Origin of the sequence: Pseudomonas akapageensis (assembly GCF_011355085.1) — a bacterium.
GTDB lineage: Bacteria > Pseudomonadota > Gammaproteobacteria > Pseudomonadales > Pseudomonadaceae > Aquipseudomonas > Aquipseudomonas akapageensis.
The window spans coordinates 53,939-111,081 of record NZ_VXCP01000004.1 but is presented as its reverse complement, the minus strand read 5'-3'; the positions used below and the strand labels follow the sequence as shown (position 1 = coordinate 111,081).

Here is a 57,143-nt window from a genome sequence, read left to right as displayed (position 1 = left end):
GGTTGGGCGGGGTCAGCCTGGCCAGCCAGTTGATCGGTAGTGGGGCCGGCGTGGTCGTGGCGCTGGCGGGCGGTTTTGCCGTGTACGGCGTCATCAAGGCCATCGCCGGTATTCGCCTGACCCAGGAGCAGGAGTATTACGGCGCCGATCTCTCGATCCACAAGATTGGCGCCAACAGTCAGGATTGATGCGCCTCAGTGGCCCGCCAGCAAGCGGGCCTCGCAGGCTTCGATGGCCGCCATCGGCCCACTCAGCAATACCGCATCGCCTGCGTGCAGGCGGGTACTGGCGTCGGTCACCAGCTCCTCGCCCTGACGCTGGACCGCCTGCAGTTGCACGCCCATTTGTTCCAGGGCCAGTTCCTCGAGCGGGCGCCCGCAGGCATAGGCGTCGGCCCCGAGGTTGACGGCATGCATCAGCACCTTGGGCCGACCCTGGCTATCGAGCAGATTGCTTTGGGCACCATGATAGAAGCCCTGCAGGATGCGGTAGCGCGACTGCCGGACTTCTTCGACCCTGCTCTGCACATGATCCTGTGGCAAACCCAGCATCACCAGTGCATGGGAGGCGAGCACCAGGCTCGACTCCAGCAATTCCGGAACCACGGCGTTGGCACCGGCTGCCTTGAGCTCGGCAAGCATGCTGTCATCCCGGGTGCGCACCAGAATGGGCACGTCCTGGTTGATGCGGCGGGCTGCCTTGAGCACATTCAACGCAACGTCGGTCTTGTCCACGGCGATCACCAACAGCCTGGCGCGTTCCAGTCCGACAGCCGCCAGTAATTCGCCCCGGCGCGAATCGCCATAGTGAACGCAAGCCTCTGCCGCGGCAGCCTCCTTGACGCGTACCGGGTCGTCGTCCAGAGCCGCGAAGCGCTGTTGCTCGCGACGCAGGAAACGCCCGATGGATTGGCCGACCCGACCGTAGCCGCATATCACCACGTGTGCGTGCAACTCGGCATTGCGGGCGCTGATCTCTTCGAGCTGCATTTCCTGGTTCGGCTTGCGGTGCAAGCGCATCGCAATCGAGGGCGCTGCCCGCAACAGCAAAGGCGTCGCGACCATAGAGCAAAAGGTAGCGGCCAGCAGCTGACTACCCAGTTCGGCCGGCAGCAGCTGGTTTTGCTGCATCTGGGCCATCAAGGCAAAACAGAACTCGCCACCCTGGGCCAGTGCCAGGCCGCTGCGCCAGGCGGTCTCACTGTCGCTGCCGCGCAGCTTCACCAGCGCCATGACCACGCAGCCCTTGAGGAACATCAGCAACAGGGTAAGGCCCAGGATCATCAGGCCGTGACTGGCGAACAGTTGCAAGTCGATCAGCATGCCGATACTGACGAAGAACAGACCCAGCAGAATGTCGCGAAACGGCCGGATGTCGGCCTCGATCTGATGCCGGTAGTGGCTCTCGCCCAGCAACATGCCGGCCAGGAATGCACCCAGGGCAGGGGACAGGCCCAGCAGATGGGTGAGCCAGGCGGTCAGCAGCACGATCACCAGCGCCAGCAACACGAAGAGCTCGGCAGAGTGCGAGGTGGCGACTTCATGGAACAGTCGCGGCAACAACCAGCGGCTGGCCAGGAGCAGGCTGACAAACAGCACCGCGGTCTTGGCCAGGGTCAGCGGCAACGCCCAGTACCAGCTTTGGCCACCACCACCGGCGAACACAGGTACCAGGGTCAACAGCAGCACGGCGACGACATCCTGGAACAACAGCACGCCAATGGCGTTCTGGCCGTGGCTGCTGAAGAGTTCCCCAAGGCCGGTCAGCTCCTTGCTGACGATGGCTGTCGAGGAGAGCGCCAGCCCGGCGCCCAACAGCAATGCGGCATTGGACGGCATGCCCAGCGCCGCGAGCAAACCGGCCAACAGCGCCGAGGTGCAGACGACCTGCAGGCTGCCGAGGCCGAACACCACCCCACGCATCGCCAGCATCTTCGGTAGCGAAAACTCCAGCCCCAGGGAGAACAGCAAAAATACCACGCCCATTTCGGCGAGGTCGGGCAGCTCTTCGCTCTCGTTTATCCAGTCCAGTGCGGTGGGCCCGACCAACAGGCCAACGCACAGATACCCCAGCACCGGCGGCAGTTGCAGGCGACGAAACAGCGCGATGACGACCAGCGAGCATGACAGGATGATCAATAGATTGGCGAACAAGAGAAACTCCGCTGACAGGGCATGCCACTGAAAAGACCTCAAGCATCGGGCTTGGGGCCGTCATTGCCAATGACCTGAATCATAGTTTGCGATTCCGGCCGGCGAAGTATCGGCATGCACAAACTCGACGCTGCCCGGGGTTGGACCTAAAATATTGTTTCCTCGCAATTTTATCGGTGTTTGTTTATGGCTCCTGAATGTCAATTGTTCGGCACGCTTGGCTGCCATCTCTGCGAAGTGGCAGAGGCGGTGCTGATGCCCCTGGTTGAACACGGGCTGCAGGTTGAACTGGTTGATATTGCAAATGATGAGCGTTGGTACCAGGCCTACTCGCTGCGCATCCCGGTCCTGCGCCGCACCGATACTGGCGCCGAGCTGGGCTGGCCTTTCAGCGCCGACGACGTTGTCGCATTCCTGCGCTGAGCGTTTGCCCCGATCCTGACCCGTTGCGGTCATATGCAGATCCATATTTGAAAGTGCAGGCCATCGCTCTGTCATTGGAGAATGGTCGCGGGTCGGCTTTGCCATGACGAGCTGACCGGCCCATTCATTTCAACTGCGCCAAGGAGAGGCGAGCATGAACCTGACACCCTTTTTTACATTGGGAGAATTAACCGTTTCCGAAACGGCTTCGCGGCTGGGAATCGAAAACACGCCAGACCCCGAGGTGATGAAAAATCTGTACCGTCTGGCGACCTTTCTCGAGGACGTGCGGGCGCTGGCCGGGGGGCCGGTACTGGTAAGCAGTGGCTACCGTTCACCGGCGCTCAACAAGGTCATCGGCGGCTCTGCGCGCAGCGCGCACATGAGCGGCCTGGCAGCGGATTTCAACGTGCCCGGGTTTGCGCCTTACAAACTTGCTGCATTGATTGCCGCATCGCAGCTTGCGTTCGATCAACTGATTCTCGAGTTCGATGCCTGGGTGCACCTCGGCCTGGCACTCGACAAGCCGCGCCGTCAAGTCCTGACCATTCGCAAGGGCACAGGGTATCAATCCGGCCTGGTCATGTTGGCGAATGGGGAAGGGGAAGCGTTCTGATCCGTGCCCGGGCGTCATCTGATCGTTGACTGAGAAAAGTCCTGTCCTTATGCTGTATATAGATACAGTATTTTTAGTGGGTGCTTCAGGGCGCCAGTGAGGGGGCAGGTCAGTGGTCAATGTCGATCAATTGAAATACAGCGTCAATCGCATGTCCACGGAAGTCATTCAGGAGGCCGTTCTGGAATTGCGCCTTGACGGTCTGGTAACGGAAGGAAAGACACCTTTCAACAAACTCCATTTCAACACGTGCTTCGCCGAAATCGAGGCATTGTTCCAGCGGGCGGGCTACCACCGTCCGCTGGACGTCGTCGGGTACCAGGGTCTGCTGTACGCGCTCTATGACCCGAGCCGCTGGGAGGCGGTGCAGGTATTGCGCTGGCTCAAGGAATTCACAGAAGCGGCAGCTGCCCAGGCTGGGCTGGGCGCCTTCGATGCGTGATAATGGTTCGATTACCTGTCTTTAGAGTGTTTCCATGTCCAGCGTGCCTTTCGATCCGGCCCGGCATCAAGCCAGTACCGTCTGCTTGCCAGCGGGCCCCTGGACAACGGTCCTCGATTGCCTGTGCGAGCATTTCAAGGCTATCAGTCGCGAGCAGTGGCTTGACCGGATCGCCCGCGGCCGCGTGCTCGATGCCCAGGGCGCACCCATAAGCGTCGAATTGGCATACAAGCAAGGCTTGCGCATTCATTACTTTCGCGAAGTGCCGAACGAGAAGCCGATCCCTGTACAGGAAAATATCCTGCACATGGACGAGCATTTGGTAGTGGCGGACAAACCGCATTTTCTACCGGTGACGCCTACCGGTGAATACGTCGAGCAGACATTGCTGCGGCGCCTGATCCGGCGCCTCGACAATCCTCACCTGGTACCCCTGCACCGCATCGACCGGCACACTGCAGGGTTGGTGCTGTTCTCGGCCAATCCCGGAAGCCGCGGGGCGTACCAGTCATTGTTTCCCAATCGCCAGATCGAAAAGCGTTATGAGGCCATCGCCCGCGCCCTGCCAGATCTGGATTTTCCCCTGGTGCACAAAAGCCGCATGGTCAATGGCCAGCCCTTCTTCCGCATGCAGGAGGTGCCTGGCATCAGCAACAGTGAAACCCTGGCCGATGTCGTGCAGAAGCAGGGTGAGTGGTGGCGCTATGCGCTGTTCCCGGTCACCGGCAAGACCCATCAGTTGCGGGTGCACATGACCGCGCTGGGTGCGAGCATCTGTAACGATCCTTTTTATCCTGAGGTCAGCCAGGCCGAGGATGACTACAGCAAGCCGTTGAAGCTGCTGGCGCAAAGCCTGCGTTTCAAGGATCCGCTGACGGGACAGGAGCGCTTTTTCGAAACTCGGCTGGCGCTGGATTGGTAGCCACACGCCAAATCAATAGTCGCTGCGCTTGCGAAATGCCCAGCGCCCGGCCAGCGCAGTAAAGCTCGCTACCAGTGCCACCAGTACCCAAAAGCCTTCCGGGTCATCTGCCAGGGGGATGCCGCCGACATTCATGCCAAAGAAGCCGGCGATGATGTTGATTGGCAAGGCCAGAACCGTGACCACGGTCAGGGTGAACAGGGTGCGGTTGCTCTGCTCATTGAGCTTGGCGGCAATCTCTTCCTGCAATAGTTTGATTCGCTCACCCAGGGCAGTCAGGTCGCTGATGACCAGGGCAAACTCTTCGGTGGATTGGCGCAGCTCCTGTACATCCTCTTCCTGCAGCCAGTGCGGCGGGCGGTTCAACAACCGTGACAATGAGCCGGGTTCCAATGCCAGCAGGCGCTGTAGGCGAACCAGTACCCGGCGCATGCTGCCAAGCTCTGCACGATTGTTGCTCAGGCGCAGAGACAGCAACTGATCTTCGATCTGATCGACGCTGAAGCTGGTCTTGCGCACGATTTGCGTCAGCACTTCCCCCTGGTCCCGAAACAAGTGAACCAGCAGTTCCAGCGGGGATCGGAACCGTTCCCCGGTCTTGACCGAGGAGCGCAATTTGTCCACTGAGTGCAGCGGTTGCAGGCGTGCGCTGACCAGCAAGCGACTGCGTGCGCAAACCCACAGTGAGGAAACGTCGGAAGAGGTCATGCCGAAGTTGAAGACCACGTCGTTGACGACTGCCAGCAGCGCCGAATCCACATGCTCGATGCGGGTGGAGCGAGAGCCTTCGTGCAGCGCTTCGTAGAAGTCCTCCGGCAATTCCAGGTGCGCGCGCATCCAGCGTTCGCAGGCGGCGTGGGCCAGGTTCAGATGCAGCCAGATAAAAGTGTCGTCCGCAGGTGCCTGCAGATGATGCATGACGGTCGTCGAATCGACTTCACATCCCGCTTCACCAGGCCGGAAACGGTAGCCATACAGCAGGCCGAAAAGATCGGAGTCCTGATGGTGCCTGATGATGCTCGAGTTCATGCGGGCTCGCTGGGGGACAATCGGAAATACCTTGTTATCGCATCATGGCAAGCGATCTTGACGGTTTTGTGAAAGTCGTTCGCAGCGGGGGAAATCCGCCATTTTCTCGCGTAATCACTTGATATTTGGCGGGTTTCCGCCAATGGCCACTGCGATCCCACCTGCCGAGGCCCCTTGGCAAAGGCGTCTCACAGTTTGGCGTGAATGCGGCACGCGCCTTGCAATTAGCTGTCCGGAATTACACATCAATTGGACCGAGTTATGAGAAGAATCCTGCTGACGCTCCTGTGCTTGAGCGTCATTGGTTGCTCCAAGCACAGCGAGCCCGAGAAGACCGTGGACGCACTGCTGATCGGCGGCGGTATCATGAGCGCGAGCCTGGGCACCTACCTCAATGAGCTGGAGCCGGGCTGGTCGATCGATATCTACGAGCGCCTGGACAAGGTCGCCGAGGAAAGCTCCAACGCCTGGAACAACGCAGGTACCGGTCATTCGGCCTTCTGTGAGCTCAACTACACCCCCGAAACAGCCGATGGCGGCATCGACATCAGCAAGGCGGTGGCGATCAACGAGAATTTCGAGATATCCAAGCAGTTCTGGGCCTACCAGGTCGAGCGGAATGTGCTGAGCAATCCCAGGTCCTTCATCAACAACGTGCCGCACATGAGTTTCGTGTGGGGTGACGAGAATGTCGCCTTCCTCAAGAAACGCCATGCAGCCCTGCAGCACAGTTCGCTGTTCCGTGGCATGGAGTATTCCGAAGACCATGAGCAGATCCAGAAATGGGTGCCCCTGGTGATGGAAGGGCGTCCAGCCGATCAAAAGGTCGCGGCAACCCGCATGCCTATCGGCACCGACGTCAACTTCGGTGAAATCACTCGCCAGCTCGTGGCCTCGCTGACTCGCCACGACAACGTCAAACTGCATGTGCGGCATGAAGTGCGCGATATCGTGCGCAATGCCGACAATACCTGGACCGTGGTGGTCGCCGACCTCGCCAACCAGGGCGAAGAAACCCGCGTCAAGGCCCGGTTCGTTTTCATCGGTGCCGGTGGCGGTGCGCTCAAGCTGCTGCAGAAATCAGGTATTCCTGAAGCTGACGGATATGCAGGTTTCCCTGTGGGCGGCCAGTTCCTCGTCACCCGCAATCCGCAGATCGTCGCCCGGCACAAGGCCAAGCTGTACGGCAAGGCGTCGGTGGGTGCACCGCCGATGTCGGTACCGCACCTCGATACCCGAATGATAGACGGCCAGGAAGTGCTGCTGTTCGGCCCGTTTGCGACGTTCTCGACCAAATTCCTCAAGAACGGCTCGATGCTGGATATGTTCAGTGCATTGACCACCCACAACATCATGCCGATGACCCACGCCGGCCTCGACAACCTATCGTTGAGCACCTATCTGATGGGCCAGTTGATGCTGAGCCAGGAAGACCGCATGAGCGCGCTGCGTGAGTACTTCCCGGATGCCCGCTCCGAAGACTGGGCACTGCTGCAGGCCGGTCAGCGTGTCCAGGTCATCAAGAAAGATGCCGAGCACGGCGGTGTGTTGCAGTTTGGCACTGAAGTTGTCGCGTCCAAGGATGGCACCATCGCCGCCTTGCTGGGGGCGTCGCCAGGTGCATCGACTGCCGCACCGATCATGCTGACTGTACTGGAGCGAACCTTCCAGGACCGCATCAAGACCCCGGAATGGCAAGCCAAACTGAAAGAGATCGTTCCGTCCTACGGCCAGAAACTCAACAACAACCTTGAACTGACCAACCGGATCCGTGAATGGAGCAGCGAGCGTCTGCAGCTGAACTTCGTTCATGTGGACCCTGAAGTCGTACAAGCTCCGGTTGCCGAAGCAGCGCTCTAAAACCTTCCCCCCTCGTTCCCACGCTCTGCGTGGGAATGCCGCCGCTGACGCTCAGCGTCTTGCCGCAGAGCGTGTGAACGAGAGAAAGACGCAACAAAAAGCCCGCATGAAGATGCGGGCTTTTTGTTGTGCAGGAATTACTTGTGCTTGTGGTGGTGCCGGCTGTCATCGGCCAGGTCGTTACCCAGCGCACCGCCTGCTGCACCGCCAAGGCCTGCACCGATGGCCGAACCGGTGCTGCCGCCCAGCTTGCCGCCGATCAGGGAACCGCCTGCCGAGCCCAGGCCGCCACCAATCGCTGCCTTGGTCTTGTTGCCTTTTTTCGCGGCAACCGCGCTACCCGCTGCGCCGCCAACGCCGGCACCGATCGCGGCACCTGCGCTGCCACCGATGACTTGCTGACCGATCACGTTGCCCAGGGCACCGCCCAGGCCACCGCCGATTGCAGTGGTGCCATTACCGGCCATTGCGCCCTGGGTAAAGAGAATGCCAAGTGCCAGGGTGGCGAGAGTTTTACGCATGTTGCTGAACCTCAAGGGGAAAAAAAGACCGCGCATTGTGATGGCGGATGGTAAGTCGGGCAAACATAAACGGATGGTCGATATCACGACCCGTGGCTGCCGAGGGTGATATAGCCGAACTGGCGAATCAGACAGTGGACTCGGTGGCGAGTTCCGAGACAAATGCGCAGACACAAAAAAGCCCGCGCAAGGCGGGCTTTCCGGTGAATCATCGCGGCTTCAGGCCACGTTGAAACAGATAAGTGGTCGGAGAGACAGGATTCGAACCTGCGACCTTCTCGTCCCGAACGAGACGCGCTACCTGCCTGCGCTACACTCCGACATGATGAAAATATTACTCAAAAAATCAGCGTAGACAAGATCCTCGATCGACCAGGGCCGCAACTTCAGACTGCGGCCTTGCCGGCCGGTTTTTTACAGCTCTTTCACCGTGCGGACTTGATCCTTGTTGATGCGCGCCTGTTTGCCATCCAGTTGTTCGAACTCATAGAAGCCTGATTTTTCATCGTACCTGGGTGAGTCGACTGCCTGGATTTCACGTCCGTCATTCAGGGTTATCACAGTAGGCGAAGCGCAACCGGCGAGGGTAACAAGGCCCAGTGCAAGCATGAACGCGGGAAGGGTCCGTTGATTCATTTATCTGTCTCCGATAGGAAGAGTGCCGTTGGTACAATCTTGAGACGTACCCCCTGTCCTCAAGTTCCTTTTTTGCCGCCCCGACATCAAGAATAGCGGCCAAATTCCGGTTGTGTGGAAAGACTGGAAGCGCGATGTGGCACGTCTGGGCCGTCGTGTGCAGACTCTGCGCGGGAGGCAGGCGCTAGCCACCCCGAGGCTGTGATATAACACCGTTCATTCCCTCATTCATCGGACAAGGCCCCATGAAAGCCAAGGCTGAAGTACCTTTTGTGCCGCTCAATATTGCCGTTTTGACCGTCAGCGATACTCGCACGCTGGAGACCGATACATCGGGTCAACTGTTCGTCGACCGCTTGACCGCCGCGGGTCATAACCTGGCCGCGCGGGTATTGCTCAAGGATGATCTGTACAAGATCCGTGCGCAGGTCGCCAACTGGATTGCTGACGATGTGGTGCAGGTTGTGCTGATCACTGGCGGCACCGGTTTCACCGGTCGCGACAGCACACCGGAAGCGGTGGCCTGCCTGCTCGACAAACAGGTCGAAGGCTTCGGTGAATTGTTCCGGCAGATATCGGTGGCCGACATCGGCACTTCTACCGTGCAATCGCGAGCGCTGGCCGGCCTTGCCAACGGCACGCTGGTGTGTTGCCTGCCGGGCTCGACCAACGCCTGCCGCACCGGCTGGGACGGCATTCTTGCCGAGCAGCTGGATGTGCGGCATCGCCCGTGTAATTTCGTCGTCCATCTCAAGCAGGTTGCGCCCTGCGAAAGTCGTGGCTGAGTTGGGCGCGGCGCGCCCGCTGATGCCGGTCGAGGAAGCACTGGCGCGTTTGCTGGCGCTGGCCGAGGCATCCCCGATCCTTGAACAGGAATTCGTGAAGCTGGCCGATGCCGACGGTCGGGTACTGGCGGGTGCGCTGACATCGACGCTCGATCTGCCGCCATGGCCCAACAGTGCCATGGATGGCTATGCCCTGCGGCTTGCGGACTGGACCGGTGAGCCGCTGGTCGTCAGCCAGCGGATTTTCGCGGGCCAGGCCCCCGAACCGCTGCAGCCCGGGACCTGCGCAAGAATCTTCACAGGCGCACCGCTGCCTGCCGGGGCCGATTGCGTCGAAATGCAGGAAAATGCCGAAGTCATGTCTGATCAGCGCGTGCGTTTTTGCGAAACCATGCGAGTCGGTCAGAACATCCGTCCACAGGGCCAGGAAACCCGCATCGGCGAGCAGGTACTGGCAGCCGGCACGCGGCTGGGCCCGATCGAACTGGGCCTGGCGGCATCGCTTGGCTGTGGACAACTTGCGGTCGTGCGCAGGCCGCGTATAGCGGTGCTGTCTACCGGCGATGAGTTGGTCGAACCGGGGCTGACACTCGGCCCCGGGCAGATCTACAACAGCAATCGTCGGGTTCTATGCAGCTGGTTGCTGCGCCTGGGGTGTGAGGTGGTCGATGCCGGGATCCTCCCGGATGATCTGCCAAGGACGCGGCAACGGTTGGGCGAGTTCAAGGACGTAGACCTGATCCTGTCCACCGGTGGCGTATCGGTCGGCGAAGCGGACTTCCTCGGTATCGCCCTGCGCGAGGAGGGCGAGCTGGCGCTCTGGAAACTGGCCATCAAGCCCGGAAAGCCGTTGACGTTCGGGCATTATCGCGGCGTTCCAGTCATCGGTCTGCCAGGCAACCCGGCGTCGACCCTGGTGACCTTCGCCTTGCTGACACGCCCTTACTTGCTGCGGCGCCTGGGTGTCGCCGCAGTGGCACCGATGCAAATCGCGGTACCAGCGGGGTTCAGTTGGACCAAACCTGGCAATCGTCGTGAATACTTGCGCGGTCGCATCGAGCAGGGGCGAGCCGTGATCTATCCCAACCAGAGTTCCGGTGTGTTGCGCAGCGCCGCCTGGGCCGAAGGCCTGGTCGAAGTGCTCGAAGGACGAACCCTGGCAGAAGGGGAGTCGGTGAACTTCATCCCCTTCAGCGAGTTACTCGGCTGATCCCTCATAGGCATCCGAGGAGTCTGACGAGTCTGTTGCAGAAGCGTTGCGCGTATTGTTCAGCAACCGCGCGTAAACGCTCTCCAACTGATTGGCGGCCACGCTCCAGTCATGTTCACGGCGTACGAAGTCGCGGGCCGCGTCCGAGAGCTGCTTGAGGCGCAATGGCTGGGCAAGCGCTTGCGTAATGTACAGGGCCAGGTCTGCCGCGTCGTCACTGCCCAGATAGTGTATGCCGTTCTCGACATCCAGCCCGGAAACGCCCTGGCTGGTGGTCACCACGGGTAGCCCGGCGGCCATCGCTTCGAGCACTTTGAGCCGCGAGCCGCCGCCATGGCGCAGGGGGGCGAAAAAGATCGCCGAGTGACCTTGCAGGTCGCGCAGGTCAGGGCAAAAGCTCTGCCATTCGATCCGTGGATCGCTCCAGCGCAACTTCCAGCCCGGTGGCAAGGCGTGGCCACAAATCGCAAAGCGAACCGCCGGGTTGCTCATCCAGACATGCGGCAGGATCTCTTCCAGTGCCCACTCGATGGCATCGAGATTCGGGCCGTATTCGAAGTTGCCGACAAACAGCAACCGCTGGCTGCGCAAGGCCGGGCAGATCTCCTGGTAATGGGCGCAGTCGACGCCATTGACCACGACATGAGTGTGGCGATCGGTAATTTCGCTGAAGAACTCGGCATCGCGCCGAGTCACTGCCACGACTTCACTGGCCTGGGCGAAGACCCGTGCCTCCCAGTGTCGGTAGCGCCAGCGATCGAAGGTCGTGAAGGGGGTGAGCCAGAACGGCAGTCGCTCGGCGCTGATGCCCTTGGCCGACTCGATATTGTGTTCTATCAAAAGGAAGGGGCGCCTGGACGCTTGCAGTGCACGTTCAAAGGGCTGAAAACTGTAGCTGTGTTCGATTTGAATGACGTCCCAGTCTTCTTCCAGCAAACGCTCGAATGCATGGCGCAAGCACGGCGCCAGGCCGTTGATGCTCGCCAGTGTCGGATATGTCGGGTTGAGCAGTGCCAACAGGGTCAGCGGGCTTTTGAGGGGGCGTCTGCGCACGACAATCAGGCGTTCGAGCCAGGGCTCAAGCGCCTGTCGGGCCGCTTCGGTCAAGGGGCATCGTGAATGCACCAGCAGGGTAATCTGGTGGCCTCGTCGGGACATGCTGCGCAGTAAATGAAATTGTCGGGTTCTCGCGCCACTGGTGGTCGGCCAGGGCAGGTAGGGCAGTGTCCACAGTATTCGCATGACGGAGATCCCTATACACCAGGCAGTGAGGGCTTACAGGATTGGAGTGAAAAACCCTTGACTTGTTCCGTCCTCCACGCTGGAAAACACGAAAAAAATGGCGAATTGCCTGTAGCCGTTCACTGGCAGTTTCTGACGATCAAGGGCGCTTCGCAGTGGAGGATTTCGGAGCGCGCCCATAGATGTCAGTAAAGCGTACGATGTCGTCCTCGCCCAGGTATTCGCCGCTCTGGACTTCGATCATGATCAGGTCGATGACGCCGGGATTGCTCAGGCGGTGCGCTCTGCCAGGCTTGATAAAGGTCGACTCGTTGGCGTTGAGCAGAAAGGTTTCATCGCCATTGGTGACCCTGGCCATGCCACTGACTACAATCCAGTGTTCGCTGCGGTGGTGGTGCATCTGCAGCGACAGCGAAGCGTTGGGCCGAACGGTGATGCGCTTGATCTTGAAGTGCAGACCTTCTTCCAGCACGGTATAGGTGCCCCATGGGCGGGAAACGGTCCGATGCGAACGATAGGCATCATGGCCCTGGAGCTTGAGTTGCCCGGCAATCAGGCGCACTTCCTGGCTGCGCTTGGCGTCGGCGATCAGCAGTGCATCGGGCGTGTCGACGATGATCAGGTCGTCCAGGCCAATGCCTGCGACAAGGCGGGTCGAGTCGATGTAACAATTATTCACGTCATGCAATACGGTCTCGCCGGTGCAACGATTGCCCTGGCTGTCGGCCGGACACAATTGTCGTACCGCCTGCCACGAACCAATGTCGCTCCAGCCAAGTTCGCAGGGAACCACTGCGACCTGCTCGGAATGTTCCATGATCGCGTAATCGATGGAAATGTCCGGCACCAGGGCAAAGTGTTCAGGGTCCAGTTCCAGTTGCAACTCCTGGTCACCGGATTTGCACCGGCTCCGTTCCAGGCAGCTGTCGACAGCGCCGAGTACCTGTGGCGCATGGATTTGAAATTGCTGCACAAGACTGTCCACACGCATGCAGAAAATGCCGGCGTTCCACAGGTGCAGGCCGCCATCGACCCAGGCCTGCGCAGTCGCTGAATCGGGCTTTTCGACGAAGCGCGCGACCCGGTGGCCGCCGTTCACCAGTGCCGGGCCTTTTTCGATGTAGCCGAAAGCGGTTTCGGGGTGGCTGGGCACCAGCCCGAAGGTCACCAGCCAGCCTTGTTCGGCCAACTTCCGCGCACGGGCGACGGCCTGGGCAAAGGCGTCCAGGTCCTGGATCAGGTGATCGGCCGGCAACACCAGCAGTTGCGCATCCTCGCCGTACTTCTGCGCCACATGCAGCGCCGCTGCGGCAATCGCCGGTGCGGTATTGCGCCCGAAGGGCTCGAGGATGAAGTCCAGGGCGACGCCGGCCTGGTTGAGCGGGCGATAGTCATCCAGGGTGCGGAAGCACATCTCGCGGTTGGTTACCGTCAGGATCCGCTGCACGTCTTCGAGTCCGCAGGCGCGGACAAAGGTTTTCTGCAACAGGCTTTCGCCATCGGGCAAGCGCATGAAGGGTTTGGGCATGGCTTCGCGCGAGACTGGCCAGAGCCGGGTGCCGGCGCCGCCGGCGATGATGCAGGGGATGAGGGTGCTCATAGGGGCGCAGCCTGTTTCTCGTTCCCACGCTCTGCGTGGGAATGCCGTGTCAGACGCTCCAGCGTCGATGTGGACAAACGCGACGCCGAGCGTCGCAGGATGCATTCCCACACGGAGCGTGGGAACGAGGGTATAACTTCAACCAGGCTTGTAGCGCACCCGGTTGGCTCAATCGTCGAGACTGATGATGCGCTCCCTGACCGCGAAAAGCACCAGGCCCGCGACATCGTAAATCTGCAGCCGCTTCATGATTTGCGAACGGTGGGTTTCCACGGTCTTGATGCTCAGGCCCAGGCCGTTGGCGATCTCCCGGGTCGACTTGCCCCGCACGATCAGGCGCATGATTTCCAGTTGGCGCGCAGTCAGGTTGTGGTTGTCTGCAGGCTCCGGCTTGCTTGCCTGTGCGCGAACCAGCGCTTGATTGATAACCGTATGGGCAATGGCCGGGCTGAGATAACGTTCGTTGTTGCGCAAGGCACTGAGGGCTTGTTCGAGCTCGGTGGCGGTGGTGTCCTTGAGCAGGTAGCCGTGGGCACCCAGCTCGAGTGCCTGCATGATCAGTTCCGGATCGGTGTGCATCGACAGGATCAACACCTTGCTCTGCGGGCGGGCAGTCTGCAAGCGTTGCAGCGCTTCAATACCGCCGGTAGTGCGCATGGAGATGTCCAGCAAGATGATGTCAGGCTCGATTTGCTGCACCAGTTCGAGCAGCTGCGCCCCATCGCTGGCTTCACCAATGACGGCATAGCCTGGAATGTCGGCGACCAGGGCTCGCACGCCGGCCCGGATCAATGAGTGATCATCCACCAGAAGTAAATTGCAGATCATAGGTCTTTACTGATGTTGGCTCGTTCCAGGGAGCGAGGTGCCCAGGGGAAAAGTGCTTCGATTTGCGTGCCCTTTCCGGGCAGGCTTTTGACTGACAATTTGCCGCCCAGCAAGGCTGCGCGTTCGAGCATCCCGGCCATGCCGCGCTGCCCTTCGCGACCTGGGTGAGTGGCCGGGGCGAAGCCCAGGCCATCGTCCGAGATAAACAGGGAGAGGCCGGCCTGCTGGCGCTGCAAGCGCACCAGCAGATTTTTCGCCTGGGCGTGGCGCAGCATATTGGTGACGGCTTCCTGAGTGATGCGAAAGGCCGCAACCGCCATTTCTTCGGGGATGCCGGCCAGGCGCTGCTGGCACTCGAGGCTCCAGTGAACGGACGATTTGTCCAGCGTGCGCAACAGGTGGGCGCGCAAACTCGCTTCAAGACCCAGGCTGGTCAGCTGGCGCGGATTGAGCACCGCGGAGACGTCGCGGACGTTGGTCAGGGTTTCATCGAGTGTGGTTCGCAGATTCGTGCAGTGCTCCTGAAGCTCCGCGGGTACGCGACGTTGTATCCAGTCGGCCTGGAGTTTGGCGGCAGTCAACAATTGGCCGATGTCGTCGTGCAGTTCGCGGCTCAGGCGATGGCGTTCGTTCTCCTGGACTTGCAGCAGGCGATCGGCAAGTTCCTGGGGCAGCAGTTCAATCGAGCTTCTCGACTGACAGTAATGCCAGCCGACACCGAGCATCGTTGTCAGATTCAAGATAAGCAGGCTGAAAGGCATGGCTGACGCGTTGAAAAAAAGCGTCAGATTGCCCAGTGTCGCGCCGATGCAGAGCGCCATGAGCAGCCAGCGCATACGGGATCTGCCAAAGGGGAGCAGCTTGGGCATCTTGAAACCGGCATACATAGTGAGCGGAGCCAATGAATATTCGCTTTTGAAAACCTTAGAGGCATCTGTAAGGCGGTGTGGGTAAGGGTATTGTTTCGGTAGTGCCGTTAACAACACTATTCAAGTTGTCAGGTGTCCACTGCTTTAATAAAGCTCGGACTAACGCCTGTTAGCGACACGCAGCTTCCTGAGCGTCATCCACGGCAGCGCATCCGGCAAAAGGTCGAATATGGTATCACTTCGAAAACAATTGGTCGCGTGGCTTAATAAATGTCGACTCGGTCAGTTTTTTTTGCTGGGACGATTGTTCCAGTTTACTCGGCCGTTAACCGTTCGCCATCAATGGTTTTGCAATCGAACTTTCTGGAGGGATAGAGCCAGGGACAAAATCAGCCAGCAATCTGGATAACTTCCAGCGACTTTTTAAGTTGTAGCTTAATGGCGGGGGTCTATTGCAGGAATTGGCCAGCAGGGACGGAGGCTTAGTTGTCCGAAATGCATTGTTTTTTGGCGTAAGTGTAGGGGTTGTACAAAAGAGTACGGGTTGTCCAACAATTACGCGGCCCGATGTCAGGCTCCAGTGCTTGTATGAGCGAAAGTTTTGCGAGCAGCGCCTGTCAGTCGCAGATCATCGACCCCCAGGGCGCAGGCCAGTTCGCCGATCAGGTCGACCTGTTCGCTTTCATCCAGACCCAGTTGGCCGGTACGGGGGTCGATCAGTTCCAGTTGCCAGGCCAGCAAAGTCAGGCAATTGTTCAGCGCCTTGAGGCCATCGCCCTGCAAGCGGCCGTACGGCTCGGCCAGGTTGACGAGAAAATTGATTTGTTGGCAGAACCCGGCGATGGCATTCAGCGAGCAGGCTTGAGCCCGCTTGGCCAGTGTGTTGAGAGTGACGACCATGCACTCGCTTGCATCGCGGTCGTTATCGATCAACTCCAGATGCTGCAGGCATTCCTGAGATTGGCTCAGCATGATTTGTGCGTCGATCATGAACTCATGAAGGGGAGGCGCAAGCGGTTTGTCATTCAGCATGCTGGAGCTCCAGAGCATTGTGCGACCCGGGGGTGTGGTCGCTACCAGTCAGCATTAAGTTATCGCTGCTCATTAGCTCATGTCTGTAGGCTGATTCTGATTGCTCTGATCGGGCAAAAAAAAACGCTGTCGCATTGATGTTGTGGGGACGTCGGGTTGCGATCGAGCGCGCGCAATTGCGCTCATTCCCTGGATGAAAAGTGCTGGCACAGAACGTCGTAGTGCGGTTCGGCCACAATCCTGCGATCGCAAACAAAAGCCTGACTCCATTCATGCATTGAGAATGGCGTCACATTAATGGCTATTGGATATTGCGAATATCAGGTCGGGCCCGGTTGCCGCTAGGGGTTTCCCTGATCAATATCTGGATCCAATATTGGTCGGGAGCCTGGCAATGAGTTGGAAGAGGAGTGCAGTAGAGCATGATGCTAATTTGACATCAAATGAATTGAAAGCATTTATTCATGGGGGTCAAGCTCCCGAATGTGCAGCCGATAACGGGTTTACGTACTTCATTCTGAACTCAGGCCCGGGAGTCTTCATGGCTGGCATTCTCGACACGGTAGATCAAAGAACGCAGCTGGTGGGTGAGAATCGACTGGAGATCCTGATGTTCCGCCTGGCGGGGCGTCAGCTCTTTGCGATCAACGTCTTCAAGGTGCAGGAAGTCCTGCAGATGCCCAAGCTCACGCTGATGCCGCAGCGTCATGCCTTTGTTTGCGGCGTGGTCAACTTGCGCGGGCAGACACTGCCGGTGATCGACCTGTCTCAGGCGATCGGCATGCGCCCGCTGGAGCCCGGGCCTGGCAGCACCATTATCGTGACTGAATACAACCGTTCGGTGCAGGCATTCCTGGTGGGTGGGGTCGACCGTATCGTCAACATGAACTGGGAATCGATCATGCCACCCCCGGCGAGCGCCGGTCGTCAGCACTACCTGACCGCGATCAGCAAGGTCGACGAGCAGTTGGTCGAGATCATCGATGTGGAAAAGGTGCTCGCCGAAATCGTGCCTTACAGCGCCAAGGTGTCCAGGGACAAGCTCGACGATCCGATCCTGTCGCGCGCCCGGGGGCGTGAGGTACTGTTGGTCGATGATTCGACGGTAGCCCTGGCTCAATTGCGCGAGACCTTGTCCCAGCTCGGGGTGAAGATGCACGTTGCCAGTGATGGTCTCAAGGCGCTGCGCATGCTCAAGGGCTGGGCCGATGCCGGCGAGGACCTTGACGAGAAGCTGCTCATGGTTTTCACGGATGCCGAGATGCCCGAGATGGATGGCTATCGCCTGACCACCGAGATCCGCAATGACCCGCGTCTGCGTGGGCTTTACGTGGTATTGCACACGTCGTTGTCGGGTAGCTTCAACGACTCGATGGTGAAAAAAGTCGGCTGCGATGATTTCTTGTCCAAGTTCCAGCCCGACAAACTGGTCGAAGTCGTGCGCCAGCGCCTGATGCGTGATGAGGTAATGGCTTAAGAGACTCCTGGTTAAAAAGGCAGGTTCCCGGCACTGAAGTCGGGGGCTTGGCCCAACGACGTCCCCCATCCGAGCTTATTGATTGGGGTGCAGCGTGCGTTGGCCGCTGTCTGCGGGGCGATTGATGAACATGCTATCGAGCGCACTGTTGTTCCAGCCCTTGCCGGCATTCCAGTGAGCGGAAAGATGTATGTAGCGGCGCTGCAGAAGAGACTCTTCAATCTCGCTGAGACCGAGGCTGGCGTTTTTGCCTAGGACATAGGCTTGCAGCTTGCCTGCAATAGGCTGCAACTCTGCAGGAAGGGCGAAAGCTGGCGTTTCGGGTACGGCCATGAACGGAACCTGATGCTTGATCCCCAGTTCACGCATGATCCGCAGGTAAACCAGTGACAGGTGACCGAAGACCTCGCGCTCGCCGCGGATAGCGGTATAAACGCGCTTCTCGGCGAACAGGTCGTGCCTGCGGTTGTAGGGCTGGTTGACCGACCAGGTGACCAGTTCCAGTTGCACCCCCTTGGCCTGGAGTTTCGCCAGGCGTTGATCGAACTGGCGCCGGGTGCGCAGGTAGACCTTGGTGCGCTCGGGCGGTTCGGCAATGTGAACCAGACTGCTCTCCGGCTTGCTCAGCAACAGCTCTTCGCGAACTTGGGGCAGGTAGCCGCCACCAATGTCCGAGTGAGCGCCGGGCAGGACGATATCGGCGTCGGTGCGGATCAGCGAGAAGTTGTGACGGTATTCGTCGCGCGCCACCAGTTGTACGACTTTGCGCGCAACCTCCGGCGCCAGGCGTAGGTCAAGCCCATGATTACTTGCATTGGCGGGACTGAGGTCGCCTCGTAAGGGCGCGACGATGCCGGCCACCGTATCGAACAGACCGATAAAATTGAGGGCGATATCCTGCTGCGGGCACCAGGCGAAGTTGTCGGTCAGTGCGGGTGAACCGGCCGGCAGCGCCTTGGCCAGCAGGCTTTGAGCGCCCTTGAGTAAGTCATTGGCGAAATGGCGGGCGGCCGCTGCGCCACGACTGAAGCCGAAGATATCGAATTCGATACGGCGGATTCTGACGTTGGGGTTGTTGTCACGTAGAACCCTTATCTGTTCCGTGCACGCCGCTGGGCTCTGCTCGACGCGTGCCAACACGCCCGTGTTGCCAAGGCCAGTACTTTGGCTATAGAGCGAATCTTCCTTGCCACTACTGGTGCCAATGCCTTCGAGATAGACCTTCAGGGAAGCCTGGCCAGCATCCGGAGCAAGTCGCAGATACGCATGGTCCTCGTACAACTCATATAACCGCGCCACATTGCTCACATCATTGCCATAGCTGTTATCCGGCGAACTGCCCTCGCCGTCATATCCATGGGCCGCACAGTGCGCACGAATGTCCTCGTCCTGGTCCCGCAAATTGACGCTGGTGGCAAAACATCCCGCCATGCTTTCGCTGTTAAGCCGGTTGTTGCCGGTGCCATCGAAGAAAACGCCCAGGCGCAGAATGATCTGTTGCTGTGGCCCGGGGTTCTGTTTGTTGGTGGTGTCGCCCTTATGCACAACCAAATGCGTTGACATGCGATAGTCCTTGTCTGCCTGGATACAAGGGTGTTATCGCAATGCATTTTCCAGGTCCTGTATGCAGGATGTTTCTCCATTGAACAAAGCATTTTCTGGTGCGTTTCCTGTGTTGCTTGCCCATTCGAGGCCAAATGCGCTTGTTCGGCCTCGTGACACTTTGTAAGGTTGCTTTTTACCTTTCAGGAAGCAGGCCGCCATGCATCTGAGCGCACTTTATCGATACCCACTCAAATCTGCCCGGGCCGAGCCATTGCAGCGCTCGCCGCTGGACTTGCTCGGGTTGGTCGGTGATCGACGCTGGATGCTGGTGAAGGAGAGCGATGGGCGCTTCCTGACTCAGCGCGCCTTGCCGCACATGAGCCAGCTTTCGGCATTGTGGAATGCCGAAGGCGGATTGACCCTGAGCGCCGATGGGCAGCGCTCGCTCAATGTGCCGCTACCCGGCGCTGACAACGAATTGCGTGGGGTCACCATCTGGCGCGATACGCTGCGTGTACCTGATGCAGGCGAAGAAGCGGCCAAGTGGCTGAGCGATTTTATCGGCCAGCCGGTGCGCCTGGTGCACGTGCCCGAGGAGCGGGCGCGCTGGCTGCAATCGGGCTACGGTAAAATTGAGGATCGGGTCGCATTCGCTGATGGCTTTCCCTTGCTGCTCATCGGCCAGGCATCACTCGACGACCTGTCGAAGAGAATCGGGCGACCTCAGGAAATGCTCAGGTTCCGGCCGAACCTGGTGATCGAGGGCGCCGAGGCATTCGCCGAAGATGGCTGGAAGCGCATTCGCATCGGTGATGTCGAGTTTCGCGTGCTCAAGCCTTGTTCCCGTTGCATCCTCACCACCATCGACCCGAAAACCGGCGAGCGCAGCGAAGACCGCGAACCGCTGACCACGCTCAAGACCTACCGGGAGCAGGAAGGAGAAGTGATGTTCGGGCAGAATCTGGTGAATGACAGCAACGGTGTGCTGGAAGTGGGGATGCCGGTCACGGTGCTGGAGTAGGTGTGGCAAGGCAGGAGCGCAGCAGTGGCGCTCCTGCCCAATGGCTGTCACAGATCGTCGAAGTAGCGTTCGTGCCAGTCCACCAGTGGCTGGGGCGCATTGAGTTTATGGCCATAGATCACTGAGTACGACAGAACGTTCTGCACGTACTGGCGCGTTTCATCGAACGGAATCGATTCGACCCACACATCGAAACTCAGGTGATTGGCGCCCCTCAACCATTGGCGAACGCGGCCGGGGCCTGCGTTGTAGGCAGCCGAGGCCAGTACACGGTTGCCGTTGAACTGGCTATGCACCTGGCTCAGATAGGCGGCGCCCAGCTGGATATTCTTGTCCGGGTCCAGTACCTGGCGTGGCGAGGCCAGCGGGATGTCGAACTTGCGCGCAGTTTCCCTGGCGGTCGCCGGCATCAGCTGCATCAGCCCGCTGGCGCCGACGCTGGAACGGGCGTCGTCCATGAAAGCGCTTTCCTGGCGGGTGATGGCGAATACCCAGCTTGAATGCAGTCCGCGAATATTGGCTTCGCGTACCAGGGTTTCGCGGTGGGCCATCGGGAAGCGGATGTCCAGGTCGTCCCAGTACTGCGCCTGGCTGATAGTGCGAATGGCCGGGAAGTACCAGCGCAGGTCATAGGCCAGCTTGGCCTGGGCCACCATTTCGTCACGATTGAAGCGGCGGCTGACGTGATACCACTCGCGGCGACCGTCGACGATCTCCCCTCGGGCGTGGAACTCGAGCGCCCGACGAACACCCGGGGTATTGCGCACCTTGTTGATGGTCTGCTGGCTGAGGGCCAGTGGCTTGTTGGTCAACTGGTATGGCATTTGGGCGCGGTCTGCAGCCAGGAAGCCGTAGAAGTCCCGCTCCCGCGCAACCGTCTTGTACAGCATGGGGATTTGCGGGTTGTGTGGCTGCGCCAGTTCCAGGCTGCGCGCCTGCCAATAGCGCCAACGATTGGTGCTGGCCAGATCCTGGGGCAGGCGCTGGGTCAATTCGTAGGCATCTTCCCAGCGGCCCAGGCGCAGCAACAGGCGCAGGCGCCATTCGGTCACGGTGTTGTCGCGCAGTTCCGGGTCGTATCGGGTCATCAGGTCCAGCGCCCGGCTGTCGTAGCTACGCGCCAGGGTCAGGCCGATTTCGCGGGCGATGGCGACTTTTTCATCGCGAGAGAAATGCATGCGATTGGCATAGTCGTCGAGCATGGCCATGGCCCGATCCGGATCCTGCTTGGCCAGGCGGCGCAGGCCGAGGCTGACCACGTCGGACATGGCTTCGTCGACCGGGGTAAAGCGCGAAGGCTGGTTGAGCAATTCCGGCCGTTGTGCCACATCGACCAGCAGTCGACCTTGCGGGGCGAGGGTGGTCAGGTCCTTGACCAGGCTGTTGGCCAGGCCATAGTTGCGGGCCTGGGCCGCCAGCTTGGCGCGTTGCCAGCGTTTCTGTTCGGTCAGTTGGCCCTGTGCGGCCCATTGGTCGAACAGTACATCGCAGGCAGTGGGCTGGGACTTGCCGACCAGCCAGAGCTTTTCGGTGTTGGCATAGCCTTCAGCGCGTTTGTCATGGCTGATCTGGTACTGGGCATTCAAGCAGTCCAGTTCAGTGAAATTGAGCTTGGGGTCATAGTACTTGAGGAAGGTCGGCCATTCGCCCCGTTCAGCCAGCCAGCGCAGCCAGCGCAGTTTCATCCAGTTTGCCTGGGGCAGGTCGCCATGCTCGGCGAGAAACTGCTCGATCTCGGCATTGCTCGCGGATTTCAGTCGGGCGGTCAGTTCGTCGTAAGCCAGGTAAGGCTCGAGCGGATAATCGCGCAGCACCTGGCCGTAACGGAAGTACGGACCGGAGTCCCCCTTGGCCAGCGCGCGCTTGGCTTCGTCATAGTACTGGCGTTGCAATGCCAGGTCGGCAGCCTGGACGGTCGAAACCGCCGAGGCAGAAAGGAGCAGACAGGATAATAAGCTGAGCAGGCAACCGCGCATGGGACTTCCAGGCATATAAGTCTTAACAAGTGAAGGCGGTGCCGACACAGATAGCCTGTAGCTTAGCCGTTTGGTCGCCATCGATGAAAGCGTTGTGCTTGTATCGAGGTGTTAAAGCGGCCCGAAGTGCCGAGCGGTGCTCCACCCAGCTTCATTTACTGTGATGGTCGCCCAACTCAGGTAGAATACGCGCCCGGTTTTTGGAGAAGATCATGACCCTGCTCAAATTCAGCGATGTGTCCCTTGCTTTCGGCGCCATGCCGTTGTTGGACAAGGTGTCCTGGCAGATCGCCCGTGGTGAGCGGGTGTGCATCATCGGCCGCAACGGCACTGGCAAATCCAGCATGATGAAACTGGTCAAGGGCGACCAGAAGCCTGATGACGGGTCGGTCTGGCGTGCGCCGGGGCTCAAGATCGGCGAATTGCCGCAAGAATTGCCAGTGGCCGACGAGCGGACGGTTTTCGACGTCGTCGCCGCGGGGCTGGATGGTGTCGGCGAGTTGCTGGCGCAGTATCACCACCTGAGCCAGAACTGCGTCACCGAGGCTGACCTGGACAAGCTGATGCACGTCCAGCACGACCTCGAAGCTCGTGACGGCTGGCGTTTGCAAACCCTGGTGGACAGCACGCTGAGCCGCCTGCAGCTGCCGGCCGACAAGACCCTCGCCGAGTTGTCCGGCGGCTGGCGTCGTCGCGTCCTGCTGGCCCAGGCATTGGTTTCCGAGCCGGACCTGCTGCTGCTCGACGAGCCGACCAACCACCTGGATATCGGCGCGATCGCCTGGCTGGAAGAAGCGCTGAGCACCTTCCAGGGCGCCGTGCTGTTCATTACCCACGACCGTTCCTTCTTGCAGAACCTGGCCACCCGGATCCTCGAGCTGGATCGCGGCGGCCTGATCGACTGGAACGGCGACTACGCCAGCTTCCTGGTGCACAAGGAAGCCGTCCTGGCGGCTGAAGAGACGGCCAACGCCTTGTTCGACAAGCGTCTGGCCCAGGAAGAAGTCTGGATCCGCCAGGGCATCAAGGCCCGGCGTACCCGTAACGAAGGTCGTGTGCGCGCGTTGAAGGCATTGCGTGTCGAACGCAGCGAGCGCCGCGAGCGTACCGGCAAGGCCAATATCCAGCTGGAAACCGCCGACAAGTCCGGCAAGCAGGTCATGGTCCTGGAGAACGTCAGTTTCGCCCATCCGGGGGGGCCGTTCCTGATCAAGGACTTTTCCATGGTCCTGCAGCGCGGCGACCGCATCGGCCTGCTTGGCGCCAACGGTACCGGCAAGACCACTTTGCTGAAGTTGATGCTCAACGGCTTGCAGCCCACCAGCGGCAAGGTCGAGGAGGGCACGCGCATTGACGTGGCCTACTTCGACCAGTTGCGTCATCAGCTGGAACTGGAGAAGACGGTTATCGATAACGTTGCCGAAGGTCGCGACTTCATCGACATCGACGGCCAGAGTCGCCACGTCCTGAGCTACCTCGGCGACTTCCTGTTCAGCCCGCAGCGTGCGCGCACGCCGGTCAAGGCGCTGTCCGGTGGTGAGCGTGCGCGGCTGCTGCTGGCCAAGCTGTTCAGCAAGCCGGCCAACCTGCTGGTCCTCGACGAACCGACCAACGACCTGGACGTGGAAACCCTCGAACTGCTGGAAGAGGTTTTGCTGACCTTCCAGGGCACGGTGCTGATGGTCAGCCACGACCGGGCATTCCTCGACAACGTGGTGACCAGCACCCTGGTGTTCGAAGGCGAAGGCAAGGTCCGCGAATACGTCGGTGGTTACCAGGACTGGCTGCGCCAGGGTGGTTCGCCCAAGTTGCTGGGCGTGAGCGAGAACAAGTCGGGCAAGGCCGAGCTCAACAGCGCCGTGGTGACTGCACCTGCCGCGGTGCCGGTTGCAGAGGCCGAGGCCGCTCCGGCTGCGAAAAAGAAGCTCAGCTACAAGCTGCAGCGTGAACTGGAAGCCTTGCCGGGGCAGATCGACGCATTGGAGCAGCAGATGGCCGGCGTGCAGGCTGAAATCTCGGACGCCGGCTTCTATCAGCGGCCGATTGGCGAGACCACTGCGGTATTGGCGAAACTGGAACAGATGCAGGTCGACCTCGATTCGCTGGTCGAACGCTGGGCCGAGCTGGATGCCTGAGTGGAAGGGGCCTGACCTGTCGGGTCAGGCCCTGGGCGTTACTTTTTGGTGATCAGTCGAACGGCCAGCACATCGCATGGCGCGCCATGCAACACGTCGTTGGCAGTCGACCCCAGCAACAGCGCCAGGCCGTGGCGACCATGGCTGCCGACCACGATCAGGTCGCAACCGTCTGTCTTGGCCAGGTCATGGATTTCCTGGCGCGGCTGGCCATAGGTCATATGGGCGTTGGCGCCGGAGAGCTCCGGGTATTTCAGCTTCAGGCGCTCCATGCGTTCCTTGGCCTGGTCGAATTGTTGTTGCTGCAGCTGCGACAGGTCCATCGGTACATCGCCACCGAAGGCCATGGCCATCGGCTCGACGATATGCACCATCGAAAGCTTGGCCCCACTGCCCTGGGCAATCTCGCGGGCGCGGTGAATCACCGGATCGCATTCTTCGGTCAGGTCAACGGCGACCAGGATGTGTGTGTACGGCATGAGGGTTCTCCTGAACGATTGCGATTGTTTTAAGTATGGTCGGTTTCAGGCTGTTTGGCTCGATTGAGCGCTAACCAGCTCATTTGAAAAGCTTTATAGGGATAACACATATGACGGTCTGGATAGTTGTGTCAATCCTTGCCCTGATCTTGAGCCCCATGGTCTGGCTGCGTCCTTCGCGCAAACAGAGCGGGCGCATGGCCTTGCGCATGGAGGCGCGGCGCATTGGCCTGGCGATGCAGCTGGCACCCCAGGAGTGGCCACACTGGCTGCCCAAGGAGCCGCCCAACCCTTGTGCGCAGTACCATCGCCCGCGTCGGCAGGGTCAGGTGGCCAACTGGTGCTACTGGCAGACAACGCCGGGCGTCTGGGTCAATCAATGGCGCGAGCCGTGCGAGGACCCTGCGCTGATGGAGCAGTTCGCCAGCCTGCCGGACAATGTTTACAAGGTCGAGGCGGGCCCGCAGTTGATTGCCCTGTATTGGGGGGAAAGTGGCGAGGCGGCTGTTTTGCAGGATATTGCGCAAGTTCTGAAGGCGCTTGCCTGATTAAGGGGCCGCTTCGCGGCCCAATCGCTGCGGTCCGGCGATCTGGCAAGCCAGCTCCCACAGTGTTTTTTCGTCTCGTTCCCACCGCTCTGCGTGGGAATGCATCCTGCGACGCTTTGCGTCGCGCTCGCTTACGACGCCGCTGGAGCGGCTGACACTGCGTTCCCACGCGGAGCGTGGGAACGAGCAATCCCAGCCAATAAAAAGCCCGATCATCAGCATCGGGCCGGTTTGGCCAGGCAGGCCGGTAAATCTTCGACAGATAACCTGTACTTATTCGCTCTTGGGTCCACAGTGTAGTCGGGCCCTGACGTTGTGCGCGCTCTTGAAAAAAATCTTTGTGCGTCTGATGAGTGGCGTGTCGCGCAATGGCGTTTGGCTGTAGCCCGTGATGGCTATGGGCTTACGTGAATGATCAGAGATCAGCGGTATTGCTTTTGCGTGGCGATGTACGGAAATGACCGGAAAGTCGCGGTTTCATGGGTATTCGGGGCATTTGACAATTGCCCGGTTTTCCCGGAATGTACGCGTACCCAAATCAAACGGGCGTATGAATTGAGCGTTTGTATTGTCAGAAGGCTCTTACAGAATCCCGACTATCGCGCTGGCGGGTGTGACTGGCGGTCAGGTTCCGGAATCAGCGGCAGTGTGCCGGGCCGGGTCTGCCTCAGCGTTCAGCGTGTACTGTTCAGCTTCCATATCGTGGAGATCAGTTGATGATTTACGAAGGTAAAGCCATCACGGTTAAGGCTCTTGAAAGTGGCATCGTCGAACTGAAGTTCGATCTCAAGGGTGAGTCCGTCAACAAGTTCAACCGTCTAACCCTGAACGAGCTGCGTCAGGCCGTAGACAGCATCAAGGCCGACACCTCGATCAAGGGCGTCATTGTCAGCAGTGGCAAGGATGTCTTCATCGTCGGCGCGGATATCACCGAGTTTGTCGATAACTTCAAGCTGCCAGAGGCCGAACTGGTCGCGGGCAACCTGGAAGCGAACCGGATTTTCAGTGCTTTCGAAGACCTGGACGTACCGACCGTTGCAGCCATCAACGGCATCGCCCTGGGCGGCGGTCTGGAAATGTGCCTGGCCGCGGACTACCGCGTCATGGCGTCGAGCGCCAAGATCGGTCTGCCGGAAGTCAAGCTGGGCATCTACCCGGGCTTCGGCGGTACCGTGCGCCTGCCGCGCCTGATCGGTGTCGATAACGCCATCGAGTGGATTGCCGCCGGCAAGGAAAACCGTGCTGAAGACGCGCTGAAAGTCGGCGCCGTCGATGCCGTGGTTGCACCTGAAAAGCTGCACGACGCAGCTCTGGAACTGATCAAGCGCGCCATCTCCGGCGAGTTCGACTTCAAGGCCAAGCGTCAGCCGAAGCTGGAAAAGCTGAAGCTCAATGCAATCGAGCAAATGATGGCTTTCGAAACCGCCAAGGGTTTCGTGGCCGGTCAAGCTGGCCCGAACTACCCGGCGCCGGTCGAAGCGATCAAGACCATCCAGAAAGCCGCGAACTTCGGTCGCGACAAAGCGCTGGAAGTCGAAGCCGCCGGTTTCGCCAAACTGGCCAAGACCTCTGCCGCACACAGCTTGATCGGTCTGTTCCTGAACGATCAGGAGCTGAAGAAAAAGGCCAAGGCCTACGACGAAATCGCCAAGGATGTGAAGCAGGCTGCCGTACTGGGCGCCGGCATCATGGGTGGCGGTATCGCTTATCAGTCGGCCTCCAAAGGCACGCCGATCCTGATGAAGGATATCAACGAGAATGGCATCGAGCAGGGGCTGGCCGAAGCCGCCAAACTGCTGGTGAGCCGCGTTGAAAAAGGTCGCATGACCGCAGCGAAAATGGCTGAAGTGCTCAACGGCATTCGTCCGACGTTGTCCTACGGCGATTTCGGTCACGTTGATCTGGTTGTCGAAGCTGTTGTCGAGAACCCCAAGGTCAAACAAGCTGTTCTGGCTGAAGTTGAAGACAAGGTCAAAGAGGACGCCATCCTCGCTTCGAACACCTCGACCATTTCCATCAGCCTGCTGGCCAAGGCCCTCAAGCGTCCGGAAAACTTCGTCGGCATGCACTTCTTCAATCCGGTGCACATGATGCCGCTGGTCGAAGTGATCCGTGGCGAGAAGTCCAGCGAGCTGGCCGTTGCCACCACCGTTGCCTATGCCAAGAAAATGGGCAAGAACCCGATCGTGGTCAACGACTGCCCGGGCTTCCTGGTCAACCGCATCCTGTTCCCGTACTTCGGCGGTTTCGCCAAGCTGGTCAGCGCCGGTGTCGACTTTGTGCGTATCGACAAGGTCATGGAAAAATTCGGCTGGCCAATGGGCCCGGCCTACCTGATGGACGTGGTCGGCATCGACACCGGCCACCACGGCCGTGACGTCATGGCCGAGGGCTTCCCGGATCGCATGAAGGACGACCGTCGTTCGGCTGTCGATGCGCTCTACGAAGCCAAGCGCCTGGGTCAGAAGAACGGCAAGGGCTTCTACGCCTACGAGACCGACAAGCGCGGCAAGCAGAAGAAGGTCGCCGATCCGTCGGTACTGGAAGTGCTCAAGCCAATCGTCTTCGAGCAGCGCGAAGTCACCGACGAAGACATCATCAACTGGATGATGATCCCGCTGTGCCTGGAAACCGTGCGTTGCCTGGAAGACGGCATCGTCGAAACCGCCGCCGAAGCGGACATGGGCCTGGTCTACGGAATTGGTTTCCCTCCATTCCGTGGCGGTGCACTGCGCTACATCGACTCGATCGGTGTTGCAGCATTCGTTGCCCTGGCTGACCAGTACGCTGATTTGGGCGCGCTGTACCACCCGACCGCGAAGCTGCGTGAAATGGCCAAGAACGGTCAGAGCTTCTTCGGTTAAGCGCCCACACGACTAGAGCGAGAATATTTATGAGCTTGAATCCAAGAGACGTCGTGATTGTCGACTTCGGTCGTACTCCGATGGGCCGCTCCAAAGGCGGCATGCACCGCAACACCCGTGCCGAAGACATGTCGGCGTACCTGATCAGCAAGGTTCTGGAGCGCAACTCCAAAATCGATCCGAACGAAGTCGAAGACGTGATCTGGGGCTGCGTCAACCAGACCCTGGAGCAGGGCTGGAACATCGCCCGCATGGCGTCGCTGATGACCCAGATCCCGCACACCGCTGCCGGCCAGACCGTCAGCCGCCTGTGTGGCTCGTCCATGAGCGCCCTGCACACTGCAGCCCAGGCGATCATGACCGGCAACGGCGACGTATTCGTGGTCGGCGGTGTCGAGCACATGGGCCACGTCAGCATGATGCACGGTGTCGATCCGAACCCGCACATGTCCCTGTACGCGGCCAAGGCCTCGGGCATGATGGGCCTGACTGCCGAAATGCTGGGTAAAATGCACGGTGTCACCCGTGAGCAGCAGGATGCCTTCGGCTTGCGTTCGCACCAGCTGGCTCACAAGGCCACGCTGGAAGGCAAGTTCAAGGACGAAATCATCCCGATGCAGGGTTATGATGCCCAGGGTTTCCTGAAAACCTTCGACTACGACGAAACCATTCGTCCAGAAACCACCCTGGAAAGCCTGGCGGCATTGAAGCCTGCCTTCAACCCCAAAGGTGGTACTGTAACGGCGGGTACTTCGTCGCAGATCACCGACGGTGCTTCGTGCATGATCGTGATGTCCGCACAGCGCGCCCAGGACCTCGGCATCCAGCCCATGGCGGTGATTCGCTCCATGGCGGTCGCCGGCGTGGACCCTGCGATCATGGGCTACGGTCCGGTTCCGGCCACCCAGAAAGCACTGAAGCGTGCGGGTCTGTCCATCACCGATATCGACTTCTTCGAGCTCAACGAAGCCTTCGCTGCACAGGCTCTGCCGGTGCTCAAGGATTTGAAAGTGCTCGACAAGATGAATGAGAAGGTTAACCTGCATGGCGGCGCCATTGCTTTGGGCCATCCGTTCGGTTGCTCCGGTGCGCGGATTTCCGGCACCTTGCTCAACGTGATGAAGCAAAATGGCGGCACCCTGGGTGTTTCGACCATGTGCATTGGCCTCGGCCAGGGCATCACGACCGTCTTCGAACGCGTTTAAGCGTCGGGCGGGAGGAAGCCGGGGCCTTGTGCCCCGGTTTTTTGTTTTTTGCAGATTATTTTTCGAGAGGTGTGCAACATGTCGATACAGCCGGGACTCTACCGTCACTACAAGGGACCTGAGTATCGTGTGTTCAGTGTCGCGCGCCATTCCGAGACAGAAGAGGAAGTGGTGTTCTATCAGGCGCTGTATGGCGATTACGGTATGTGGGTTCGCCCCTTGAGCATGTTCCTCGAATCGGTGGAGGTTGACGGCGAGCACGTGCCGCGCTTTGCTTTGATTCAGGCAGAACCGAGCCTGTTTTCCCGGCCTGATGACAAGCAGGTGTAGTTCCCCGCGCTTGACCTCACAGTATTGCCACTATATATAGCGGTGCCGCGTCAGGTACCTGTCGCCAATTTTTTTCTAGAATTCAGGAATTTTCTGATCCATGGGCAAATCGCTGGTCATTGTGGAATCCCCGGCTAAGGCCAAGACCATCAACAAGTACTTGGGCAACCAATACGTGGTGAAGTCGAGTATCGGCCATATCCGAGACCTGCCCACCAGCGGTTCGGCTAGCGCCAGCAAAGAGCCTGCTGCCAAGCGTGGCAAGGCCGCGGCCGGCGAGGCGCCTGCGCTGTCGCCCAAGGAAAAGGCCCGCAAGCAGCTGGTTGCGCGCATGGGCGTCGACCCCGAGCACGGCTGGAAGGCCAAGTACGAGATCCTGCCCGGCAAGGAAAAGGTCATCGAGGAGCTGCGTCGCCTGGCCAAGGATGCCGACACCATCTATCTCGCAACCGACTTGGATCGCGAGGGGGAAGCCATTGCCTGGCACCTGCGCGAAGCCATCGGTGGTGATGACAGCCGCTACAAGCGCGTGGTGTTCAACGAGATCACCAAGAAAGCCATCCAGGAAGCCTTCTCCCAGCCGGGCGAGCTCGATATCGACCGGGTCAATGCCCAGCAGGCCCGCCGCTTCCTCGATCGCGTGGTAGGCTACATGGTTTCGCCGCTGCTGTGGCAGAAGATCGCCCGCGGCCTGTCCGCCGGTCGCGTGCAGTCGGTGGCCGTGAAGCTGGTGGTGGAGCGCGAGCGCGAGATCCGTGCGTTCATTCCTGAAGAGTACTGGGAAGTCCACGCTGACCTGGGCACTGCCAAGGGGGCCAAGGTGCGTTTCGAAGTGGCCCGCGAGAAGGGTGAAGCCTTCAAGCCGCTCAACGAAGCCCATGCCATGGCGGCGCTGGAGAAGCTCAAGGCATCGAGCTACAGCATTGCCAAGCGTGAAGACAAGCCGACCAGCAGCAAGCCGTCGGCTCCTTTCATCACCTCGACCCTGCAGCAGGCCGCCAGTAACCGCCTGGGCTTCGGCGTGAAGAAAACCATGATGATGGCCCAGCGTCTGTACGAAGCCGGCTACATCACGTATATGCGTACCGACTCGACCAACCTCTCGGTCGATGCGGTGGAAATGGCTCGTAGCTACATCGAAAGCGAATTCGGCAAGAAATACCTGCCCGAAGCGCCGATCGTCTACGGCAGCAAGGAAGGCGCCCAGGAAGCGCACGAAGCGATCCGGCCTTCGGACGTCAATACCCATCCGAGCAAGCTCAGCGGCATGGAGCGCGATGCAGAGCGTCTCTACGAGCTGATCTGGCGCCAGTTCGTGGCCTGCCAGATGCCACCGGCACAATACCTGTCGACCACTGTCAGCGTGACTGCCGGTGATTTCGAACTGCGTGCCAAGGGCCGTATCCTCAAGTTCGACGGTTACACCAAGGTCATGCCGCAAGTGGCCAAGCCGGGCGATGACGATGTGTTGCCGGAAATGAGCCAGGGTGAAAGCCTCAAGCTGATCCAGCTCGATCCGAGCCAGCACTTCACCAAGCCGCCGGCACGCTACTCCGAAGCCAGCCTGGTCAAGGAAATGGAAAAACGCGGCATCGGTCGTCCTTCGACATATGCGGCGATCATTTCGACCATCCAGGACCGCGGCTACGTGGCGCTGCACAATCGCCGCTTCTATTCCGAGAAGATGGGCGACATCGTCACCGAGCGCCTGTCCGAGAGCTTCTCCAACCTGATGGACTACGGCTTCACCGCCGGCATGGAAGAGCACCTCGATGACGTGGCCCAGGGCGAACGCGACTGGAAGAATGTCCTCGACGAGTTCTACGGCGACTTCAAGACCAAGCTGCAAGTGGCCGAAGCGCCCGACAGCGGCATGCGCGCCAACCAGCCGACCATGACCAACATTGCCTGCCGCGATTGCGGGCGGCCGATGATGATCCGTACGGCCTCGACCGGTGTGTTCCTCGGCTGCTCGGGTTACAGCCTGCCGCCCAAGGAACGCTGCAAGGCGACGATCAACCTGATCCCGGGCGACGAGATTGCGGCCGACGATGAAGGGGAATCCGAGTCCCTGGTACTGCTGGGCAAGCATCGCTGCCCAATCTGCGCCACGGCCATGGATGCCTACCTGCTCGATGAAAAGCGCAAACTGCACATCTGCGGTAACAACCCTGATTGCGCGGGCTACGAGATCGAAGAAGGCAACTATCGCATCAAGGGCTACGAAGGTCCGAGCCTGGAGTGCGACAAGTGCGGCAGTGAGATGCAGCTCAAGACCGGTCGGTTCGGCAAGTTCTTTGGTTGCACCAATGCCGAATGCAAGAACACCCGCAAACTGCTCAAGAGCGGCGAAGCGGCGCCACCGAAAATGGATCCGGTGAAAATGCCGGAGCTCAAGTGCGAGAAGGTCAACGACACTTACGTGTTGCGTGACGGTGCATCGGGCTTGTTCCTGGCCGCCAGCCAGTTCCCGAAAAACCGCGAGACCCGCGCGCCGTTGGTAATCGAGATCATTCCGCACAAGGACGAAATCGATCCCAAGTATCACTTCCTCTGTGAAGCACCGAAGAAAGATCCCGATGGTCGTCCGGCAGTTATTCGCTACAGCCGCAAGACCAAGGAGCAGTACGTCCAGACGGAAGTCGAAGGCAAGCCCACTGGCTGGCGCGCGTTCTACGACGGCAAGAGCTGGAAGGTCGAAGACAAGCGTTGATCCTCGAGGTGCCCTGCGGGGCGCCTTGTTCGAACAGGGCCGCGTCGAACCTTCGGGTTTTGCGCGGCCTTTGTTATTCTGGGGGTCGAAAGCGCCCTGTATCTCTTCGGAGCAAGCCACCATGGCCCAAGAACTCTATACCCGCACCAACCAGAAGATTTACTTTGCCGGCCTTGCCCTCGAAGCCTTGGGCAAAGCCCAGGAGAGCAGGGCGATGAACGCCCAGGCCCTGCTGCAGGCCGAGCGCGAGTCGGCGCTGTTTCACCTGTATGGTGCTCTGCTCGGCTTGTGCCATGAAATCGCCGGTTTCTACCGTTTGCCGCAAGCCAATGCACCACGCGCCGAACTGTTGCTGACGCCGCAGGTGCTGGAGTCCATTGCTATCCCGGAAATGGCTGAACTGGTTGAGCTGGCCCAGCAGCCGGAAACCTGGCTGGCGCAGTTGATGTCAGCCTACGCGGCCTTGTTCCAGCCACCGAAGCCGCCTAAAAAGCCCAAGGGTGACGTGACGCAGCCCTTGATTCAGGCAGTGAGCCTGGACGAACCGCAAGAGCAGGTGCTGACCCGCGAGGAAATGGAAGGCTGGCGGCAGAACCTGAAAAGTCTGGCCATCCGTTTTCGTGAAGGTCTGAGTGAGTGCTGAACCGGGCAGTCACTGATACAATGCTGGCCTTTCGTGGAGATCAGACCCAATATGCCAACGTCCTTTCTAGAAATTGTCGAGTTGCCTGACGGCCGGATCGAGCTGCGCCGCGCTGAGGACGAGGGTTCGCTGGTAACCCTGGATTTCTCCGAGGACGCAAAGGCATTCCTGCAAGGACAGCACGTGGAAGTGGCCAAGGCCATGTTGAGCGTGGGTGTACAGATGGCTGGCAAGCTGGTGGAAGGCGAAATCGAGCAGGATGAGGGGCCGCGGGTCCTGCATTGATACCGTTTGTCGGTTAATCCTCACGACCTGCCATGATCGGCTTCTCTGTCCTGGAGAAGCCTGCAGGGTCAAAAAATTTCTAGTCCACGCCCAGGCGAATCTCAACCCAGGCGAATGTTCAGGCTTTGTGCGCCGCCGGCGCGCGCGGCGTTGATCAGTTGTTGCCGGGCGCTGGCGTTCAGTGGGTTCAACCAGCTGACCACGGTATGACTACGGCCCAGGCGCAGTGCTTCGCAGGTCAGCTGCAAGGCACTTTGTGCGCCCCGAGGTTGTAGCAACAGGATGCGTTCGCGATTGAGCCCGGCATCACGCAGCCAGGCCTGGGTCAGGCTTGAAGGCGGAGCGATCAGCGTCAGCCAGCGGGCGTCCTGCTCCTGGCTCAATTCCCGCAAAATCGGCGCCAAAAGACTCTGGCAGTTTCCGACTGCGCCACGAAAGGACAGCTCGCTGAAAGCTTCCGGCTCGGTGCTGTGCCACGGCGACTCTGCTACAGGCTTGAGTAGCGGGGCAATAGGCTGAGCCAGGAATGCCTCGAACAAGGGCAGTTGTGCTTGCTGGGGTGCATGGGGAAACTGCATGACGCCTCCTTTAGCGGCGAATGACGCCGACGCTCAAGCCCTCGATCACCAACTCCTGGTCTTTCAAGTTGACTTCGATAGGGGCGAATTCAGGGTTTTCTGCCAACAGCCAGACTTTGCTGCCTTCACGCTTGAAGCGTTTGACCGTCACTTCGTCGCCGATGCGTGCGACCACAATCTGGCCATTACGAGCCTCGCGGCAGGTGTGCACCGCCAGCAGGTCGCCGTCGAAGATACCGACATCCTTCATGCTCATGCCGTGGACGCGCAGCAGGTAATCGGCCTGTGGGTGGAAGAAGGCCGGGTTGATGTTGCAGGATTCTTCGATATGTTGCTGGGCAAGAATCGGCGCGCCGGCAGCGACCCGGCCGATGATCGGCAGGCCGGTCTCTTCGGGCTTGGCCTCGAAACCGGGAATGCGGATGCCGCGCGAGGCCCCCGGGGTCATTTCGATCGCACCCTTGCGGGCCAGCGCCTTGAGGTGCTCTTCGGCGGCATTGGGCGACTTGAAGCCCAGCTCCTGGGCAATTTCCGCGCGGGTTGGCGGGAAGCCGTTGTCTTCCAGGCAGCGCTTGATAAAAGCCAGAATCTCAGCTTGGCGTGGCGTCAGTTTTAGCATGTCGATCGCTCTGTCTTTTTATACAGTGACTGGAATTATATACAGTATGTTGGCCTTGGCAATCCTCCTTTCTCGCAAGGTTGGCAACAGCCCACGTTTTATATGGTTAAATATGTGACCGGGCAGCCATAAAACGGCCGGCAGGCTTGACAAAAGGGCGGTATGAAACGTATGTTTCAAACAAGTGTTTGTCACCGGAGTAGTCATGGCCCAGTCCGAAACCGTAGAACGCATACTCGATGCTGCCGAGCAGCTGTTCGCGGAAAAAGGTTTTGCTGAAACCTCGTTGCGCCTGATTACCAGCAAGGCCGGGGTCAATCTGGCGGCTGTGAATTACCATTTCGGTTCCAAGAAGGCCCTGATCCAGGCGGTCTTCTCGCGCTTTCTCGGGCCTTTCTGCATCAGCCTCGACCGCGAGCTGGAGCGTCGCCAGGCGCGTCCTGAAAACCGTCCAAGCCTTGAAGAACTGCTGGAAATCCTCGTCGAGCAAGCCCTGGTCGTGCAGCCGCGCAGCGGCAACGACCTGTCGATTTTCATGCGCCTGCTGGGCCTGGCCTTCAGTCAGAGCCAGGGGCACCTGCGGCGTTACCTCGAAGACATGTACGGCAAAGTTTTCCGCCGCTACATGCTGCTGGTCAATGAAGCCGCCCCGCGTATTCCGCCGATCGAACTGTTCTGGCGCGTGCACTTCATGCTCGGTGCCGCCGCGTTCAGCATGTCCGGTATCAAGGCCTTGCGCGCCATCGCCGAGACCGATTTCGGGGTCAACACCTCCATCGAGCAGGTCATGCGCCTGATGGTGCCTTTCCTCGCTGCCGGCATGCGCGCCGAGAGCGGGGTGACCGACGAGGCCATGGCGGCGGCACAGTTGCGGCCGCGCAGCAAAAGCAACTCGGCGCAGGCCTCTGCCAAGGTTTGAGCGTGCATGGGTGGCCCTTGATCGGCTAAGCTAGCCAACCATGGCTATCCTAGATTTGTTGCACATTTCCATCGCCGACCAATGCTTGTATGGCTTTGCCGACGGCAAGCTGGTCGTGCGTCTGCCCGTTTCCACGGCGCTCAATGGTCCTGGCGAATTGAACGGCTCGGGCTGTACCCCGCGCGGTCGTCATCAGGTTCGCGCCAAGGTCGGCGCCGGTCTTCCGCAAGGCGCGGTCCTCAGGGGGCGACGCTGGACCGGGGAGACCTGGACGCCCGAGCTGCACGCGCAATTTCCCGGTCGTGACTGGATCCTCACCCGCATTCTCTGGCTCAGCGGTTGCGAGCCGGGTCGCAATCGCCTCGGGCGGGTCGACACTTTCCGCCGCTATATCTATTTGCACGGCACGCCCGACAGCGAACCCCTGGGCGTGGCGGGTTCCCATGGCTGCGTACGTATGCGCAATGCCGATCTGATGAACCTTTTCGATCGAGTGCCGCTGCATTGCCAGGTGCAGATCGAAGAGGCGTCCTGTCCCGAATGGGCCAGTGCCCCCCTCAATTGAAGGATCACCTATGAGTTCCAGCCTGCAAGGCTCCCTGATGGTGGATATCGCCGGTACCTGGCTGACCGCCGAAGACCGCCAGTTGCTGCGCCAGCCAGAAGTGGCCGGCCTGATCATCTTTGCCCGCAACATCGAAAGCCCGCGCCAGGTGCGCGAGCTGACTGCAGCCATTCGCGCCGTGCGCCCGGACCTGATCCTGGCCGTGGACCAGGAAGGCGGGCGCGTACAGCGTTTGCGCCAGGGCTTCGTTCGCCTGCCGGCGATGCGGGCCATTGCCGACAACGACAACGCCGAATTCCTGGCCGAACAGTGCGGTTGGCTGATGGCCACCGAAGTGCTGGCGGTGGGGCTGGACCTGAGTTTCGCTCCCGTGCTGGACCTGGATCACCAGCGCAGCGCAGTGGTCGGTAGTCGCGCCTTCGAGGGCGATCCCGAGCGTGCCACCCTGTTGGCCGGCGCATTCATCCGCGGGATGAACGCTGCGGGCATGGCGGCTTGCGGCAAGCATTTCCCTGGTCACGGCTGGGCCGAGGCGGACTCGCATGTGGCGATTCCGACCGACGAACGCAGCCTGGAGCAGATTCGCGCGGTCGATCTGGTGCCCTTTGCACGCTTGAGCGGGCAATTGGCGGCAGTCATGCCGGCCCATGTGATTTATCCACAGGTCGATGCGCAGCCGGCAGGTTTCTCGCGTCGCTGGTTGCAGGACATCCTGCGCGGTGAGTTGCAGTTCGATGGCGTCATTTTCAGCGATGACCTGTCCATGGCCGGTGCCCACGTGGTCGGCGATGCGGCCAGCCGCATCGAGGCGGCGTTGAGTGCCGGCTGCGACATGGGTCTGGTTTGCAATGACCGGGCAGCGGCGGAGCTGGCCTTGTCGGCCGCTCAGCGCCTGCGAGTCAAGCCTTCGCCACGCATTGCACGCATGCGCGGGCAGGCCCATGCCTCTACCGAGTACCGCCAGAACCCGCGCTGGCTCGCTGCATTGGGGGCCTTGCGAGAGGCTCAGTTGATCGACTAAGGAATTGAAATGACTGTCTACGCGATTATTGGTGGCACTGGGCTGACTCAGCTCGAAGGGCTGAATATCCGCCAGGCGCTGCCGATGAACACGCCTTACGGTGCCCCTTCGGCCGACATCCTGCAGGGCGAGTACGCCGGCCGCGAAGTGCTGTTTCTGGCCCGTCACGGCCACCCGCATCGTTTTCCGCCGCACCAGGTCAACTACCGCGCCAACCTGTGGGCTTTGAAGCAGGCCGGTGCCGAGGCCATCCTGGCGGTCAATGCCGTGGGCGGGATCCATTCGGCGATGGGTACCGGGCATTTCTGTGTGCCACACCAGTTGATCGACTACACCAGCGGCCGCGAGCACACCTATTTCGCAGACGATCTGGAGCACGTGACCCATATCGATTTCAGCTACCCCTACAGCGAGCCGTTGCGAGCGAAATTGATCGCGGCACTGGCGGCCGAAGGTTGTGCCTACAGCAGTCATGGCGTCTATGCCTGCACCCAGGGCCCGCGCCTGGAAACCGTGGCGGAGATCGCCCGGCTCGAGCGGGACGGCTGCGACATCGTCGGCATGACCGGCATGCCCGAAGCGGCGCTGGCGCGCGAGCTGGAGCTCGATTACGCCTGTCTGGCGCTGGTGGTGAACCCGGCGGCGGGCAAGTCCACGGCGGTGATCACCATGGCCGAGATCGAGCAGGCGTTGCATGAGGGGATGGGGAAGGTGAAGTCGACGTTGGCTCGGGTGTTGGTGGGCTGATCGAAAGAGTTGTGTTGTTTGTGCTGGCCTCATCGCTGGCAAGCCAGCTCCCACAGAGGTCGTACAGGTCCTGAGAATCCCTGTGGGAGCGGTCTTGCCCGCGATGAGGCCCGCCAGACCACTTATTGACTAATAGGAATGGGGCTGTGAGCTTGCAGCAATTTCTCAACTCACCATGGGAAGACGACTTCTCTCGCAGAGCCCTCGAGCGAGGTCGTGGGTATGCCATGCAAAATCGCGTGGATATCATCGAGATATCTGACTCGGCTATCCATGCCACGTGCATGGGGTCCAATGGTAATCGCTATGAGCAGAGCATCTCGGTGCTTGTACCAGGCGATGCGCCAATATTGGACTTCTCCTGCTCCTGTCCCGTAATCAGTGATTGCAAGCATTGCGCCGCCGTCATGTTTTACTTGCAGAGTCCAGGTGAGCAGGGTGAAAGCAGCCCACATCCCACTACTCTGAATCGTGCGTTGGAAAGCTGGATCAGCGACTTCCCCACTCCGATGACCGATGACCAGGCCTATCCGGCAAATGTCAGCGACAGGCTGCTCTACAGACTCATTCCCGAGTACACCCAGCCAGGCCATTGGACATTGAATTTGTACAAGGGGCGTCAACTCAAGGACGGCAGCCTGCGGGATATCAAATCCGTTTTTGCAATCGATGAAATGTTGCTGCGTCAACCCAGGCACTTGCTTGAGTCGGATATAAGGATTGCGCGTTTGCTGGTGGCTGCACGTGCCAATAACTATCGCCCGGCGCATCCCCTTGTGGGAAGCATGGGGGCGGATATCCTTGAGCGAGCTGTACAAACCTCACGTGCATATCTTGATTTCGGCGAGCAGCCGTTGGTTATTGGTGAAAGTAGACAGGGTACTTTTGCCTGGATCAAAGAGCAGGGCGGCGCGTATCGGGGGCAGTGGTTGTACCCTGACGGATCAGTCGCTCAGGTGGTTGCGGTAGAGCCGCTCTACTATCTCGATAAGCAGACTCATGAGGTAGGGCGGTTACTTCATGATTTCGATGATAAAACCGCTTGCCACATCACCTTGGCACCAGAAGTTCCGGCGCGCATGGCCATGTTGCTCGGCCATCGCCTACAGTTGCGTGATACCCGCATCCCACCTCCGGAAGCATTGAGTGCGCGAATAATTGACAGCATTGAGCCGCAAGCTCGGCTTACGCTGGGCAGTTATGACCCCAAATCCTGGCGTGAAAAGGACCGGGTGCAGCATCACGCTGGCCTGCTGTTTACCTATGCGGGGCAGGTGGCAGTGAAAGGCTCCGCAGAGCTTGTGGCTGTACGCGATGATGAAATCCAGCGCATCCAGCGTCAATCGGCAATCGAGAAAGCACTGCGCGAGCGCTTGCAGCAATTGGGCTTTAAAGCGTTCCGTAAAAAGAGTAGCGCGCTCCCTGACAATGCTGGTGAGTTGTTCGAGCTAGGGGACGACGAGCATTGGCTTGCCTTCATGGAAACTCATTTGCCGGTGCTTCGAGGGGAAGGTTGGCAGGTCGACATTCACCGCAACTTTCATTTCGACCTCCAGGCGGTGGAGCAGTGGTACGCGGATATCGAGGAGTCACCGGCGCACGAATGGTTTGATCTGGAGCTGGGTATTGTCGTCAATGGGGAGCGGCATAGTCTGCTACCCATCGTGCTGCATTTGATGCGCAGCCGCCCGGACCTGGTGGAGCCTGGCGCGCTGGCCAGTCGTCGTGACGATGAGCACCTGATGATTGATCTGAACATCTGGCGGTTAGGAAAAGGCAGCTTGAAGGTCGCGTTGCCCTACGCGAGGGTCAAGATGCTGATGGCAATGCTTGGCGAGCTTTATCTAGGGGAGCACCAAGGACGCTCGCTACGTCTGAATGCACCGGATGCTGCTCGCCTCAGCGCCCTGGATCGCTTGCCGATGGCATGGAACGGGGGCGAGCGCCTGCGCGAGTTTGCCAGGCGTCTTCGTGCATCTACGGGCAGTCACATTGCAGCACCGACAGGGCTCAATGCGACACTGCGCCCCTACCAGCTCGAAGGCTTGAACTGGATGCAGACGCTGCGCCAACTTGAAGTGGGCGGCATTCTTGGCGATGACATGGGCTTGGGCAAGACGTTGCAGGCCCTTGCGCACCTGCTTTGTGAAAAACAGGCGGGGCGCCTAGATCGACCAGCCCTGGTGGTCATGCCGACCAGCCTGATTCCCAACTGGCTCGATGAAGCATTGCGCTTTACGCCGCAGCTAAGCGTTCTGGCGCTTCATGGCAGCAATCGGCAGAAGGATTTCACTCGCTTTTCTGAATTCGATGTGATTTTGACAACCTATGCCTTGTTGCCGAGAGATCTCGAAACCTTAGGCCAGCATACCTGGAGCGTGCTGATTCTGGATGAAGCTCAGAACATCAAGAATCCGATCAGCAAGGCTGCTCAGGCAGCTAGACAATTGGAGGCCCGACAACGTTTATGTCTATCGGGTACTCCGCTGGAAAACCACCTGGGCGAGCTCTGGTCGTTGTTCCATTTATTGCTGCCGGGATGGCTGGGCGACAGCAAAACATTCAATCGCAACTATCGCACGCCCATCGAAAAGCACGGCGATCGTGTGCGTTTGCAGCATTTGGTGGCACGTATCAAGCCATTCATGCTCAGGCGCACGAAGGAGCTGGTCGCAAGTGAGTTGCCGGCAAAAACCGAAATCATCCATTGGGTCGAGCTGAGCGACGCGCAGCGGGATGTCTATGAAACGGTTCGAGTGGCCATGGACCAGAAAGTCCGGGACGAAATCAATCGTATCGGTATAGGCCGCAGTCAGATCGTCATTCTTGAAGCGTTACTCAAATTGCGTCAGGTGTGTTGTGACCTGCGCCTGGTCAAGAGCATTCCTTCCACTAAAGCGGCGCGCTCGGGTGCTGGAAAAATCGAAAGCCTGATGCAAATGCTCGATGAGCTGGTTGCCGAGGGGCGTCGAATTCTATTGTTTTCCCAATTCACGTCGATGCTCGCACTGATTGAAGAGGAGCTTCAAAAGCGTGATCTCGCTTATTCCATCCTGACGGGCGAAACAGACGATCGGCGCACTCCTGTGAAGCAGTTTCAGGGGGGCATGACGCAGCTGTTCCTGATCAGCTTGAAGGCGGGCGGGACTGGTCTGAACCTGACCGCCGCCGACACGGTGATTCACTACGACCCCTGGTGGAACCCGGCTGTAGAAAATCAGGCGACGGATCGGGCTTATCGTATTGGTCAGGACAAGCCGGTGTTCGTTTACAAGCTCATTGCCCGAGGCACTGTTGAAGAGAAAATTCAGCAACTGCAACAGAAGAAGGCTGATTTGGCGGCGGGAGTGCTGGAAGGAGGAATGACAAAAGGCTGGGCACTGGAGTCGCATGATATAGATGCGTTATTTGCTCCATTGCCGGTGTTGAAAGGCTGACGGCTGGAGGTAGTGCCGACCTCATCGCTGGCGAGCCAGCTCCCACATGTTCTATGTACACTGCACAACCACTGTGGGAGCTGGCTTGCCAGCGATGAGGCCGGCCCTGCAATGCTCAGGAATGCTTGTGCCGCCGCCTTCCGGGCAACGGCGCAAACAACGCTTCAATGTCATCCGCCTGCAGCTTCCAGTCCCCCGCCTGACGCCCATCCAGCACACCCGCTGCCAACGCCGATTTCTCCTGCTGCAAATGCTGGATCTTCTCCTCGACCGTCCCCCGCGTAATCAGTTTGTAGACGAACACCGGCTTTTCCTGGCCGATGCGATAGGCGCGGTCGGTGGCCTGGTGCTCGGCAGCCGGGTTCCACCAGGGGTCGTAATGGATCACCGTGTCGGCGGCGGTCAGGTTGAGGCCGACGCCGCCGGCCTTGAGGCTGATCAGGAAAATCTGTAGCTTGCCGCTCTGGAAATCGTGCACCGGCGCGCGGCGGTCGCGGGTTTCGCCCGTGAGGATGGCATAGTCGATCCCGCGTTGCTGCAACTCTGCCTCGATCAGCGCGAGCATGGACGTGAATTGGGAAAACAACAGGATCCGACGGCCTTCGGCGATCAGTTCGTCGAGCATTTCCAGCAGGCTGCCGAGCTTGCCCGAACTGCTGCCGCGAACGGTCGAGGCACTGCTGTTGACCAGGCGCAGGTCACAGCACACCTGGCGCAGTTTCAGTAGGGCTTCGAGAATGATGATCTGGCTGCGGGCCACGCCCTTGCGGGTGATTTCGGCGCGGACTTTCTGGTCCATGGCCAGGCGCATCGTTTCGTAGACATCGCGCTGGGCGTCGGTGAGTTCGACCCAGTGGATCATCTCGGTCTTGGCCGGCAGCTCGGTGGCCACCTGTTCCTTGGTCCGGCGCAGCAGGAACGGCTTGATGCGCGCGTTCAGGTGTTGCAGGCGCTCGTCGTTGCCCTGGCGCTCGATAGGCACCCGGTAATCGCGGTTGAATGCCTTGCTGTCGCCAAGCCAGCCTGGCAAGAGAAAGTGAAACAGCGACCACAGTTCGCCCAGGTGGTTTTCCAGCGGCGTGCCGCTCAGGCACAGGCGCTGGCGGGCGTTGAGCTGGCGGGCGGCCTGGGCGGCCTTGCTATCGGGGGTCTTGATGTACTGGGCTTCGTCCAGGATGAGGACGTGCAGGGCCAGCGGCTTGAGCCGTTCGATGTCCTTGGGCAGTAGCGCGTAGGTGGTCAGCAGCAGGTCGTAGTCCTGCAGTTGATCGAAGTATTTCTTGCGACCGACACCATGCAGGGCCAGCACCCGCAGCCCGGGGGCGAAGCGCTCGGCCTCGTCCTGCCAGTTGGGAATCAGGCTGGTGGGCATGACCACCATGGCGGGCCGGTCCAGGCGCCCGGCGTTCTTTTCCGTCAACAGGTGAGCCAGGGTCTGCAGGGTTTTGCCCAGGCCCATGTCGTCGGCCAGGATGCCACCGACTTCCAGTTCGCGCAGGGCTTGCATCCAGCTCAGGCCTTCGACCTGATAGTGGCGCAGGGTGGCATTCAGGCCTTCGGGAATTTGCGCCGGTTGGGTGCGGATATCGCGCAGCCGTTCGGCCAGGCTGCGGACCCGTTCGCCGCCTTCCCAGGTCAGGGGAATGTCCTGCAACCCGTTGAGCCGGGTGGCGTCGGGCGTCGGCAGGCGCAGGGCGACTTCACCCGGCTCGCGCATGTAGAAGTCACCCAGCGTGGCCAGCACCGGCTTCAAGCGACCGTAGGGCAGGGCAACTTGCAACGGGCGCGTGCGGGCATTGTGGGTGTGGTGGATCGGTACCAGGATCTGTTCGTCGTCCCGGCGCTTGGCCAGCATGGCCTGGTTGAGCAGTTCCGGGTGGGTGCGCAGCAGGTTCAGTAGAATCGGCAACAGGCTCAGCCGCTCGCCGTTGACCACGATGCCCAGTTCCAGGTCGAACCAGTCGCGTTCCGGGGCTTCGTCGATGACCGCGTACCAGTCATCCACCGGGGTCAGGTCGAAGGCAAAATCCTCGGCGTACTCGATTTCCCAGCCCCGTTCGCGCAAGCCGGGCAGGTCGTTGAGGATAAACCTCAGCCAGGCACCGTCACTGGGCAGTTCGAACAGGTCGCCGGCGCTTTCGGGCAACGCCTTGCTTTGCCGGGTAGCAATCTTGAAGCCGATTTTCTGCAGGGTTTCGCGCAGGGCCTTTTCAGCGACGGGTTGGCGCTGGATGCGCAAGGTTTCGTGGTCCTGGTGTTTGAGGATCACGCCATTTCTTGCGCTGCTGACGTATTCCCCGGCGTAACCGAAGGCCAGTGCGGCGCGATGCTGAACGTAGCGCTGCATCCGGCCGTTACGCGGTTCGAACGCGCTGAACTCAATGCTGCCCAGCCACAGGCGTGGCCGTGGTTGCAGGTTGTCGATCAGGCGCTCGTTCATGTCAAAGCGGCGTCACCTTGACCAGCAGGGCCAGATGGCCGCCGTCAAGGAAGATGAGATCGCCGTTCCTGGGAGTCTTGCTGGTTTTGCTGAGCTGTTCACTGACGGTCACCATGCCATCTTTGTCGATTTGATTGACCCAGAAATTGGCAGCGATGTCGGTGGTTTTGCCCAGGCTCAAGCTCAGGGTGCCTTCGATCGGATAGTGACCGAACTTGCCTTCGCCTTCGCTGATGGCAACGACGCTCGATTGTTCGCCCAGCGCCTGTTGCCAGGCCTTGTTCAGCAGTACGGTGTAATCGCCGCTGGCCTCGAGCTTTTCCAGTTCGGTGGTGAGGCCGGGCTGGCGCACGTCGGTCGATGCAATGACGGGTGCCCCGGCTGCCCAGTCCTCGGGCGCGATCGCCGTGGTGATGGCGGGCACGGCATTCTGGCGAACCAGAATCAGGTCGACCTGGTACTGGCCGTCGGCGAACACGGCAGGCGCGAACAGCGCCAGCAGCAGGGTCAACGAGCGAATCAAGCGCATGGTGCTTCCTTCAAGCAGATTTAGGGGTGAGGCGCTCGAATAGCGCTTCGATGTTATTGAAACGCTCATCGGCCCGCTCCATGGGCACCATGAACTTGAACTGTGTTGCACCTTCGAACTTGTAGCGGTTCGGCTGGCCCTGGATCAGCTTGATCAGTACCAGTGGATCGACCGGTGTTTCGGCAGCGAATTCGACGCGGCCACCTTGCGGGCCGGCATCGACCTTCTTGATGCCGAGCTTTTCCGCGTTCAGTTTGAGCAGCGTCAGGCGCACCAGGTTCTTGGTCGGCTCGGGCAGCAGGCCGAAGCGGTCGATCATTTCCACTTGCAGGTCCTTCAGGCCTTCTTCGTCCACGGCCGAGGCAATGCGTTTGTACAGAATCAACCTGGCATGCACATCCGGCAAGTAGTCTTCCGGAATCAGGGCCGGCAGGCGCAGGTTGATCTCCGGGCCGCCACCGAGTGGCTGGTCCAGGTTCGGTTGCTCGCCCTTGCGAATCGACTTCACGGCCCGTTCGAGCATTTCCATGTACAGGGTAAAACCCACGGCCTGGATCTGGCCGCTCTGGCCATCGCCGAGCAGCTCGCCGGCGCCCCGGATTTCCAGGTCGTTGGTGGCCAGCACGAAACCGGCGCCCAGGTCCTGGGTGTTGGCGATCGCTTCCAGGCGCTTTTCCGCGTCCGGGGTGATCTGCTGGCGCGGTGGCGTGAGCAGGTAGGCATACGCCTGGTGGTGACTGCGCCCGACCCGGCCGCGCAACTGGTGCAGCTGGGCCAGGCCGAACTTGTCGGCACGCTCGATGATGATGGTGTTGGCGCTGGGCACGTCGATGCCGGTCTCGATGATGGTCGAGGCGATCAGCACGTTGAAGCGCTTGTGATAGAAGTCGCTCATCACCTGTTCGAGATCGCGTTCGCGCATCTGCCCGTGGCCGATGCCGATGCGCGCCTCGGGCACCAGTTCGGCGAGGTCGGCGGCGCATTTTTCGATGGTCTTTACATCGTTGTGCAGGTAGTAGACCTGGCCGCCGCGCAGCAACTCCCGCAGCAATGCCTCTTTGACCGTGCTCTTGTTCTGCTCCATGACGAAGGTGCGCACCGACAGGCGCCTGGCCGGTGGCGTGGCGATGATCGACAGGTCGCGCATGCCCGAAACCGCCATGTTCAGCGTGCGCGGAATCGGCGTTGCAGTCAGAGTCAGGATGTCGACTTCGCTGCGCAGGGCCTTGAGCTGTTCTTTCTGGCGGACACCGAAGCGATGCTCTTCGTCGATGATCACCAGGCCCAGGTCCTTGATCTGCACATCGTCCTGCAGCAGCTTGTGGGTGCCGATGACGATATCGATCTTGCCTTCGGCCAGGTCTGCCACGGCGGCATTGACTTCCTTGGCCGATTTGAAGCGACTCATCACTTCCACGGTCACCGGCCAGTCGGCGAAGCGGTCGCGGAAGCTGTTGTAGTGTTGCTGGGCGAGCAGGGTGGTCGGCACCAGGATCGCCACCTGGCGCCCGCCGTGCACGGCGATGAAGGCTGCGCGCATGGCCACTTCGGTCTTGCCGAAGCCGACGTCGCCGCAGACCAGGCGGTCCATGGGCTTGGGCGCGAGCATGTCGGCACGCACCGCTTCGATGGCCGTTTGCTGGTCGGGGGTTTCCTCGAAGGGGAAGCCGGCACTGAAGGTGGCGTAATCCACTGACGGGTCGGCAAACGCATAGCCTTCACGGGCGGCGCGGCGGGCATAGATGTCGAGCAGTTCGGCGGCCACGTCACGGACCTGTTCGGCGGCCTTGCGCTTGGCTTTCTGCCAGACTTCCGAACCCAGCCGGTGCAGCGGGGCCAGGGCGTCGTCGCTGCCGGTGTAGCGAGCGATCAGATGCAGGTTGGCCACCGGCACATAGAGCTTGGCGCCTTCGGCGTACTCCATGGTGAGGAATTCGGCGGTCTGGTTGTCGACTTCCAGGGTCGCCAGGCCCAGGTAACGGCCCACGCCATGGTCGATATGCACCACCGGCGCGCCTTCGCGCAGCTCGGTAAGGTTCTTGATCACGGCATCGTTGCTGCCGTCGCTGCGCTTCTCGCGGCGCCGGCGTTGCATCACCCGTTGCCCGAACAGCGGGCTTTCGGCAACCAGCGCCAACGCCGGATCGTCCAGCAACAGGCCTTCGTCCAGTGGCGCGATGGTGATTGCCAGGCGCTCTTTACCCGCGACGAAGTCGCTCCAGCTGTCGACTGTCTGTGGCCTGAGCTTCAGGCGCTCGAGCAGTTCCAGCAGCACTTCGCGGCGCCCGGCCGATTCGGCGGTGAACAGCACCCGGCCGGGGAACTGGTCGAGGAAGTTCGACAGCGCTGCCAGCGGCTGGTTGGCCTTGGCTTCAATGGCCAGGTTGGGCAAGGCTTGCGCCGGGAAGCGTTCGCCGGTGTCCAGGTCGTCCTGGCTGGCGACGATACGCGGCCAGCTCTTGAGCCGGGCAAAGCAGTCTTCCACCGGCAGGAACAGCTCGGCCGGCGGCAGCAGAGGACGCGAAGGGTCGATGCGACGTTCTTCGTAGCGGTTGCGCACATCGCTCCAGAAATGCTCGGCGGCCTGTTCGATACCGGGCAGGGAAAACACCTGGGTGTCCTGGGGCAGGTAATCGAACAGGGTCGAGGTTTCTTCGAAGAACAAGGGCAGGTAGTACTCGATACCGGCCGGGGTGATCCCGCTGCTCAGGTCCTGGAAGATCGGGCAGCGGCGGAAGTCCACGTCGAAACGCTCGCGAAAGCGAGCCTTGAATTGGGTGACCGCTTCCTTCTGCAGCGGGAACTCGCGGGCCGGCAGCAGGCGTACCGATTCGACCTTGTCGATCGAGCGCTGGTTTTCCGGGTCGAAGGTGCGCAGGGTTTCGATTTCATCGTCGAACAGGTCGATCCGGTAGGGCAGTTTGCTGCCCATCGGGAACAGGTCGATCAGGGCCCCGCGCACGGCGAATTCGCCATGCTCGTAAACGGTGTCGACGCAGCGATAGCCGCTGGCTTCCAGGCGTGTGCGCATCTGGTCGACATCGAGCTTCTGGCCTATGTCCAGGACCAGGCTGCTGCCCAGCAGAAAACGCGTCGGCGCCAGGCGGTGCAGGGCCGTGGTGATCGGTACTACCAGAATGCCGTGGTCCAGCTCGGGCAGGCGATAGAGGCTCGAGATGCGCTGTGAGATAATGTCCTGGTGCGGCGAGAACAGGTCGTAGGGCAGGGTTTCCCAGTCGGGAAAATGCAGGACCGGCAAACTCGGGGCGAAGAAACGCAGCTCCTGTTCCAGCCGGTCGGCGCTCTGGCTGTCGGCGGTCAATAGCAGGGTGAAGCGCTTCGCGGCGCTGGCGGCTTCGGCAATGGCCAGGCTCAAGGCGGCGCCTGGCAAGTTGCCCCAGTGTTGTTTACCTGCAGCGGCAGGGAGTTTCGGTAGACGCAGAACTGGCACGGGAGGTTGAGCTCCAAGCGTTGCGACAAAGACAACAATTGTACCGGGCGCAGGCCCGGGCTGTCAGTTGCGCGCAGGTGAAAAGCGTGCTCGGCGGGAGAAACCGTCAAAAAGACCGCAGGGCGACAGGCGCTCATTGATCGAAAGTGTGCAGGGCGTCATAATGTAGCCCCTTTTTTCTGTCCCTACATGTGGAAGGTTCCCGTGACTCAGAAGCCCGACCAGTGTCTTGGTGAATGGATCGATCGTGAAGCGCTCGCCGAGGCGATGATTCCGCTGATCGGTCAGCTCTACCGCAATAACAATGTGGTGAGTTCGATCTATGGCCGCAGCCTGATCAACCGTTCGGTGATTTCGATCCTCAAGGCTCACCGCTTTGCCCGTCATCGCCAGACTGATGAAAACGAACTCTCTGTCCACGAGACATTCCCACTGCTCAAGGCCATGAGCGAGCTGAAACTGGGCGCCGCTTCGGTCGACCTGGGCAAGCTGGCCAACAAGTTCAAGCAAGAAGGCAAAGGCCGTACCGCCGAGCAGTTCGTGCGTGAAGAACTGGCCGACGTGGTTGGCCAGCAGAACGCTTCGGCACGCAAAGGCACTGACGTTGTCCTGTACGGCTTCGGTCGTATCGGCCGCCTGCTGGCGCGCATCCTGATCGAAAAAACCGGTGGTGGCGACGGCCTGCGCCTGCGTGCCATCGTCGTGCGCAAAGGTGCGACCAACGACCTGGTCAAGCGCGCCAGCCTGCTGCGTCGTGACTCGGTGCACGGTCCTTTCGATGGCACCATCACCATCGACGAAGAGCACAACACCATCACCGCGAACGGCAACCTGATCCAGGTTATCTACGCCAAGAGCCCGAGCGAAGTCGACTACACCCAGTACGGCATCGAAAACGCGCTGATCGTGGACAACACCGGTGTATGGCGTGATGCCGAGGGCCTGGGCCAGCACCTGCAATGCCCGGGCGCTGCCCGCGTGATCCTCACCGCACCTGGCAAGGGCGCGCTGAAGAACATCGTGCACGGTATCAACCATGGCGACATCAGCCCTGACGACAAGATCATCTCGGCAGCTTCCTGCACCACCAACGCCATCGTGCCGGTGCTCAAGGCGGTCAATGACAAGTACGGCATCGTCAACGGTCACGTCGAAACCGTTCACTCGTTCACCAACGACCAGAACCTGATCGACAACTTCCACAAGGGCAGCCGTCGTGGCCGCGCCGCGCCGCTGAACATGGTCATCACCGAAACCGGTGCTGCCACCGCAGCCGCCAAGGCACTGCCAGTGCTCAAGGGCAAGCTGACCGGCAACGCCATTCGTGTTCCGACGCCGAACGTTTCCATGGCGATCCTGAACCTGAACCTGGAAAAGGCCACCACTCGCGACGAAATCAACGAGTACCTGCGCCAGATGGCCATGCACTCGGATCTGCACAAGCAGATCGACTACGTCAGCTCCCAGGAAGTGGTTTCCACCGACTTCGTCGGTTCGCGCCACGCCGGTGTGGTCGATGCCGAAGCCACCATCAGCAACGATAACCGCGTTGTCCTGTACGTCTGGTACGACAACGAGTTCGGTTACAGCTGCCAGGTTGTGCGCGTGATGGAAGATATGGCCGGCGTCAACCCGCCAGCTTTCCCACGCTAAGCTTCAGCTAGGTCGTGAAAAGACGGGAACCTTCAAGGTTCCCGTTTTTTTTGTCACATGGGAGCTAGTGGTGCGTTCTTGCCTTGGTGTTTTGCGCCTGTTTGGCCTGTTGATGTTGTTGAGCGGCTGCGACGGAGCCGATTCGCTCGAGCGCGTCAGTGGCCCGACCATGGGCAGCAGTTACACGGTTCAGTATGTGCGTTCGCCGGGCAGTCCCGGGCCTGAACAGGTCAAGGGTGAGGTCGAGGCCGTGCTGGCCGGGATCGACCAGATGTTTTCAACCTACCGCAGCGATTCGGACATCGAACGCTTCAATGCCCTGCCGGCCAACAGCTGTCAGGTGATGCCCGTGCCCTTGCTGCAACTGGTGCGGGTCGGCGAACAGTTCTCCGAGCAGAGCCAGGGCGCCTACGACCTGACGGTCGAGCCCTTGCTCGATCTCTGGGGTTTCGGCCCTCAGGCGCGCGAAGAGAAGGTGCCGGATGCACAGGCGCTGGCCAGCACGCGGCAACGGGTTGGCTATCGGCATTTGCGTATCCAGGGCGACAGCCTCTGCAAGGATGCGCGGGTGGAGGTCGATTTCAACAGCATCGCTGCCGGTTACGCGGTGGACCAGGTGGTCGATCGTCTCCAGCTGCTGGGTGTTACCAGCTTCCTGGTCGAAGTGACCGGTGAATTGCGCGCGACCGGGCGCAAGCCCGATGGCAGCCATTGGCGCGTGGCCCTGGAAGTGCCCCGTGACGACCGCGAGGAAGCCCAACAGGTTATTTCGGTCGATGGCTACGGCGTTTCCACATCAGGCGACTACCGTAATTACTTCGAGCGCGACGGCAAGCGTTACTCGCACACGCTCGATGCACGCACCGGCGCACCCGTGGAGCACACCCTGGCGGCGGTGACGGTACTCGACCCTTCGGCGCTGATGGCCGATGGCTGGTCCACCTTTTTGATGATCCTGGGGCCGCAGGAAGGATGGGATTTTGCCTTGCAGCACGAAATCGCAGCACTTTTCGTGATGCATGCCGATAACGGTTTCACCACCCGTGCCACGCCGGCTTTCGAGCGCCTGGCGACGAATGAATAGCATTGGGTGAGTTGTTGCAACTGATTGACGATGTAGTGCAGACAAAAATAGCCTACGACGCGACCAAGGGTTAATGTTCGCGGCGCTCAGGCTTGATTAGACTGCAGTCGATTTTTTTTCATGTTGCCGAGCGCGACATGATGTAGCCGGAGAGTGCCAAAGTGGCATCTCGGCCCGTTCTGAAGGAGTACGCATGGCTGTCTACAACTACGACGTAGTGGTGCTGGGTTCCGGTCCGGCAGGGGAAGGCGCGGCAATGAATGCCGCAAAAGCAGGGCGCAAGGTCGCGATGGTCGACAGCCGGCGTCAGGTCGGCGGCAATTGCACCCACCTGGGTACCATCCCGTCCAAGGCCCTGCGTCACTCCGTGCGGCAGATCATGCAGTTCAACACCAACCCGATGTTCCGGGCCATTGGTGAGCCGCGCTGGTTCTCATTCCCCGACGTGCTCAAGAGTGCGGAAAAGGTCATCTCCAAGCAGGTTGCCTCGCGCACCGGCTACTATGCCCGCAACCGGGTCGACGTGTTTTTCGGCACTGGCAGCTTCGCCGACGAGCAAACCATCGAAGTGGTCTGCGCCAACGGCGTGGTCGAGAAGCTGGTGGCCAAGCACATCATCATCGCCACCGGTTCGCGTCCATATCGCCCGGCCGACATCGATTTCCACCACCCACGTATCTACGATAGCGACACCATCCTGAGTCTCGGCCACACCCCGCGCAAACTCATCGTTTACGGCGCCGGCGTGATCGGTTGCGAATACGCCTCGATCTTCAGTGGCCTGGGTGTGCTGGTGGAGCTGGTGGACAACCGCGGCCAGTTGTTGAGCTTTCTGGATTCGGAAATCTCCCAGGCGCTGAGCTACCACTTCAGCAACAACAACATCACCGTGCGCCACAACGAAGAATACGATCGGGTCGAAGGCCTGGACAACGGTGTGATCCTGCACCTGAAGTCCGGCAAGAAGATCAAGGCCGACGCCTTGCTCTGGTGCAACGGCCGTACCGGCAACACCGACAAGCTGGGCATGGAGAACATCGGGGTCAAGGTCAACAGCCGCGGCCAGATCGAGGTGGACGAGAACTACCGCACCTGCGTGCCGAACATCTACGGTGCCGGTGACGTGATCGGCTGGCCGAGCCTGGCCAGTGCCGCCCACGACCAGGGGCGTTCGGCTGCGGGCAGTATCGTCGACAACGGCAGCTGGCGCTTCGTCAATGACGTGCCGACTGGTATCTACACCATTCCGGAGATCAGCTCGATCGGCAAGAACGAGCAGGAGCTGACCCAGGCCAAGGTGCCTTACGAAGTCGGCAAGGCGTTCTTCAAGGGCATGGCGCGCGCGCAGATTGCCGGTGAGCCGCAGGGCATGCTGAAGATCCTGTTCCACCGCGAAACCCTGGAAGTGCTCGGCGTGCACTGCTTCGGTTACCAGGCGTCCGAGATCGTCCACATCGGTCAGGCGATCATGAACCAGCAGGGCGAAGCCAATACCCTGAAGTATTTCGTCAACACCACGTTCAACTACCCGACCATGGCCGAAGCCTATCGGGTAGCGGCATACGATGGCCTCAACCGGCTTTTTTGAGTGGCTCCGGCCGGTGGCCTGAGCCGGCCGGGGAGACCGATTTCAGCAATTCTCGAGCGTGGCGCTGGCCAAACCGGGAAAGTCTGTAATCAGGCTATCTACGCCGAAGTCGGCGAGCCGGCGCATCAGCGCCGGTTCGTTGACTGTCCAGACCGACACGTGCAACCCCTGACGCTGGGCCTTGGTCAGGCGTTCAGGCGTGCACAGTGTCCAGTTCAACGCCAGCATGTCACAGCCATAGTTCTGCGCGACCTTCAGCGGGTCGAGCCAGGCATATTCGGCGACCAGCCCGCGCGACAGGTCCGGGGTCAGCTCCAGCGCTGCCTTGAGGACTTCCCGCGAGCTTGAGGTGACGGTGATCTTCTCCATCAGCCCGAAACGCTGGGCCATTTCCCGGATAGCCAGCACTGTGGTCGCGGCACGCATGCGCGAAGCACTCTTGACCTCCAGTTGCCAGTGGTCGAAATCGCACTTCTCGAACAGTTCTTCGAGCGTCGGGATGGGGCAGGGGTGCACCCAGCCGGGGCCGCCTTTGCGTGCATCGTAGGTCACCAGCTCGGCGGCCGTGTGCTCGACCACCTTGCCGCGACGGTCGGTGGTGCGCTTGAGGCCGGGGTCGTGGATGACCATCAACTGGTTGTCCAAAGACAGGTGCAGGTCGAGTTCGCAGCGTTTCACGCCGTGCTTGAGGCACTGCTGGAAGCTGCTCAGGGTGTTTTCAGGGGCTTCGCCCTTGGCGCCGCGGTGGCCGTAGATAAGGGTCACGTTTGTTCCTTCAAATTAAGTGTCAGATAGCGCCAGTGGCTACAGGGGGTCAGGTGCTCGGTGACTCACTCTTTTCCCGAGCGCTGCGACGCTGCTGTGCCTGTTTTTGCAGAATGTAGCGGGCCAGCAACTGTCGTTGGGCATCGCTGAGGGCTTCGAATTCCGTGCCGATCTCGAAGCGCCCGTCGGGCCTCGGATCGCAATGGATGACCCGGGCACGCAGCAACAGCCCCAGTGCCTGGGGCATCAAGGCCATCTTGACCGAAAGCAGTGTGCCGGCCTTTATGGCCTGGGCCTGGCTGAATTCGACGCCGTTCTCGGAAAGCACCACCGGCTGCGGTTCGCCGATCTTGCCCAGAATGGTTTGCGCGACCACCTGGCTGAGCAGATCGATGCGCTTGTTCTGGGCCCTGAGGAAGTTGGCCAGGGTTCGGTCGCTGTCACTGAGCTGGCGCAACAGGTGTTGCGACTCGAACTCGCTCAGGTGCAATTCGCTGAGCAAATTGAACAGTGGTGAAGCATCTTGCAACAAGTCTGAGTCATTCGCCTCGGCGCCTGCCAAGGGGCTAATTTCCAGTGCGATCCGATCCTCGATACGGTAGTATTCGCGGCGATCTTCTTCATCTAATGTCGACATGGCGAACCCATGGTAGCGGCGGTGGTCTGAGTGTAAAGCTGCTATTCAAGCCCCGCCACAAGGACGTTCCTCTTTCCTCCGAACAAGCCCCGACATGTTCAGACCTCTCTTCGTATACATCGGTACGCGTTATACCCGTGCCAAACGCCGTAATCATTTCGTGTCGTTCATTTCCCTGACCTCGATGATCGGCCTCGCCCTTGGCGTGGTCGTGATGATCGTGGTGCTTTCGGTCATGAATGGCTTCGATCATGAAATGCGAACTCGTGTGCTCGGGATGGTCCCGCATGCCACCCTGGAAACCGGTCAGCCGATCAGCGAGTGGCCTGCGCTTGCCAGTAAAGTAAAGCAGAACCGGCAAGTAACGGCGGTTGCGCCCTTCACCCAGATGCAGGGTTTGCTGACCAATAACGGCACGGTGCAGAAGGTGCTGCTCAATGGCATCGACCCGGCCCAGGAGCGCAATGTCTCGATCATCGACGCCTTCATCAAGCAGGGCCAGCTCGATGCGCTGAAGCCCGGCGAGTTCGGCATCATGATCGGCGACAAGGCGGCGACCAAGCTGGGCGTGGCCGTCGGCGACAAGCTGACCTTCGTTGCCCCGGAAGTGACGGTGACGCCGGCCGGGATGTTCCCGCGCATGAAACGCTTCACCGTGGTCGGCATTTTCCATGTGGGCGCCGGCGAGCTGGACGGCTATCTGGGCCTGACCAACATCGAAGACCTGTCGCGCCTGCACCGCTGGAAGGCCGACCAGGTACAGGGCCTGCGCCTGAAGTTCGACGACCTGTTCCAGGCGCCGCGCGCGTCCTGGTACATCGCCCAGAAACTTGGTGATGAGTACTACGCCCGCGACTGGACCCGCACCCACGGCAACCTGTACCAGGCGATCCGCATGGAGAAGGCCATGATCGGCCTGCTGCTGTTGCTGATCGTCGCCGTGGCAGCGTTCAACATCATTTCCACCCTGGTGATGGTGGTCAACGACAAGCGCGGCGATATCGCCATCCTGCGCACGCTCGGCTCCACCCCAGGCCAGATCATGGCGATTTTCATGGTCCAGGGCACCGTGATCGGCGTGGTCGGCACCCTGATCGGCGCCTTGGTCGGGATGTTCGCCGCGCTCAATGTCAGCGCCGCGATTGCCGGGCTGGAATCCTTGATCGGCCACAAGTTTCTCAATGCCGACGTCTATTTCATCGACTACCTGCCTTCGCAACTGATGGCCGAAGATGTGCTGATGGTCTGCGGTGCGGCATTGGTCCTGAGTTTTCTCGCCACCCTTTATCCGGCCTGGCGTGCTGCGCGCACCCAGCCAGCGGAGGCGCTACGCTATGAGTGAGTTGGGCATGAGTGATAAAGCAGTGCTGAGTTGCCGCAATCTGGGCAAGTCCTACGAGGAAGGCCCGGAGTCGGTCGAAGTGTTGTCGGGGCTGGCGCTGGAGTTGCACGCCGGTGAGCGTGTGGCCATCGTCGGCAGTTCCGGTTCGGGCAAGAGTACCTTGCTCAACCTGCTCGGCGGGCTCGACACGCCCACCAAGGGCAGCGTATGGCTGGCCGGCGAAGAGCTTTCGGCGCTGGGCGAGCGCGCGCGCGGCTTGCTGCGCAATCGGGCGCTGGGCTTCGTCTACCAGTTCCACCACCTGTTGCCGGAATTCACCGCACTGGAAAACGTCTGCATGCCGTTGCTGATCGGTCGCACGGCGATTACCGAAGCCCGCGAGCGCGCCACCGCTTTGTTGACCCGCGTAGGCCTGGCCCATCGTCTGGGCCACAAGCCGGCCGAGCTTTCCGGTGGCGAGCGGCAGCGCGTGGCCATCGCCCGGGCGCTGGTGAACCGGCCAGGGCTGGTGATGCTCGACGAGCCGACCGGCAACCTCGACCACCATACTGCCCAGGGCATCCAGGACCTGATGCTGGAGCTGAGCACCTCGTCGCACACGGCGTTCCTGGTGGTGACCCACGACATGAACCTGGCCCGGCAGATGGACCGGGTGTTGCGCCTGGAAGAAGGCCGGCTGGTCGCCATCTGATCCGATTGCGCACGGCACTTCTGCAAGCAGGGAAGTGCCGGGTCCATTATTTTTTATACGGTGCCCCGGAATGTTCAGACCGTTATCGATCTTCATAGGCGCGCGCTATACCCGCGCCAAGCGCCGCAATCACTTTATTTCGTTCATCTCCATGACCTCGATGATCGGCCTGGCGCTGGGCGTGCTGGCCATGATCGTGGTGTTGTCGGTGATGAACGGCTTCCAGCGTGAAATGAGCTCGCGCATCCTCGGCATGGTGCCTCACGCGACCATTCTCGGGGCCAGGCCGCTGGATGACTGGCAGCCGGTCGCCGAGGCCGCGATGAAGAACCCACAGGTCGTGGCCGCCGTGCCCTTCACTGAAATGGAAGGCATGCTCTCCTACAAGGGGGCGATGCAGCCGATCCAGATCAGTGGCGTGGACCCGGCCCGCGAAGGCCAGGTCTCGATCGTTGCCGACCATATCGTCCAGGGTCGCCTGGATGACTTGAAGCCTGGCGAGTTCGGCGTGGTGGTCGGCGAGATCACCGCACGGCGCTTTCGCCTGAATGTCGGCGACAAGCTGACCCTGATCGTGCCGGAAGTCAGCACCGCACCGGGCGGGATCACCCCGCGCATGCAGCGCCTGAACGTGGTCGGAGTGTTCAAGGTCGGGGCCGAGCTGGACGGCTCCATGGCGCTGATCCATATGGCCGACGCCGCGCAGATGCAGCACTGGGAGCCGAACCAGGTGCAAAGCGTGCGCCTCAAGCTCAAGGACCTGTACAGTGCGCCGCAAGTGTCCGGGGCGATCGCCACGGGCCTGGGCGATCAGTTCAAGGCCGATGACTGGACCCACACCCAGGGCAGCCTGTTCAGCGCTATGAAGATGGAAAAGACCATGATCGGTCTGTTGCTGCTGATGATTGTCGCCGTAGCGGCATTCAACATCATCGCGACCCTGATCATGGTGGTGAACGACAAGGGCGCGGACATCGCCATCCTGCGCACCATCGGCGCCACGCCGCGGCAGATCATGACCATCTTCATGGTCCAGGGTACGGTGATCGGTATCGTCGGCACCTTGATCGGCGGCATCCTCGGGGTGATCGCGGCGATCAACGTCAGCGCTCTGGTGGGCTGGCTGGAGCGCGTTACCGGGCAGCATATCTTCACCTCCGACGTGTACTTCATCAGCACCTTGCCATCGGAGTTGCAGTGGTTCGACGTGGCGTTGATCTGTACCGCAGGGTTTACCTTGAGCTTTCTGGCGACGCTGTATCCGGCGTGGCGGGCGGCGCAGATCGAGCCGGCTTATGCGTTGCGGTATGAGTGATTCCTGACACCTCGTTCCCACGCTCCGCGTGGGAATGCCGTACCAGACGCTCTGCGTCGACCTTCCGGAGCACGACGCAGAGCGTCTCGGGATGCATTCCCACGCAGAGCGTGGGAACGAGGAGACACAAATCTAACCCCCAACCGGCAACTCAATCACAAACCGCGTCCACCCCCCATCCGATTCGCAACGAATCGACCCACCATGGGCACGGACGATCGACTGGGTAATCGCCAATCCCAACCCCGCATGCTCGCTACTGCCTTCACGCCGCGCAGGGTCGGCCCTGTAGAACCGGTCGAAAAGGCGCGGCAGCAATGCCGGGTCGATGCCCTCGCCGCTGTTTTCCACACTCAGCTGAATCTGTCCTTCC

Annotated in this window: 48 protein-coding genes, 1 tRNA gene and 1 pseudogene (1 of these 50 cut by a window edge); 29 read left to right on the top strand and 21 right to left on the bottom strand. The window is 60.4% G+C overall.

Going from position 1 to position 57,143, the window contains the following annotated elements:
• Window positions 1-188 (top strand): annotated as a pseudogene (locus F2S13_RS05020) (ammonium transporter); the annotation flags it as partial.
• A gap of 6 nt (window positions 189-194) precedes the next feature.
• Here F2S13_RS05020 and F2S13_RS05015 read toward each other — a convergent pair.
• Window positions 195-2,153: a monovalent cation:proton antiporter family protein gene (locus F2S13_RS05015; protein ID WP_166359361.1), complete on the bottom strand. Its 1,959-nt coding sequence runs from the start codon at window positions 2,151-2,153 to the stop codon at window positions 195-197.
• Window positions 2,154-2,339: 186 nt separating this feature from the next.
• On the opposite strand from F2S13_RS05015, the gene F2S13_RS05010 reads away from it, so the two are divergent.
• The 4 genes from F2S13_RS05010 to F2S13_RS04995 all read left to right on the top strand — a co-directional run bounded on the left by F2S13_RS05010 (window position 2,340) and on the right by F2S13_RS04995 (window position 4,556).
• Window positions 2,340-2,576, top strand: a complete 237-nt coding sequence (locus tag F2S13_RS05010) for a glutaredoxin family protein (protein WP_166359360.1) — start codon at window positions 2,340-2,342, stop codon at window positions 2,574-2,576.
• 154 nt (window positions 2,577-2,730) lie between these two features.
• Entirely contained in the window at window positions 2,731-3,192 is a 462-nt protein-coding gene (locus tag F2S13_RS05005; protein WP_166359359.1) for a D-Ala-D-Ala carboxypeptidase family metallohydrolase, read from the top strand.
• Between the two features lie 112 nt (window positions 3,193-3,304).
• On the top strand, window positions 3,305-3,634 hold the full coding sequence (locus F2S13_RS05000) for a transcriptional regulator (protein WP_166359358.1): 330 nt from the start codon (window positions 3,305-3,307) through the stop codon (window positions 3,632-3,634).
• Between the two features lie 34 nt (window positions 3,635-3,668).
• The gene (locus F2S13_RS04995; protein WP_166359357.1) at window positions 3,669-4,556 is read left to right on the top strand and encodes a pseudouridine synthase; all 888 of its coding nucleotides are present in this window, start codon (window positions 3,669-3,671) and stop codon (window positions 4,554-4,556) included.
• Between the two features lie 12 nt (window positions 4,557-4,568).
• On the opposite strand, the gene F2S13_RS04990 is transcribed toward F2S13_RS04995, so the two are convergent.
• The gene (locus F2S13_RS04990) at window positions 4,569-5,585 is read right to left on the bottom strand and encodes a transporter (RefSeq protein ID WP_166359356.1); all 1,017 of its coding nucleotides are present in this window, start codon (window positions 5,583-5,585) and stop codon (window positions 4,569-4,571) included.
• A 261-nt stretch (window positions 5,586-5,846) separates the two neighbouring features.
• On the opposite strand from F2S13_RS04990, the gene F2S13_RS04985 reads away from it, so the two are divergent.
• Window positions 5,847-7,445, top strand: coding sequence for a malate:quinone oxidoreductase (locus F2S13_RS04985; RefSeq protein WP_166359355.1), 1,599 nt, complete (start codon window positions 5,847-5,849; stop codon window positions 7,443-7,445).
• A gap of 137 nt (window positions 7,446-7,582) precedes the next feature.
• On the opposite strand, the gene F2S13_RS04980 is transcribed toward F2S13_RS04985, so the two are convergent.
• The 3 genes from F2S13_RS04980 to F2S13_RS04970 form a co-directional block, all read right to left on the bottom strand.
• Entirely contained in the window at window positions 7,583-7,966 is a 384-nt protein-coding gene (locus F2S13_RS04980) for a glycine zipper domain-containing protein (RefSeq protein ID WP_166359354.1), read from the bottom strand.
• 243 nt (window positions 7,967-8,209) lie between these two features.
• A tRNA-Pro gene (locus tag F2S13_RS04975) sits at window positions 8,210-8,286 on the bottom strand.
• A 94-nt stretch (window positions 8,287-8,380) separates the two neighbouring features.
• The gene (locus tag F2S13_RS04970) at window positions 8,381-8,602 is read right to left on the bottom strand and encodes a YgdI/YgdR family lipoprotein (protein ID WP_166359353.1); all 222 of its coding nucleotides are present in this window, start codon (window positions 8,600-8,602) and stop codon (window positions 8,381-8,383) included.
• A 245-nt stretch (window positions 8,603-8,847) separates the two neighbouring features.
• Between F2S13_RS04970 and moaB the strand changes: the two genes are divergently transcribed.
• Window positions 8,848-9,387, top strand: a complete 540-nt coding sequence (gene moaB / locus F2S13_RS04965) for a molybdenum cofactor biosynthesis protein B (RefSeq protein WP_166359352.1) — start codon at window positions 8,848-8,850, stop codon at window positions 9,385-9,387.
• A 22-nt stretch (window positions 9,388-9,409) separates the two neighbouring features.
• Window positions 9,410-10,597, top strand: coding sequence for a molybdopterin molybdotransferase MoeA (locus F2S13_RS04960; protein WP_166359371.1), 1,188 nt, complete (start codon window positions 9,410-9,412; stop codon window positions 10,595-10,597).
• Here F2S13_RS04960 and F2S13_RS04955 read toward each other — a convergent pair.
• The 5 genes from F2S13_RS04955 to F2S13_RS04935 form a co-directional block, all read right to left on the bottom strand.
• Window positions 10,586-11,839, bottom strand: a complete 1,254-nt coding sequence (locus F2S13_RS04955; RefSeq protein WP_166359351.1) for a glycosyltransferase family 4 protein — start codon at window positions 11,837-11,839, stop codon at window positions 10,586-10,588. The two genes, F2S13_RS04960 and F2S13_RS04955, sit on opposite strands and share 12 nt — an antisense overlap.
• Before the next feature lie 139 nt (window positions 11,840-11,978).
• The gene (locus tag F2S13_RS04950; RefSeq protein ID WP_166359350.1) at window positions 11,979-13,439 is read right to left on the bottom strand and encodes a mannose-1-phosphate guanylyltransferase/mannose-6-phosphate isomerase; all 1,461 of its coding nucleotides are present in this window, start codon (window positions 13,437-13,439) and stop codon (window positions 11,979-11,981) included.
• A gap of 168 nt (window positions 13,440-13,607) precedes the next feature.
• Complete coding sequence (locus tag F2S13_RS04945; protein ID WP_166359349.1) at window positions 13,608-14,267, bottom strand: response regulator; 660 nt, start codon at window positions 14,265-14,267, stop codon at window positions 13,608-13,610.
• Window positions 14,264-15,154, bottom strand: coding sequence for a sensor histidine kinase (locus F2S13_RS04940; protein ID WP_166359370.1), 891 nt, complete (start codon window positions 15,152-15,154; stop codon window positions 14,264-14,266). Before F2S13_RS04940 ends, F2S13_RS04945 begins: the two co-directional genes overlap by 4 nt.
• Window positions 15,155-15,706: 552 nt before the next feature.
• Window positions 15,707-16,168 carry a histidine kinase gene (locus F2S13_RS04935; RefSeq protein ID WP_178118983.1) on the bottom strand — a complete coding sequence of 154 codons (462 nt, stop codon included), beginning with the start codon at window positions 16,166-16,168 and terminating at the stop codon, window positions 15,707-15,709.
• A 541-nt stretch (window positions 16,169-16,709) separates the two neighbouring features.
• Between F2S13_RS04935 and F2S13_RS04930 the strand changes: the two genes are divergently transcribed.
• Window positions 16,710-17,645, top strand: a complete 936-nt coding sequence (locus F2S13_RS04930) for a chemotaxis protein CheV (RefSeq protein WP_166359348.1) — start codon at window positions 16,710-16,712, stop codon at window positions 17,643-17,645.
• A gap of 75 nt (window positions 17,646-17,720) precedes the next feature.
• On the opposite strand, the gene F2S13_RS04925 is transcribed toward F2S13_RS04930, so the two are convergent.
• On the bottom strand, window positions 17,721-19,208 hold the full coding sequence (locus F2S13_RS04925; protein WP_166359347.1) for a DUF2235 domain-containing protein: 1,488 nt from the start codon (window positions 19,206-19,208) through the stop codon (window positions 17,721-17,723).
• Window positions 19,209-19,407: 199 nt separating this feature from the next.
• Here F2S13_RS04925 and F2S13_RS04920 point away from each other — a divergent pair, with 199 nt between their 5' ends.
• Complete coding sequence (locus F2S13_RS04920) at window positions 19,408-20,211, top strand: MOSC domain-containing protein (protein WP_166359346.1); 804 nt, start codon at window positions 19,408-19,410, stop codon at window positions 20,209-20,211.
• Between the two features lie 47 nt (window positions 20,212-20,258).
• Here F2S13_RS04920 and F2S13_RS04915 read toward each other — a convergent pair whose 3' ends face one another.
• Window positions 20,259-22,187, bottom strand: a complete 1,929-nt coding sequence (locus F2S13_RS04915; RefSeq protein WP_166359345.1) for a transglycosylase SLT domain-containing protein — start codon at window positions 22,185-22,187, stop codon at window positions 20,259-20,261.
• Window positions 22,188-22,399: 212 nt separating this feature from the next.
• On the opposite strand from F2S13_RS04915, the gene F2S13_RS04910 reads away from it, so the two are divergent.
• Window positions 22,400-24,322 carry an ATP-binding cassette domain-containing protein gene (locus tag F2S13_RS04910; RefSeq protein ID WP_166359344.1) on the top strand — a complete coding sequence of 641 codons (1,923 nt, stop codon included), beginning with the start codon at window positions 22,400-22,402 and terminating at the stop codon, window positions 24,320-24,322.
• A gap of 38 nt (window positions 24,323-24,360) precedes the next feature.
• On the opposite strand, the gene F2S13_RS04905 is transcribed toward F2S13_RS04910, so the two are convergent.
• Complete coding sequence (locus F2S13_RS04905) at window positions 24,361-24,801, bottom strand: universal stress protein (protein WP_166359343.1); 441 nt, start codon at window positions 24,799-24,801, stop codon at window positions 24,361-24,363.
• Between the two features lie 110 nt (window positions 24,802-24,911).
• On the opposite strand from F2S13_RS04905, the gene F2S13_RS04900 reads away from it, so the two are divergent.
• The 7 genes from F2S13_RS04900 to F2S13_RS04870 all read left to right on the top strand — a co-directional run bounded on the left by F2S13_RS04900 (window position 24,912) and on the right by F2S13_RS04870 (window position 33,389).
• Entirely contained in the window at window positions 24,912-25,349 is a 438-nt protein-coding gene (locus F2S13_RS04900) for a hypothetical protein (protein ID WP_166359342.1), read from the top strand.
• Between the two features lie 716 nt (window positions 25,350-26,065).
• Window positions 26,066-28,213, top strand: coding sequence for a fatty acid oxidation complex subunit alpha FadB (gene fadB, locus F2S13_RS04895; protein ID WP_166359341.1), 2,148 nt, complete (start codon window positions 26,066-26,068; stop codon window positions 28,211-28,213).
• 29 nt (window positions 28,214-28,242) lie between these two features.
• Window positions 28,243-29,418: an acetyl-CoA C-acyltransferase FadA gene (gene fadA, locus F2S13_RS04890; RefSeq protein ID WP_166359340.1), complete on the top strand. Its 1,176-nt coding sequence runs from the start codon at window positions 28,243-28,245 to the stop codon at window positions 29,416-29,418.
• A gap of 78 nt (window positions 29,419-29,496) precedes the next feature.
• The gene (locus F2S13_RS04885; protein ID WP_166359339.1) at window positions 29,497-29,748 is read left to right on the top strand and encodes a DUF1653 domain-containing protein; all 252 of its coding nucleotides are present in this window, start codon (window positions 29,497-29,499) and stop codon (window positions 29,746-29,748) included.
• Window positions 29,749-29,848: 100 nt separating this feature from the next.
• A complete protein-coding gene (gene topA / locus F2S13_RS04880; protein ID WP_166359338.1) occupies window positions 29,849-32,461 on the top strand; it encodes a type I DNA topoisomerase in 2,613 nt (870 codons plus the stop codon).
• A 121-nt stretch (window positions 32,462-32,582) separates the two neighbouring features.
• Window positions 32,583-33,104 (top strand): DUF6586 family protein, encoded by a 522-nt coding sequence (locus F2S13_RS04875; RefSeq protein ID WP_166359337.1) that lies wholly within the window; start codon window positions 32,583-32,585, stop codon window positions 33,102-33,104.
• Between the two features lie 51 nt (window positions 33,105-33,155).
• Window positions 33,156-33,389 (top strand): hypothetical protein, encoded by a 234-nt coding sequence (locus F2S13_RS04870; RefSeq protein WP_166359336.1) that lies wholly within the window; start codon window positions 33,156-33,158, stop codon window positions 33,387-33,389.
• A gap of 101 nt (window positions 33,390-33,490) precedes the next feature.
• Here the strand turns inward: F2S13_RS04870 and sulA are convergent, their stop codons facing one another.
• Window positions 33,491-33,967 (bottom strand): SOS-induced cell division inhibitor SulA, encoded by a 477-nt coding sequence (sulA, locus tag F2S13_RS04865; protein WP_166359335.1) that lies wholly within the window; start codon window positions 33,965-33,967, stop codon window positions 33,491-33,493.
• A 10-nt stretch (window positions 33,968-33,977) separates the two neighbouring features.
• Window positions 33,978-34,586 (bottom strand): transcriptional repressor LexA, encoded by a 609-nt coding sequence (gene lexA / locus F2S13_RS04860; protein ID WP_166359334.1) that lies wholly within the window; start codon window positions 34,584-34,586, stop codon window positions 33,978-33,980.
• Between the two features lie 205 nt (window positions 34,587-34,791).
• Here lexA and F2S13_RS04855 point away from each other — a divergent pair, with 205 nt between their 5' ends.
• The 5 genes from F2S13_RS04855 (at window position 34,792) to F2S13_RS04835 (ending at window position 41,275) form a co-directional block, all read left to right on the top strand.
• Window positions 34,792-35,505: a TetR/AcrR family transcriptional regulator gene (locus F2S13_RS04855; RefSeq protein WP_166359333.1), complete on the top strand. Its 714-nt coding sequence runs from the start codon at window positions 34,792-34,794 to the stop codon at window positions 35,503-35,505.
• A gap of 40 nt (window positions 35,506-35,545) precedes the next feature.
• Window positions 35,546-36,070: a L,D-transpeptidase gene (locus tag F2S13_RS04850; protein WP_178118982.1), complete on the top strand. Its 525-nt coding sequence runs from the start codon at window positions 35,546-35,548 to the stop codon at window positions 36,068-36,070.
• A 22-nt stretch (window positions 36,071-36,092) separates the two neighbouring features.
• The gene (gene nagZ / locus F2S13_RS04845) at window positions 36,093-37,091 is read left to right on the top strand and encodes a beta-N-acetylhexosaminidase (RefSeq protein WP_178118984.1); all 999 of its coding nucleotides are present in this window, start codon (window positions 36,093-36,095) and stop codon (window positions 37,089-37,091) included.
• A 9-nt stretch (window positions 37,092-37,100) separates the two neighbouring features.
• Window positions 37,101-37,838, top strand: coding sequence for an S-methyl-5'-thioinosine phosphorylase (locus F2S13_RS04840; RefSeq protein WP_166359331.1), 738 nt, complete (start codon window positions 37,101-37,103; stop codon window positions 37,836-37,838).
• 227 nt (window positions 37,839-38,065) lie between these two features.
• Window positions 38,066-41,275, top strand: a complete 3,210-nt coding sequence (locus F2S13_RS04835; protein ID WP_166359368.1) for a DEAD/DEAH box helicase — start codon at window positions 38,066-38,068, stop codon at window positions 41,273-41,275.
• Between the two features lie 115 nt (window positions 41,276-41,390).
• On the opposite strand, the gene F2S13_RS04830 is transcribed toward F2S13_RS04835, so the two are convergent.
• From F2S13_RS04830 to mfd, 3 genes are read right to left on the bottom strand one after another with little or no spacing between them, the layout of a single operon-like run.
• Window positions 41,391-43,715 carry a DEAD/DEAH box helicase gene (locus tag F2S13_RS04830; protein WP_166359330.1) on the bottom strand — a complete coding sequence of 775 codons (2,325 nt, stop codon included), beginning with the start codon at window positions 43,713-43,715 and terminating at the stop codon, window positions 41,391-41,393.
• Window position 43,716: 1 nt separating this feature from the next.
• Entirely contained in the window at window positions 43,717-44,244 is a 528-nt protein-coding gene (locus F2S13_RS04825; RefSeq protein WP_166359329.1) for a CsiV family protein, read from the bottom strand.
• Between the two features lie 10 nt (window positions 44,245-44,254).
• The gene (gene mfd / locus F2S13_RS04820) at window positions 44,255-47,695 is read right to left on the bottom strand and encodes a transcription-repair coupling factor (protein WP_166359328.1); all 3,441 of its coding nucleotides are present in this window, start codon (window positions 47,693-47,695) and stop codon (window positions 44,255-44,257) included.
• Between the two features lie 189 nt (window positions 47,696-47,884).
• On the opposite strand from mfd, the gene F2S13_RS04815 reads away from it, so the two are divergent.
• The 3 genes from F2S13_RS04815 to sthA all read left to right on the top strand — a co-directional run bounded on the left by F2S13_RS04815 (window position 47,885) and on the right by sthA (window position 52,020).
• Window positions 47,885-49,348 carry a glyceraldehyde-3-phosphate dehydrogenase gene (locus F2S13_RS04815; protein ID WP_166359327.1) on the top strand — a complete coding sequence of 488 codons (1,464 nt, stop codon included), beginning with the start codon at window positions 47,885-47,887 and terminating at the stop codon, window positions 49,346-49,348.
• Between the two features lie 112 nt (window positions 49,349-49,460).
• On the top strand, window positions 49,461-50,432 hold the full coding sequence (locus F2S13_RS04810) for an FAD:protein FMN transferase (RefSeq protein ID WP_166359367.1): 972 nt from the start codon (window positions 49,461-49,463) through the stop codon (window positions 50,430-50,432).
• 193 nt (window positions 50,433-50,625) lie between these two features.
• Window positions 50,626-52,020 carry a Si-specific NAD(P)(+) transhydrogenase gene (sthA, locus tag F2S13_RS04805; RefSeq protein ID WP_166359326.1) on the top strand — a complete coding sequence of 465 codons (1,395 nt, stop codon included), beginning with the start codon at window positions 50,626-50,628 and terminating at the stop codon, window positions 52,018-52,020.
• Window positions 52,021-52,062: 42 nt separating this feature from the next.
• On the opposite strand, the gene F2S13_RS04800 is transcribed toward sthA, so the two are convergent.
• Both F2S13_RS04800 and F2S13_RS04795 read right to left on the bottom strand, forming a co-directional pair.
• Window positions 52,063-52,785: a glycerophosphodiester phosphodiesterase family protein gene (locus F2S13_RS04800; RefSeq protein WP_166359325.1), complete on the bottom strand. Its 723-nt coding sequence runs from the start codon at window positions 52,783-52,785 to the stop codon at window positions 52,063-52,065.
• Window positions 52,786-52,834: 49 nt separating this feature from the next.
• Window positions 52,835-53,422, bottom strand: coding sequence for a PilZ domain-containing protein (locus tag F2S13_RS04795; protein WP_166359324.1), 588 nt, complete (start codon window positions 53,420-53,422; stop codon window positions 52,835-52,837).
• A gap of 94 nt (window positions 53,423-53,516) precedes the next feature.
• Here F2S13_RS04795 and F2S13_RS04790 point away from each other — a divergent pair, with 94 nt between their 5' ends.
• From F2S13_RS04790 to F2S13_RS04780, 3 genes are all read left to right on the top strand, one after another.
• Entirely contained in the window at window positions 53,517-54,764 is a 1,248-nt protein-coding gene (locus tag F2S13_RS04790) for a lipoprotein-releasing ABC transporter permease subunit (protein ID WP_166359323.1), read from the top strand.
• Between the two features lie 7 nt (window positions 54,765-54,771).
• A complete protein-coding gene (gene lolD / locus F2S13_RS04785) occupies window positions 54,772-55,455 on the top strand; it encodes a lipoprotein-releasing ABC transporter ATP-binding protein LolD (protein ID WP_178118981.1) in 684 nt (227 codons plus the stop codon).
• A gap of 70 nt (window positions 55,456-55,525) precedes the next feature.
• The gene (locus F2S13_RS04780) at window positions 55,526-56,770 is read left to right on the top strand and encodes a lipoprotein-releasing ABC transporter permease subunit (protein ID WP_166359321.1); all 1,245 of its coding nucleotides are present in this window, start codon (window positions 55,526-55,528) and stop codon (window positions 56,768-56,770) included.
• Between the two features lie 132 nt (window positions 56,771-56,902).
• On the opposite strand, the gene F2S13_RS04775 is transcribed toward F2S13_RS04780, so the two are convergent.
• On the bottom strand, window positions 56,903-57,143 hold the end of the coding sequence (locus F2S13_RS04775) for a heavy metal sensor histidine kinase (RefSeq protein WP_166359320.1). Its footprint extends 1,118 nt past the window's final position; the window shows 241 of its 1,359 coding nt (coding positions 1,119-1,359); the start codon falls outside the window, past its right edge; its stop codon occupies window positions 56,903-56,905.

Bases quoted from the DNA above. Each gene is read 5' to 3' on its own strand.
- F2S13_RS05010 (WP_166359360.1), top strand. From the start codon at position 2,340: ATGGCTCCTGAATGTCAATTGTTCGGCACGCTTGGCTGCCATCTCTGC.
- F2S13_RS05005 (WP_166359359.1), top strand. From the start codon at position 2,731: ATGAACCTGACACCCTTTTTTACATTGGGAGAATTAACCGTTTCCGAA.
- F2S13_RS04995 (WP_166359357.1), top strand. From the start codon at position 3,669: ATGTCCAGCGTGCCTTTCGATCCGGCCCGGCATCAAGCCAGTACCGTC.
- F2S13_RS04990 (WP_166359356.1), bottom strand. From the start codon at position 5,585: ATGAACTCGAGCATCATCAGGCACCATCAGGACTCCGATCTTTTCGGC.
- F2S13_RS04985 (WP_166359355.1), top strand. From the start codon at position 5,847: ATGAGAAGAATCCTGCTGACGCTCCTGTGCTTGAGCGTCATTGGTTGC.
- F2S13_RS04980 (WP_166359354.1), bottom strand. From the start codon at position 7,966: ATGCGTAAAACTCTCGCCACCCTGGCACTTGGCATTCTCTTTACCCAG.
- F2S13_RS04970 (WP_166359353.1), bottom strand. From the start codon at position 8,602: ATGAATCAACGGACCCTTCCCGCGTTCATGCTTGCACTGGGCCTTGTT.
- moaB (WP_166359352.1), top strand. From the start codon at position 8,848: ATGAAAGCCAAGGCTGAAGTACCTTTTGTGCCGCTCAATATTGCCGTT.
- F2S13_RS04960 (WP_166359371.1), top strand. From the start codon at position 9,410: ATGCCGGTCGAGGAAGCACTGGCGCGTTTGCTGGCGCTGGCCGAGGCA.
- F2S13_RS04955 (WP_166359351.1), bottom strand. From the start codon at position 11,839: ATGCGAATACTGTGGACACTGCCCTACCTGCCCTGGCCGACCACCAGT.
- F2S13_RS04950 (WP_166359350.1), bottom strand. From the start codon at position 13,439: ATGAGCACCCTCATCCCCTGCATCATCGCCGGCGGCGCCGGCACCCGG.
- F2S13_RS04945 (WP_166359349.1), bottom strand. From the start codon at position 14,267: ATGATCTGCAATTTACTTCTGGTGGATGATCACTCATTGATCCGGGCC.
- F2S13_RS04940 (WP_166359370.1), bottom strand. From the start codon at position 15,154: ATGTATGCCGGTTTCAAGATGCCCAAGCTGCTCCCCTTTGGCAGATCC.
- F2S13_RS04935 (WP_178118983.1), bottom strand. From the start codon at position 16,168: ATGCTGAATGACAAACCGCTTGCGCCTCCCCTTCATGAGTTCATGATC.
- F2S13_RS04930 (WP_166359348.1), top strand. From the start codon at position 16,710: ATGGCTGGCATTCTCGACACGGTAGATCAAAGAACGCAGCTGGTGGGT.
- F2S13_RS04925 (WP_166359347.1), bottom strand. From the start codon at position 19,208: ATGTCAACGCATTTGGTTGTGCATAAGGGCGACACCACCAACAAACAG.
- F2S13_RS04920 (WP_166359346.1), top strand. From the start codon at position 19,408: ATGCATCTGAGCGCACTTTATCGATACCCACTCAAATCTGCCCGGGCC.
- F2S13_RS04915 (WP_166359345.1), bottom strand. From the start codon at position 22,187: ATGCGCGGTTGCCTGCTCAGCTTATTATCCTGTCTGCTCCTTTCTGCC.
- F2S13_RS04910 (WP_166359344.1), top strand. From the start codon at position 22,400: ATGACCCTGCTCAAATTCAGCGATGTGTCCCTTGCTTTCGGCGCCATG.
- F2S13_RS04905 (WP_166359343.1), bottom strand. From the start codon at position 24,801: ATGCCGTACACACACATCCTGGTCGCCGTTGACCTGACCGAAGAATGC.
- F2S13_RS04900 (WP_166359342.1), top strand. From the start codon at position 24,912: ATGACGGTCTGGATAGTTGTGTCAATCCTTGCCCTGATCTTGAGCCCC.
- fadB (WP_166359341.1), top strand. From the start codon at position 26,066: ATGATTTACGAAGGTAAAGCCATCACGGTTAAGGCTCTTGAAAGTGGC.
- fadA (WP_166359340.1), top strand. From the start codon at position 28,243: ATGAGCTTGAATCCAAGAGACGTCGTGATTGTCGACTTCGGTCGTACT.
- F2S13_RS04885 (WP_166359339.1), top strand. From the start codon at position 29,497: ATGTCGATACAGCCGGGACTCTACCGTCACTACAAGGGACCTGAGTAT.
- topA (WP_166359338.1), top strand. From the start codon at position 29,849: ATGGGCAAATCGCTGGTCATTGTGGAATCCCCGGCTAAGGCCAAGACC.
- F2S13_RS04875 (WP_166359337.1), top strand. From the start codon at position 32,583: ATGGCCCAAGAACTCTATACCCGCACCAACCAGAAGATTTACTTTGCC.
- F2S13_RS04870 (WP_166359336.1), top strand. From the start codon at position 33,156: ATGCCAACGTCCTTTCTAGAAATTGTCGAGTTGCCTGACGGCCGGATC.
- sulA (WP_166359335.1), bottom strand. From the start codon at position 33,967: ATGCAGTTTCCCCATGCACCCCAGCAAGCACAACTGCCCTTGTTCGAG.
- lexA (WP_166359334.1), bottom strand. From the start codon at position 34,586: ATGCTAAAACTGACGCCACGCCAAGCTGAGATTCTGGCTTTTATCAAG.
- F2S13_RS04855 (WP_166359333.1), top strand. From the start codon at position 34,792: ATGGCCCAGTCCGAAACCGTAGAACGCATACTCGATGCTGCCGAGCAG.
- F2S13_RS04850 (WP_178118982.1), top strand. From the start codon at position 35,546: ATGGCTATCCTAGATTTGTTGCACATTTCCATCGCCGACCAATGCTTG.
- F2S13_RS04840 (WP_166359331.1), top strand. From the start codon at position 37,101: ATGACTGTCTACGCGATTATTGGTGGCACTGGGCTGACTCAGCTCGAA.
- F2S13_RS04835 (WP_166359368.1), top strand. From the start codon at position 38,066: ATGCAAAATCGCGTGGATATCATCGAGATATCTGACTCGGCTATCCAT.
- F2S13_RS04830 (WP_166359330.1), bottom strand. From the start codon at position 43,715: ATGAACGAGCGCCTGATCGACAACCTGCAACCACGGCCACGCCTGTGG.
- F2S13_RS04825 (WP_166359329.1), bottom strand. From the start codon at position 44,244: ATGCGCTTGATTCGCTCGTTGACCCTGCTGCTGGCGCTGTTCGCGCCT.
- F2S13_RS04815 (WP_166359327.1), top strand. From the start codon at position 47,885: ATGTGGAAGGTTCCCGTGACTCAGAAGCCCGACCAGTGTCTTGGTGAA.
- F2S13_RS04810 (WP_166359367.1), top strand. From the start codon at position 49,461: ATGTTGTTGAGCGGCTGCGACGGAGCCGATTCGCTCGAGCGCGTCAGT.
- sthA (WP_166359326.1), top strand. From the start codon at position 50,626: ATGGCTGTCTACAACTACGACGTAGTGGTGCTGGGTTCCGGTCCGGCA.
- F2S13_RS04795 (WP_166359324.1), bottom strand. From the start codon at position 53,422: ATGTCGACATTAGATGAAGAAGATCGCCGCGAATACTACCGTATCGAG.
- F2S13_RS04790 (WP_166359323.1), top strand. From the start codon at position 53,517: ATGTTCAGACCTCTCTTCGTATACATCGGTACGCGTTATACCCGTGCC.
- lolD (WP_178118981.1), top strand. From the start codon at position 54,772: ATGAGTGATAAAGCAGTGCTGAGTTGCCGCAATCTGGGCAAGTCCTAC.
- F2S13_RS04780 (WP_166359321.1), top strand. From the start codon at position 55,526: ATGTTCAGACCGTTATCGATCTTCATAGGCGCGCGCTATACCCGCGCC.